Below are 57671 nucleotides of genomic sequence, written 5' to 3'. Positions count from 1 at the left end.
GATCTCGGACGGGCCGGCGATCATGTCGATACCGACCTGACCAAACACGTGGCGCTTGGCGGTGGCGACATAGATGTTGCCCGGCCCCACCACTTTGTCGACCTTCGGCACGCTTTCGGTGCCGTAGGCCAGCGCGGCGACAGCTTGTGCACCGCCAATGGTGAACACGCGGTCGACGCCGGAGATGCAGGCGGCGGCCAGCACCAGCTCATTGATCTCGCCACGCGGAGTCGGCACCACCATGACCACTTCGGTCACACCGGCAACCTTGGCCGGAATGGCGTTCATCAATACTGACGACGGGTACGACGCCTTGCCGCCCGGCACATACAGGCCGGCACGGTCCAGCGGCGTGACCTTCTGACCCAGCACCGTGCCGTCGGCCTCGGTGTAAGTCCAGGAGTCCTGTTTCTGCTTTTCGTGGTAGCTGCGCACCCGGGCCGCAGCTTTTTCCAGGGCTTCGCGCTGCGCTACCGTGATGCGCGTGAGCGCCAGTTCCAGGCGTTCGCGCGGCAGGATCAGGTCGGCCATTGACGCGACATCGAGCCCGTCGAATTGACGGGTGAATTCCACCAGCGCGGCATCGCCACGCTCGCGCACGGCCTTGATGATGTCCAGCACCCGCTGATTGACCGAGTCGTCAGACACACTTTCCCAGCTCAGCAGATGATCCAGATGATGTGCGAAATCCGGGTCAGCAGCGTTGAGTCGGCGAATTGCAGTCGGTGCGGTCATAGCGAGAGCCTCATAGGATTGGCAAAAACTCAGGCGCCCTAACTTAGCAGTCGTTTCCGCTTGGGCACCTGAGAATTCTGGCTATGAGGCGGATAGACGGGCGCGACTCAAGGTCGCGCAGGTGAATCAGCCGCGGTGTCGAGACTCCACTGCCTTGCGCAGGGTGTCGATCAACGCCTGAATACGGGCGTGTTGCATTTTCATCGAAGCTTTGTTGACGATCAGCCGGGAGCTGATGGCAGCAATGAAGTCCTGTGGCTCCAGACCGTTGGCCCGCAGCGTGTTACCCGTGTCGACCACGTCGATGATCTTGTCGGCCAGGCCGATCAGCGGCGCCAGTTCCATCGAACCGTAAAGCTTGATGATGTCGACCTGGCGGCCCTGTTCGGCGTAGTAACGCTTGGCAACGTTGACGAATTTAGTGGCGATACGCAGACGGCCCTTGGGCTCGACTGCGCCGACCTTGCCGGCCGTCATCAGTTTGCACTGGGCAATTTGCAGGTCCAGTGGCTCGTACAGGCCCTGGCCGCCGTATTCCATCAGCACGTCTTTACCGGCGACACCCAGGTCGGCGGCGCCATGCTCGACGTAGGTCGGCACATCGGTGGCACGCACGATCAGCAGGCGTACATCTTCCTGGGTCGTGGGGATGATCAGCTTGCGACTCTTGTCCGGATTCTCGGTCGGCACGATGCCTGCTTCAGCCAGAAGCGGCAAGGTGTCATCAAGGATGCGGCCCTTGGACAGTGCGATGGTCAACATGGGAAACGTCAGTCCTTATCAAGGTACTCATGCCCGGTCGCAAACGGCGCCGGACACACGTCGAGCCGGAATCCGGCTCGACTTCAACAATTCAACGGGCATGTCCTTATGCCCATGCAGCAGGAACTAGCCCGGTACGCGGCGGATCTTGGCGCCGAGCATCTGCAGTTTCTCTTCGATGCACTCATAACCACGGTCGATGTGGTAGATGCGATCGATCAGGGTGTCGCCTTCGGCGATCAGCGCCGAGATGACCAGGCTGGCCGAAGCACGCAGGTCGGTCGCCATGACTGGCGCGCCCTTGAGCTTTTCGGTGCCGGTCACGATGGCGGTGTTGCCTTCGACCTGGATCTTGGCGCCCATGCGGTGCAGTTCATAAACGTGCATGAAGCGGTTTTCGAAGATCGTCTCGATCACGGCGCCCGTGCCTTCGGCAATGGCGTTGAGGGAGATGAACTGCGCTTGCATGTCAGTCGGGAAAGCCGGATACGGTGCGGTGCGCACGTTGACGGCTTTCGGCCGCTTGCCGTGCATGTTCAGTTCGATCCAGTCTTCGCCGCAGGTGATTTCGGCGCCCGCTTCCCGGAGTTTTTCCAGAACGGCTTCGAGGATGGTCGGATCGGTGTCCTTGACCTTCACGCGACCGCCAGTCACCGCAGCGGCGACCAGATAGGTGCCGGTTTCGATACGGTCGGGCATCACTTTGTAAGTGGTGGTGTGCAGACGCTCGACGCCATCGATGGTGATGGTGTCGGTGCCAGCACCGGAAACCTTGGCGCCCATGGCGTTCAGGAAGTTCGCCAGGTCGACGACCTCAGGCTCGCGTGCGGCGTTGGCCAGTACACTGCGGCCCTTGGCCAGAGCGGCGGCCATCATGATGTTCTCGGTACCGGTCACACTGACGGTGTCGAAGAAGAAGTGCGCGCCACGCAGGCCGCCTTCCGGCGCCTTGGCCTTGATGTAGCCGCCTTCAACGTCGATGACCGCGCCCATGGCTTCGAGGCCACGGATGTGCAGGTCAACCGGACGCGAACCGATGGCGCAACCGCCAGGCAGTGCGACTTCGGCTTCACCGAAACGGGCAACCATCGGGCCCAGCACCAGGATCGACGCACGCATGGTTTTCACCAGTTCGTACGGAGCGATCAGGGTCTTGATGGTGCGCGGGTCGATTTCGACGGCCAGTTTCTCGTCGATGACAGGCTCGATGCCCATGCGACCGAACAGCTCGATCATGGTGGTGATGTCGTGCAGGTGCGGCAGGTTGGCCACAGTCACAGGGCCATCGCACAGCAGCGTCGCAGCCAGGATCGGCAGGGCAGAGTTCTTTGCCCCGGAGATGCGGATCTCGCCGTCAAGACGAGCTCCGCCAGTAATAATCAATTTATCCATAAGAATCTCGACGCCCTTGGGCTCAGGTGCGCTCGGCCCAGGCCGCGCTGCTGAAAAATTTCATAGTGACCGCGTGGATGCTGCCATCGGTGATCCACGGGTTCAAATGGGCATAGATCTGCTGCTGACGCTTGACCGGGCTCAATGCCGCCAGTTCATCGCTAATCACGTTCAGCTGGAAATTGCAGCCTTCGCCCTCAACTTCTACCTGAGTTCCTGGCAGCTTTCCTTCAAGGAAGCTCTTCACTTCGGTGGCCTGCATGCTCAACCTCAATCGGCGCCCTGTGCGCGCGGGTCGGACATCATACAAAAAAGCCCCGCGCCTGCGAACCCCGCGGAGCAGGACTCTGACGGGGGGCTACTTTATCGATGCGGGTTAGGGATGCGCCAACAGCTCGGTCAACTCACTGACCTGAGCAATTTCGCGCATGTCTTCGGGCATCCCGCGGATGCTCAGCGCCTTGCCGGCCGCCTGGGCATCTCGCATGAAGCACAGCAGCAAGGACAGGCCGACACTGCTGGACTTCTCCACCGCCGAACAATCGATCACCAGGGCCGCAGCCTTGCTGGACTTGATCAGCACCTGCCCCTGCTCGCGCAGGCCTGGGCCGGTGCGGTAATCCAGCACGCCACTGAGCAACAGTTCGCCGGTTTCGTTCATGCGAACGGCCGAATCACTCATTGGGCTGGCTTCTGGTCGGATTGTTCGGTAGCGGCCTTGGCTTTGGCAACTTCCCCTGCCCAATTGTCGATGGTCGCCTGCAGGTTGTTGCCATTGCGCGACATTGCATCGGCGAACTGATCGCGGAACAGCTTGCCGATGTTGATGCCGTTGATGATGACGTTGCGCAGCTTCCACTCGCCATTGATCTTCTCGAGTGTGTACTGCACTGGATAGATCGCGCCATTGCTGCCCTTGACCGTCATGCCGACGCTGGTGCGGTCGCCCGACTCATCCTTGGCGGGGTCAACGACGATGCCCTGGTTGTTGTACTCAAGCAACGCATTGCCATAGAACTGGAACAAACCTTTCTTGAAGTTTTCTTCAAAGGTCTTCATTTGCGCAGGGCTGGCTTTACGCGAGTACTTGACCGTCATGATGCTCTTGGAAATACCCTCGGCATCCACCACGGGGCCGACAATCGTGTTCAGCGCCGCATAAAAGTCATTCGGGTCCTTCTTGTATTTCTCTTTGTTGGCCGCCAGGTCGGCGAGCAACCGATTGGTGGTGTCCTGTACCAGATCGTGCGCGGAAGGCGCCGCCACGGCGTTAGCTACCAACGGCAAAGCCGCGAGCAATACCAACAGGCCACGTCGCAAGATTGAGATCATTTAACAGCTCCTCATTTGGCGTCTTTGCTAACGGTATTGAGCAGGAATTTACCGATCAGGTCTTCCAGCACCAGCGACGACTGGGTGTCGTGGATGGTTCCGCCATCCTTGAGCAAGGCTTCTTCCCCGCCCACGCTGATACCGATGTACTTCTCGCCCAACAGGCCAGCGGTCAGGATAGATGCAGTGGAGTCGGCGGGCAGGTTATCTACGCGTTTTTCCACCTGCATGGTCACCCGACCGGTGAAACTGTCGCGATCCAGATCGATTGCGGTGACCTTGCCGATGGTGACACCCGCCATGGTTACTTTGGCTCTGACCGTCAAACCGGCGATATTGTCAAAGTATGCATAAAGTTTATAGGTGTCGGTGCTCGGGCTCGGCGAGAGGCCACTGACCCGCAGCGCCAGCAGCAACAAAGCCAGGATGCCAGCCAGCAAGAAAAGGCCGACACCGATTTCCAGGGTGCGGTTTTGCATCAGAAATCTCCAAACATCAAAGCGGTCAGAATAAAGTCCAGGCCCAGTACTGCCAGGGAGGCATACACCACGGTCTTGGTAGTGGCACGACTGATCCCCTCGGAAGTGGGCTCGCAGTCATAGCCTTGGAATACGGCGATCCAGGTCACGACAAAGGCGAAGACGATGCTTTTGATGATGCCGTTGAGCACATCATCCGTGAACGTCACGCTGTTCTGCATGTTCGACCAGTAGGAACCTTCATAGACACCCAGCCAGTCGACCGCTACCCACGAACCGCCCCAGATGCCCACCACGCTGAAAATCATGGCCAGCACCGGCAGGGAAATGAAGCCGGCCCAGAGGCGCGGGGCAATAATGTACTTGAGCGGGTCGACCCCGATCATTTCCAGGCTGGACAGCTGTTCGGTGGACTTCATGTTGCCGATTTCCGCCGTCAGCGCCGAACCGGCACGCCCGGCAAACAGCAACGCAGTCACCACGGGGCCCAGTTCGCGCAGCAGCGTCAGCGCCACCATCTGCCCGACCGCCTGCTCCGAACCGTAGCTGGACAGAATGTTGAACCCTTGCAGCGCCAGTACCATGCCGATGAACACACCGGAGACCACGATGATCACCAGGGACATCACGCCCACCGAGTGCAGCTGCTTGACCAGCAAGCCAAATCCGCCGCCAATACCGCCACGCCCAAGAAGCGCGTGAAACAGAAATATCGCCGAACGTCCGAACACCGACAGCACATCGATGCCGGCCTGGCCGAACCGGCGCACTCGCTCTATAAGTGAAATCTTGCGCATCAACGCTTCCCCAGAAGATCTGCTCGGTAGTCCGTCGCTGGAAAGTGATAGGGGACCGGACCGTCCGGATCGCCTGTCATGAATTGACGGATACGCGGCTCGTCCGAGTTCATCAGCTCGTCAGGCGTGCCCTGCCCCAACACCTGCCCGTCGCCGACCACATAGATGTAATCGGCGATGCTCGCGGTTTCGGCCAGGTCGTGGGAGACCACGATGCTGGTGATGCCCAATGCATCGTTGAGCAAGCGGATCAGGCGCACCAGTACGCCCATGGCGATAGGGTCCTGGCCGACAAAGGGCTCGTCGTACATGAGAATTTGCGGATCAAGCGCAATCGCCCTCGCCAGCGCGACGCGGCGCTTCATGCCGCCGGACAGCTCATCGGGCATCAGGTCAAGGGCGCCGCGCAAACCCACGGCCTGCAATTTGAGCAGGACGATGTCGCGGATCATTTCTTCCGGCAGTTGGGTGTGAACACGCAGCGGAAAGGCGACGTTCTCGAAGACATCGAGGTCGGTAAAGAGTGCGCCGCTCTGAAACAGCACGCCCATGTGCTTGCGGGCGTCGAACAGATCGCTGCGCGACAGTTTTGGCAGGTTCTGACCGTTGACCCAGACTTCGCCATTGGTAGGCCGCAATTGTGCGCCCATCAACCGCAACAGCGTGGTCTTGCCACACCCGGAAGGCCCCATGATGCCGGTGACCTTGCCGCGGGGAATACGGATATCGACGTTATTGAAAATGCTGCGCGCACCGCGCTTGAAGGTCAGTCCCTTCAGCTCGACCGCGTAGGCGTTATCGGCACTCATCTAAACTCCTTGCGATGCAGCCTCTCACTCGGACGCCTGGCTGTCTGACAAAAGCACATCCGCCGAGCGGGCCGAACTGGCGGCGAACTATATCACTGCAATGGCCACGCGCCCAAGGCCAATGCCGAGCCATATTCAGCAACGAGACAGGCAAAAACGCTCATTTAGAGGGATTGAGCAGCATGGAATGACAATGCTCGACAAACATGCGTGAGGGTTTCGATCATAACCGCTATAATCGCCGCCTTTTCATCAGGCTATACGATTCAGACATGAGCCAATCCAGCGACCTGATTCAATCAGCACAACGCACCATCCGCCTCGAGGTAGAAGCCGTACAAAGCTTGCTGCCGCATATCGACGCAGATTTCGTACGCGCCTGCGAGATGATTCTGGCCAGCAAAGGCCGCGTAGTCGTGGTCGGCATGGGCAAGTCGGGGCATGTCGGCAACAAGATCGCCGCCACCCTGGCCAGCACCGGCACCACCGCATTTTTCGTGCACCCGGCCGAAGCCAGCCACGGCGACATGGGAATGATCACCCGCGACGACGTCATCCTGGCGCTGTCGAACTCCGGCTCGACCAATGAAATCGTCACCCTGCTGCCACTGATCAAGCGTCTGGGCATCCAGCTGATCAGCATGACCGGCAACCCGAACTCGCCGCTGGCCAAGGCCGCCGAGGTCAACCTGAACGTTCACGTCGAGCATGAAGCCTGCCCGCTGAACCTGGCCCCCACCTCCTCTACTACTGCGGCGCTGGTCATGGGCGACGCCCTGGCTGTCGCACTGCTGGAAGCGCGCGGCTTTACCGCTGAAGACTTCGCCTTCTCCCATCCCGGTGGAGCATTGGGCCGACGCCTGCTGCTGAAGGTGGAAAATGTCATGCACGCCGGGCAAGAGTTGCCACAGGTTCAGCGCGGCACCTTGCTCAAGGATGCGCTGATGGAAATGACCCGCAAGGGCCTTGGCATGACAGTCATCCTGGAGGCCGACGGCAAGCTGGCCGGGATCTTCACCGACGGCGACTTGCGCCGCACCCTGGACCGCAGCGTCGACATCCATAGCGCCACGATAGATCAGGTCATGACCGTGCACGGCAAGACCGCCCGCGCCGAGATGCTCGCCGCCGAGGCCCTGAAAATCATGGAAGATCATAAAATCAACGCATTGGTCGTGGTCGACAGCGAAGACCGCCCGGTCGGCGCCTTGAACATGCACGACTTGCTGCGTGCAGGAGTAATGTAATGAGCGCGGACCTGCTGCAACGCGGCCAACAGATCAAACTGGCAGTATTCGATGTCGATGGCGTCCTGACCGACGGGCGCCTGTACTTTCTCGAAGACGGCAGCGAATTCAAGACCTTCAATACCCTCGACGGCCAGGGCATCAAGATGCTGATGGCGGCCGGCGTCCAGACCGCGATCATCAGCGGCCGCAAAACCCCGGTGGTTGAACGACGGGCGAAAAACCTCGGCATCCCGCATCTGTACCAGGGGCGCGAAGACAAACTGGTGGTGCTCGACGAGCTTCTCGGCCAACTCAACCTAAGCTATGAGCAGGTCGCTTATCTAGGCGACGACTTGCCGGACCTGCCGGTGATTCGCCGCGTCGGCCTGGGCATGGCGGTGGCCAATGCCGCAAGCTTTGTGCGTGAACACGCTCACGGAGTAACCCAGGCCCGCGGTGGCGAGGGTGCCGCCCGCGAATTCTGCGAATTGATCCTGCGCGCCCAGGGCCGTCTCGATGCGGCCAACGCCGCGTACCTGTGAGCCAAACCATGCTGAACAAAAAAATTCGCAACATTCTGGTGTTCGGTTGCATTGCGGCGATTTTCGCCGCGGTCGGCTACTGGAACATCAGCCCGGAACGCTTCCTCGACAAGCCGATCGCGCATGTCGACGAAAGCGAAATCGATTATTACGCCACCAACGCCCACAGCGTGCAGTTCCTGCCCGATGGCAGGCTTCAATACGAAATGACTTCCGACAAGGTCGAGCACCTGAAAGCAAGCGAAGTCACGCTGCTGACCAACCCTGACCTGAACATGTTCCGCGGCACCGAGTTCCCGTGGCACGTCCAGAGCGAAAAGGGTGAGGTCAACCCGGACGGCACGCAGGTTGAATTGATCGATTCGGTACGCATCACGCGCTTTGATGAAAAAAACCGCAAAACCCTGATCACCACCACTCGAATGACGGTGTTCCCGCAGCAGCAATATGCGCAGACCGAGCAACCCGTTAGAATCGACGGCGCTGGCGGCGTATCGACCGGTACCGGAATGAAAGCGTATTTGAAAGAAAGCAGGATACACCTGCTTTCGAACGTAAGAGGACAGTATGAGGCTCGTTAAAACCCTCCCTATTTTGCTCAGTCTGGTCGCAGCACTGGGAAGCCTGAGCGCCTGGGCTCTGCCGAACGATCAAGAGCAGCCTATCCGCATTCAAGCCGATGACGCCCAACTGGACGACAAGAATGGCATTGCCACTTACAAAGGTGACGTGATCATTACCCAGGGCTCGATGAAAGTCACCGGCAACACCGTGACCATCACTCGCACGCCGACCGGCGATATCGATGTGGTGACCTCTGTGGGCAATCTCGCCTACTTCGAACAACTGCAAGCCCAGGGCGACACCAAGCCCGTCCAGGGCTGGGGAGTGACCATCCAGTACCACGCCGCGCAAAACCGCGTCGTACTGATCGATCGCGCCAAAGTCGTCGACAAGGACAACAACACCACCCAGGGCGAGAAAATCGTCTACGACACCGTCAAGAAGCTTGCGAGCGCTGGCCGTGCAACAGGCAACAAGGTCACCGAAGCGCGTCCGCGCATCGACATGGTGATCCAGCCGAAGAAGAAAACCGACGAGCAAAAGGCCCAGTAATGGCAACTCTGAAAGCTCAGCATCTGGCCAAGAGCTACAAGAGCCGCCAGGTCGTCCGTGATGTCAGCCTGTCCATCGACAGCGGTCAGATCGTTGGCCTGCTAGGCCCTAACGGCGCCGGCAAGACCACCTGCTTCTACATGATCGTGGGCCTGGTGCAGGCCGATCAGGGCCGCATACTGATCGACGACCTGGACGTCAGCCACCAGCCAATGCACGGCCGCGCCAAGGCCGGTATCGGCTATCTGCCGCAAGAAGCGTCGATCTTCCGCAAACTCTCGGTCGCCGACAACATCATGGCGATCCTCGAGACCCGCAAGGAACTCGACAAAGCCGGTCGCCGCAAGGAGCTGGAAAGCCTGCTGCAGGAATTCCACATCAGCCACATCCGCGACAACCTCGGCATGAGCCTGTCCGGTGGTGAACGCCGCCGCGTGGAAATCGCCCGGGCATTGGCCACCAACCCGAAATTCATCCTCCTCGACGAGCCCTTCGCCGGCGTGGACCCGATTTCGGTCGGCGACATCAAACAGATCATTCATCACCTCAAGGCCAAGGGCATTGGCGTGCTGATCACCGACCACAACGTCCGTGAAACCCTCGACATCTGTGAAACCGCCTACATCGTCAACGATGGCCAATTGATCGCCGAAGGCGACGCTGAAACCATCCTGGCCAACGATCTGGTCAAGGAAGTGTATTTGGGCCATGAGTTCCGCCTGTAAGCACCGAGGTGTCTGGCTAGTCGACCGAGCGCTTGTCTCGATAAAAAATCAACACTTTTTTATTGTTACAGCGCTCTAGGCAAACACTTCAGTTTCAGGCATATAATTTGCTTATGTTTGGCGCTCCGGCGCCCTGTAGTGGATGGCGCATGTGCGCCGGCGAATAAGGTGTTTAGCCCCTGCCATGAAACCATCGCTAGTCTTGAGAATGGGCCAGCAGCTGACGATGACACCGCAGCTGCAACAGGCCATCCGCCTGCTCCAATTGTCGACCCTGGACCTGCAACAGGAAATCCAGGAGGCCCTGGAGTCCAATCCGATGCTCGAACGCCAGGAAGAAGGCGACGACTTCGATAACAGCGACCCCTTGGCCGACAACGTCGAACAGAAACCCAACCCCGACATTCAGGAACCCTCCTACCAGGAAAGCGCACCGACGGTTGATAACCTCGAGGAAGGCGACTGGAACGAGCGTATCCCCAACGAACTACCCGTCGATACCGCCTGGGAAGACGTTTACCAGACCAGCGCCAGCAGTCTGCCGAGCAACGATGACGACGAGTGGGATTTCACCACCCGCACATCGGCCGGTGAAAGCCTGCAAAGCCATTTGCTGTGGCAATTGAACCTGGCGCCCATGTCCGACACCGATCGCCTGATCGCCGTGACCCTGATCGATTGCATCAACAATCAGGGCTACCTGGACGAGACGCTCGAGGAGATCCTCGAAGCCTTCGACCCGGAGCTGGACATCGAGCTGGACGAAATCGAAGCCGTCCTGCACCGTATCCAGCAATTCGAACCCGCCGGGATCGGCGCCCGCAACCTGGGCGAATGCCTGCTGCTGCAATTACGCCAGTTGCCAGCTAAAACTCCTTGGCTCGCCGAAGCAAAGCGCCTGGTCACCGACTACATCGACTTGCTCGGCAGCCGCGATTACAGCCAGCTGATGCGCCGCATGAAGCTCAAGGAAGATGAGCTGCGCCAGGTGATCGAACTGGTTCAGAGCCTCAATCCGCGCCCGGGCTCGCAAATCGAATCCACTGAAGCCGAATACGTGGTTCCCGACGTGATCGTGCGCAAGGACAACGAGCGCTGGCTGGTGGAACTCAACCAGGAATCGGTTCCGCGTCTTCGGGTCAACGCCCAGTACGCCGGCTTCGTGCGTCGCGCCGACACCAGCGCCGACAACACGTTCATGCGCAATCAGTTGCAGGAAGCCCGCTGGTTCATCAAGAGCCTGCAAAGCCGCAATGAAACCCTGATGAAAGTTGCCACCCAGATCGTCGAGCATCAGCGCGGCTTCCTGGAATACGGCGATGAAGCCATGAAACCGCTGGTCCTGCATGACATCGCCGAGGCGGTTGGCATGCACGAGTCGACAATTTCACGGGTGACCACACAGAAATTCATGCATACCCCTCGGGGCATATATGAACTGAAGTACTTTTTTTCCAGCCATGTCAGCACCTCCGAAGGCGGCGAATGCTCGTCCACGGCGATCCGCGCGATCATCAAAAAACTGGTTGCCGCGGAAAATCAGAAAAAGCCGTTGAGTGACAGCAAGATCGCTGGTTTACTGGAGGCACAAGGCATTCAGGTGGCTCGCCGCACCGTCGCCAAGTACCGCGAATCCCTGGGGATCGCGCCTTCGAGCGAACGCAAGCGGTTGATGTAGAGCCACGCCACAGCGTTCCAGTGGTAGATCATTTGATCTACCGCTTTATGCACTGGCAACGAAGGAGAAGCTGTATGCAAGTCAACATCAGTGGACACCAACTGGAAGTGACCGAACCTCTTCGCACCTACATCGGCGAAAAACTCGAACGGTTAGAGAGGCACTTCGACAAGATCACCAACGTACAGGTCACGATGACCGTCGAAAAGTTGAAGCAGAAAATCGAAGCCACGCTGCATATTCCCGGCAATGAAGTGGTCGCGAACGCGGAACATACCGATATGTACGCGGCGATCGACGCACTGACCGACAAGCTGGATAAACAACTCAAAAAGCATAAGGAAAAGACCCAGAGCCTCCTACAGGGCGCTACCGGTCGTTAACACCCCCAACCCATGATCCGACTTGAAAGCATCCTGACCCCCGGCCGTTCCCTTGTGAACGTGCCGGGCGGCAGTAAAAAGAAAGCCCTCGAACAAATTGCCAACCTGATCGCCCGGGAAGTGCCGGATCTGGAGATGCAAGATGTCTTCGAGGCGTTGATTGCCCGTGAAAAACTCGGCTCGACGGGTTTTGGTAACGGCATCGCCATTCCCCACTGTCGCCTGAAGGGCTGCTCTTCACCCATCAGTGCCCTGATGCACCTCGATGCCCCCATAGATTTCGACGCCATCGACGGCGCACCGGTTGACCTGTTGTTCGTTCTACTGGTCCCGCAAGCCGCTACCGATGCGCACCTGGAGCTTTTGCGCCAAATTGCCAGCATGCTCGACCGCAAGGAAGTGCGCGAAAAACTGCGCAGCGCCCCGAGCAATGAAGCCTTGTATCAGGTTGTCCTGGACGAGCAAAACGGTCAGTAACCATGCGCTTGATCATCGTCAGTGGCCGCTCCGGCTCAGGTAAAAGCACCGCCCTTGATGTACTCGAGGACAGTGGCTACTACTGCATCGACAACCTTCCCGCCGGGTTGCTGCCGGAACTCGCCGAACGCGCATTGATCCACACCGAACTGGCACAGCCGCTGGTGGCCGTGTCCATTGATGCACGCAACCTGCCAAGTCACTTGTCCCGATTCCCCGAATTGCTCGAAGAAGTCCGCAGCCGGCATATCCAGTGCGATGTTCTGTACCTGGATGCCGACGAAGAAACCTTGCTCAAGCGTTTTTCGGAAACCCGTCGTCGTCACCCGCTGAGCAGTGCCAATCGTTCGCTGGCTGAAGCGATCAACGATGAAACCAGCCTGCTCGGCCCCATAGCCGACCTTGCCGATCTCAAAGTAAACACCACCAACCTCAACCTGTATCAGCTACGGGATACGATCAAGCTGCGCCTGCTGAACCAGCCGGAACCCGGTACAGCGTTCCTGGTGGAGTCCTTTGGTTTCAAGCGTGGCATGCCCGTGGATGCCGACCTGGTATTCGACGTGCGCTGCCTGCCCAATCCCTACTGGAAACCCGAGCTTCGGGCGCAGTCCGGGCTTGATCAACCGGTTGCCGAGTACCTGGCAGCCCAGCCGGACGTGGAAGAGATGTTCCAGGACATCTCCACCTATCTGCTCAAATGGTTGCCCCGCTTTGCCGCCAGCAACCGCGCCTATGTCACCATTGCCATTGGCTGCACGGGCGGACATCACCGCTCCGTCTACCTGACCGAACGCTTGGGCAAGACGCTGCAACAATCCCTGAAGAACGTCCAGGTTCGCCACCGCGACCTCAGCTAAAGGATTCACACCGCGATGCCTGCTCAGGAAATCGAAATCATCAACAAGCTGGGCCTGCACGCCCGTGCTTCTGCAAAATTCGTCGGAGTCGCCGGTGAGTTCAAGGACTGCACGATCAGAGTCGGACGCACTCCGGAATCCACGGTCGACGGCAAAAGCATCATGGCAATGATGATGCTCGCGGCTGGCAAGGGCACCAAAATCTACATCAGCACCGAAGGCGAAGACGCGCAACGTGCACTGGATGCGTTGAAAGACTTGATCAACCGTTATTTCGACGAAGGCGAGTAAACGCCAATCCAGACCAAACCCGCTCAGTAGCCCAATAAAAAAGGCGCACCACCCAATCAGGTGGCGCGCCTTTTTTGTGACGAGCGGGTTTAGCTGCCCGCCACTGTCATTCGCTCGATCAGCACAGAACCCGTACGAATGTTGCTGCGCAGCTCCAGGTCGTTACCCACGGCAACGATCTGCTTGAACATGTCACGCATGTTGCCGGCAATGGTCACTTCCTGGACCGCGAACTGGATTTCACCGTTCTCGACCCAGTAACCGGCCGCGCCACGGGAGTAGTCGCCCGTGACCATGTTCAGGCCTTGCCCCATCAATTCGGTCACCAGCAGGCCACGCCCCATGCGACGCAGCAAGGCCGCCTGATCTTCATCACCATGGGTGACGAACAGGTTATGCACGCCTCCGGCATTCGCGGTGCTCGGCATGCCGAGCTTGCGACCGGAGTAAGTACCGAGGATGTAAGACACCAGCTCGCCCTTTTCAACGAACGGCTTCGCGTAAGTCGCCAGACCATCGCCATCGAAGGCCGCGCTGCCCAAGGCACGCATCAAGTGCGGACGCTCATCGATGGTCAGCCATTCAGGAAACAGCTTCTGACCCAGGGTGCCTTCAAGGAACGATGACTTGCGGTACAGGCTGCCGCCGGAAATCGCCGACAGGAAGCTACCGAACAAACCACCGGCCAACTCCGCGGAAAACAGCACCGGCACTTCGCAGGTTGGCACCGGACGCGCGCCGAGACGGCTTGCCGCCCGTTGTGCGGCACGCTGGCCAATGCTCACCGGATCAGCCAGCAAATTGCCCTGGCGGTTCACGTCATACCAATAATCGCGCTGCATCTGACCATCGGCCTCGGCGATCATCACGCAGCTCAGGCTGTGCCGGGTCGACGCATAACCGCCGATAAAACCGTGGCTGTTGCCATAGACACGGCAGCCTTGATGGGTGCTCAGCGTAGTGCCATCGGCATTCTTGATCCGGCTGTCGGCAGCAAATGCGGCCGCTTCACAGGCCAGCGCCTGCTCGATTGCCTGCTCCGGTGTGATATCCCATGGGTGGAACAGGTCGAAATCCTGAACGTCACGAGCCATCAGAGCGGCATCCGCCAGGCCCGACGCTTCGTCTTCCGAGGTGTGTTTGGCAATGGCCAAGGCGGCGGCCACGGTCTCACGAATCGCCTCCGGACCGCTGGCCGAGGTGCTGGCCGAACCCTTGCGCTGGCCAACGTACAAGGTGATACCGAAACCCTGGTCACGATTGAATTCGACGGTTTCGACTTCGCGCTGGCGCACCGTGGTCGACAGGCCCTGCTCCAGGGACACCGCCACTTCACAGGCACTGGCACCCTGGCGCCTGGCTTCAGCGATGATCTGCTCGACTTGTTCCTGCAGTGCCGGCAACGCTTGTGGGCCGACGCTTTCAACTGCACTCATGCTGTTCTCCACTCAAATTCTGCTTTCGGTATAGGTCATCGAGCGACCGGGCCGGACAAGCGGCCCCCGACTGGTTATCATGGCGGCGTTTCTTTGCGGACGGCCACCATGGTTGATTCTTACGACGACTCCCTCGATACGGGAGAAAAAAGCAAATCCCAGGTCAAACGCGAGCTGCATGCTCTGGTTGACCTTGGCGAACGCCTTACGACACTCAAGCCTGACTTGCTGGCAAAACTGCCCTTGACCGACGCTTTGCGCCGGGCCTTGGCCGATGCGCCCAAGCACACGGCGAACATCGCGCGTAAACGGCACCTCCAGTTCATCGGCAAACTGATGCGCGATCAGGACACTGACGCCATTCTGGTCTTGCTCGATCAACTCGATGCCTCCACTCGCCAATACAACGAACGCTTCCATAACCTGGAGCGCTGGCGTGATCGCCTGATCGCCGGCGACGATGCAGTCCTGGAAAAGTTCGTCATCGACTACCCGGAGGCTGATCGCCAGCAATTGCGCTCCCTGATCCGTCAGGCCCAGCACGAATTGGCGACCAACAAGCCACCGGCATCGAGCCGTAAAATCTTCAAGTACATCCGTGAGCTGGACGAGACTCAACGCGGTCTGCGCTGAGACTCTGATCGGGTGAGTCGCCTGGCGGCTCACCCGCAGCTCCACGCCTTACGCGCCCGTGCCACCCACGGTGATCGCATCAATTTTCAGCGTTGGCTGGCCGACACCCACCGGCACCGACTGCCCATCCTTGCCGCACGTCCCCACACCGCTGTCCAGCGACAGGTCGTTACCGACCATCGACACCTTGCTCATGGCTTCCGGCCCGTTGCCGATCAGGGTCGCGCCCTTGACCGGAGCGGTGATCTTGCCGTCCTCGATCAGATACGCCTCGCTGGTGGAGAACACGAACTTGCCGCTGGTGATGTCCACCTGGCCGCCGCCGAGGTTGGCGCAATAGATACCGCGCTTCACCGAGGCGATGATTTCGGCCGGATCGCTTTCACCGGCGAGCATGTAGGTGTTGGTCATGCGCGGCATTGGCAGGTGCGCGTAGGATTCGCGACGGCCGTTACCCGTACGGGCCACGCCCATCAGGCGCGCGTTGAGTTTGTCCTGCATGTAGCCTTTGAGTACGCCGTTTTCGATCAGCGTCGTGCACTCGGTCGGCGTACCTTCGTCGTCAACGCTCAAGGAGCCACGACGCCCCGCCAGGGTGCCGTCATCGACGATAGTGCAAAGCTTGGACGCAACCATCTCGCCCATGCGTCCGCTGTAGGCTGAACTGCCCTTGCGGTTGAAATCTCCCTCCAGACCGTGGCCGACCGCTTCGTGCAGCAACACACCCGACCAACCGGAGCCAAGCACCACCGGCAACGTACCGGCCGGCGCCGGAATGGCCTCCAGGTTGACCAGCGCCTGTCGCAGCGCTTCACGGGCATAGCCCATGGCGCGATCTTCGGCGAGGAAATAACGGTAATCGGTGCGACCGCCACCGCCATGCCCGCCGCGCTCACGACGGCCGTTCTGCTCGACGATCACGCTGACATTGAAACGCACCAGAGGTCGCACATCCGCCGCCAGCCCGCCGTCGGTGGAGGCCACCAGAATCCGTTCCCAGACACCCGCCATACTGACGGTGACTTGCTGGATGCGCGGATCAAGCGCGCGCGTCGCGGCATCGATGCGTTTGAGCAGATCGACTTTCTCGGCACGGGTCAGCACTTCCAGAGGATTGTCTGCCCCATATAACTGCGCGACATCCTGGGTGGTGAACGCCTGCACGGTGCCGTTTTGCCCGGCCCGAGAGATCGAGCGGGCGGCACGGGCCGCCGCGCCCAGGGCTTCCAGAGTGATGGCGTTGCTGTAGGCAAAACCGGTCTTTTCACCCGATTGCGCCCGCACGCCCACTCCCTGGTCAAGGTTGAAGCTGCCTTCCTTGACGATGCCGTCTTCCAGCGCCCAGGACTCGGAGATCTGCCCCTGGAAATACAGGTCGGCGGCATCGATTCCCGGGCCTGCCAGATCGCCGAGCACACCCTGCAGGCTCTCGATCGTTACGCCGCCAGGCGCCAGGAGGTGATCACTGACTGAGGACAACAACTCGCTCATATGCTTTATGCCTTAAATTCGTCGTTCTGATGCAGGCCGCTGGGCGCCCTGCGAGAAAAAGCGCCGGTGACTGGACACCGGCATCCGCGCCCGGATGGACGCCTGTTCGCTGCTGTCTATCTCGGCCAGCAGCACGGCCTCGCCTTGATCCTGTTGCGCCAGCACGCGCCCCCATGGGTCGATGATGGCGGCATGCCCCCAGGTTTCACGCGGCCCCGGATGCGTCCCACCCTGGGCGGCCGCGAGCACATAACACTGGGTTTCAATGGCCCGCGCGCGAATCAACACGTCCCAATGCGCCGCACCGGTCACGGCAGTAAAGGCCGATGGTGCGGTAATCAGCTCCGCGCCGACAGCACGCAATTCGCTGTACAACTCCGGGAATCGCAGGTCATAACAGACCGTCAGGCCGACTCGCCCCACCGGTGTGTCCGCGACCACGACACCACTGCCATAAGCATAGTCATCGGATTCGCGATAACGGCCGCGATTGTCTGCCACGTCAACGTCGAACAAATGCAGCTTGTCGTAACGCGCCACCGTCTCCCCCCGGTCATCGACCAGCAACGAGCAGGCGTGCACCTTGGCTGCCGGCTGGTCCACCGGCGGCAGCGGCAAGGTGCCGGCCACAATCCATAACTTGAGGTCGCGAGCGGTCTGTTTCAACCAGGGCAGGATCGGGCCTTCGCCCAGCGCCTCGGCGCGGCCGATGTCGGCAATGTCGCGCCGGCCCATGGCCGCGAAGTTTTCCGGCAGCACGGCAAGCGCCGCACCACCGGCTGCTGCCTGCTCGAGCAATCGACGGGCCTGGGCCAGGTTGGCCAGCACATCGCTCTGGCTGACCATTTGAATCACCGCTACAGACATGGCGCGCTCCTGAATGGATAGACGTCCATGCTACTCCATAGGCCTGGAGTGTGCGTTCTGAAAAAGAGCGTCAAAAAGGCTTGTCGTAGGTGATTTTCGGTTCTTTCCATGGCCCCTTGACGGTGTACTTCACACTGGCAAAACGGGCCACGCGGTCACCGATCAACTTGTCGATCAGGAACAGAGCACCGCCGACGGCAGGCGCGCCCACGATCAGGGCGGCAATTGGCAGGTTATTGGTCACCGGCAACGTCACCATCAGCTTGGCGTCGATCTGATCGCCCACCAGGTTCAGGGTGCCGTTGAGTTCAACATTACTCGACGGGCCGGTCATCTGGATGGGCTCACGGGTCACATAGACGCCATTGGTCGCCACCAGCAGCCCCTTGACCCGGTCATAGCTCAAGCCTTTGCCGAACAGGTCGGAGAAATCCAGGCGCAATCGCCGGCCGATGGAGTTGAAGTTGAGCAGGCCGAACACTCGCAACGCCTGTGCACCGCCTTCAACTTCAACAAACTGGCCCTCACTCATTGAGGCATCAAGGGTCCCGGAGAAACGCTTGCTGGCCAGCCAGGCCGGTGAACCGGGCCAACGGCCATCGACATCCATACGGAATTCCTGGCTGGTCACGCTCGGTGCGAAGCCCCATCCCTTGAGTACATCCGCCAGGTTCTTGCCACTGATCCGCCCCTTGTACCAGCTTGTGCTGGAGCCGGGCGCGCCTTCCCAGCCTCCGCTGCCTTGCAACAGGATGCCCTTGAGGCCCATATCCAGTGAGTTGAGGGCAATCCCCTTGGCCGTCGGACGAACCTTGAGTGACCAGGCGCCGACCAGATCATTGCCCTGGAACAGCTGATTGATGGTGATATCCAGCGCCGGGATCTTCGTCGGATCCACGGAGGCCAGCGGGTCCGGCGAGTTTTCGTCGGCAAGGACCTTCGGATCAGGTGCCGGCAAGCGCACATATTGCAGATTGATGACCATCGGCGCAGCTTTCGCATCAGGAATGCTGGCGGCGCCCTTGACCTGCTGGCTGTCGAGCTGCAAAGCCCAGGCAGCCGGTTTGCGCGTCAACTGCACCGATGCCTGATCCAGAGTGGTGCCCAGCGCGCTGAGCTTGCCAACCTTGAAATCCGCGCCGCTGAGCAACTGTTTGGCACTGCCGCCCGGATCTTGCCCAGCGTACTTGTTCGCCAGGTCCTGCCAGGGGCCGACATCCAGCTCCGATAGCACGCCGCGCACCCGCAGGCCTTTGGCAGCAGGCAACACGGCATTGCCATTACCCAGGAACAATTCACCGCGACCCTCGGCAAAATTTCCGGGAGGTGCGGCGAAGGTGAAGTTCGCCAATTCGCCGTAATTCACCCAATAGCGTCGCTCCGCTCCCTGCAACGTCATGCGGAATGTCGTATCGCGCCCGGTTTCGGCGGACATGCCGAAAGGGGCCGGCAAATCGATGGCGACACCTTTGAGACTGGAGCTGACCATCAACTGGCTATCGCCACCGTCGAGGGTCAGTTGCAATTGATACGGGATCACACCGCTCGCCGGCAGCGGCTGGGTGACGTTCAGCCAGTTCGCGAGTTTCTTGACTTCGACCTGCCCCGTGGCCGTGACACGGGTATTGAGCCTGCCTTCACGACCATCGGCGAATATCCGCGCACTCACCGGTTTGTCGAAGGCTCGTGCCGTGATGTTCTGGCCGCTCAAGCCTTTGCTGCTATCGAAACGAAAATCACCTTTGAGCTGAGTCAACTCAAGGGGGGGCTCGGGCAATTTCAGTCGAGCCTTTGCCGTTTTGAAGTCGACGAGGATCTTCGGCTGCTCGCCTTTGACCAACGGGATATCCAGCTTCAGTTTGCCTTGCAGATCCCCCTCGCCTTCCCAGCCGGCGAACGTCTCGGCAGTACCGATTGGCGCTTCCTTGAGAATTTTCAGGCCGTCACCCAAGCCGCCGGCAAACCCGCCGTCAAGGAACAGATGAGCGCTCTGTCCTGCCGGAGCGTGAGGAATGTTGACGTAAATATCGCTGACCTGGGTGTCGAGCAACTGCCCCTTGCTGGCCAGAATCCGCACGCCGCTGTCCTCGACGAACACGTCCCCCGTGACCTTGCTGACATGCGGCCAGCCCGGCTGAAACGCCAACTCGGCATCGTGCACTTTGAAAAACAGGCTGATGCTGCGGGCGGCATCTTCGGCGCCGTGGTTCAGCGAGCCCTGGTACTGGAAGAAACCTTGATCGACTGCCCCCTTGAGAATCGCGGTACGCAGCCATTCGTCGAGTGAAGGGCTCAGGACCGCCGGCAAATACTTGGCGGTATAGCGACCGTCCCCGTCGACCATGCCGACCCGCAGGTCCATGTAGTCTTCCTGGTTGTGGTCGAAATGCAGCCGGATCAGGAAGTCACCGGCAATCTTGCCTTCCTCGCCCAAGACCTTCAGGTACGGCGCGATCAGGGTGAAGCCTTCTTTGTCGAGTTTCCAGGTCAGCCGGGCATTGGCCTGGATGTATTGCCACGGCTTGGCGAAAATCGGGTCCAGGTGCAGCAGGAAATCCTTGCTGTCCATGCGCAGCTCGCCGTGCCCCAGGTCCCCGCTGATACTGCCGCTGACATTCCGTGCCGCCGGAGCGCCGTGGTAGGCGTCGAAGCCGACCCGATCAAGATTGGCGGCAAAGCTGAACTTGCTGTCGTCGGTGGCATTGGGCCGCACGTCGATCAGAACGTTGCGCAGGCCACCGATGACCTTGAGCCGCTCGACCGTCGTGGCGAAACCTTCAGGTAATGGCGCCAGGGCATTGAGCAGCGGTGTGAGCGGAGTGAGCTCGAGGCGGTCGGCTTGCAGGTGCCAAACCTCTTCTGCCTTGTCGGTGGCTGCCAGCTGCTTGAGCTGCAAGCGTGATTCCCAGCGAGTCTCGCCGAGGTTCATGGCCAGAGAGTCCAGGGTGACTAACATGCCGTCGGCGCTGCGCTGAAAATAGCCGTTGAGCGCCAGATTATTGATCTGGACCGGCTTGCGCTCGGCATAGGCACCTTTGATTTGAGGCGCGTTCAACCGGATGGCGGCACTTTGCAAGGCACCTTGGCCCCAGGCGGCCCACAACTCGCCACCGGCCTTGATCTGCGAGAAATTCCATTGCTGGGAAACGCTTTCGGGCAGCCATTTCGACCAGTCACTTTGCGGCAGGCTCAGGTAGACGTCCGCCCCACCCTCCTTCCATCGGCTGGCCTGAATGCGGGTACGCAGGCTCATCGCCATCGGCTGGCCATCAGGCAGGGTCAAGCGAACATCGAGCCGCTGGCGGTATACACCGGTTTTCAGATTCAGACCAACGTAAGTCAGGCTAAGGGGCGATTCCCCCCACGGCTGCAACGTGATTTGACTGTCGAGCACCGACAACTGCTGGACCATTTGCAGGCTATTGAGCAACTGCTCCGGGTCGAGGGGCTGATCGTTCCTGACCGGCAAACCTTCCAGCGCCCACTCCCCCTCATTGCCTTGCTTGAGGCTGATCTTCAGGCCATTGAGTTCCAGGTGGGCAATACGTATCTCGCGCGCCAGCAGACTGGCCCAGAGGTCCGGCACCGCCCGCACCTTTTCCAGGTGCAGGGCATTGGCACCCTCACCGACCGTCACATCGTGGGCCGAAAGAATAGGCGCGAAGCCGCTCCAACTGCCTTTCAGCTCGCCAATCTGCAGCGGCATGCCCAAGGCGGCGCTGGCCTTGCTCTCGACTTCACCACGATACTCGGCCACCAACGGCGTCAGCTCACGGCCAAGGCTGACGTACAATGCCATCAATACCAAAACCAACGCGCACAGGCCCAGACCCCAGCGGGTCAGTGCGGCCAATATGCGTGTCAGACGCTCCATGTCAGTTGGCTCCCATGGCAAATGTTTTGCAAAAAGCTGAGGCCAGCCGTTCAGGAAAAGTTAAAGCGTAGCGAATCAGAGCAACACCACGTCGTATTGTTCCTGGGAATACATGGTTTCCACCTGGAAACGAATCGTGCGGCCGATAAACCCTTCGAGCTCGGCGACATTGCCCGACTCCTCATCGAGCAGACGATCGACAACTTTCTGGTTCGCCAATACACGATAGCCTTCCGCCTGATAGGCGCGAGCTTCGCGGAGGATTTCGCGGAAGATTTCGTAGCAGACGGTTTCCGGGGTCTTCAATTTGCCGCGGCCCTGGCAACTGCTGCACGGCTCGCACAGAACCTGCTCGAGGCTTTCGCGGGTGCGTTTACGGGTCATCTGCACCAGGCCCAACTCGGTGATACCGATGATGTTGGTCTTGGCGTGGTCGCGCTCCAATTGCTTCTCGAGCGTGCGCAGCACTTGACGCTGGTGCTCTTCATCTTCCATGTCGATGAAGTCGATGATGATGATCCCGCCCAGATTACGCAGGCGCAGCTGTCGAGCAATCGCGGTCGCGGCTTCCAGGTTGGTCTTGAAGATGGTTTCTTCCAGGTTGCGATGACCGACGAACGCCCCGGTGTTGACGTCGATGGTGCTCATGGCTTCCGCCGGGTCGACCACCAGATAACCGCCAGACTTGAGCGGGACTTTGCGTTCCAGGGCTTTCTGGATTTCGTCTTCGACGCCGTACAGGTCGAAAATCGGCCGTTCGCCGGGGTAATGTTCCAGACGATCGGCGATCTCCGGCATCAGTTCGGCGACGAACTGCGTGGTTTTCTGGAAGGTTTCCCGGGAGTCGATGCGAATTTTTTCGATCTTCGGGCTCACCAGGTCACGCAAGGTACGCAGCGCCAAACCAAGGTCTTCGTAGATCACACTCGGTGCGCTGATGGTTTTGATCTGCGCATTGATCTGATCCCAGAGCCGGCGCAGGTAGCGGATGTCCATGAGGATTTCATCGGCACCCGCGCCTTCCGCCGCGGTACGCAGGATAAAACCGCCGGCCTCCTTGATGCCTTCTTTGGCGACGCAATCGGAGACCACCTGCTTGAGACGCTCACGCTCGGCTTCATCTTCGATTTTCAGCGAAATGCCGACATGAGCCGTACGCGGCATGTAGACCAGATAACGCGAAGGGATCGACAGCTGGGTGGTCAATCGGGCGCCTTTGGAGCCGATCGGGTCCTTGGTGACTTGCACCACCAGGCTCTGCCCTTCATGAACCAGGGCACTGATGCTCTCGACCGCCGGGCCTTCGCGCAGGGAAATTTCCGAAGCATGAATGAACGCGGCGCGATCCAGACCGATATCGACGAAAGCGGCCTGCATGCCAGGCAACACCCGTACGACCTTGCCTTTATAGATGTTGCCAACGATGCCGCGCTTTTGCGTACGTTCGACATGGACCTCTTGCAGGACACCGTTTTCAACCACCGCCACGCGCGATTCCATCGGCGTGATGTTGATCAGGATCTCTTCACTCATGGCAGGGTCTCGTTCAGGCATGTTCACGGTAATGGCCACATCTGGTCAGTACAACGCTTAACGCGCATTATGGTTTTGCCAACAGGGTATGCCGAAATGGCCGAGCAGTTCTGCGGTTTCGCACAGCGGCAAGCCAACCACCGCCGAGTAACTTCCATTGAGCCCGGCGACAAACACCGCACCCAGTCCTTGAATTCCATAGCCACCAGCCTTGTCCTTCGGCTCGCCGCTGGCCCAGTAGGCCGTTGCCTCATCGCTGCTTATCGGGCGAAAACGCACCACGCTACGCACCACCCGCGACTCGCAACGCTCACCTTCGAGTACAGCGATCGCCGTCAGGACTTCATGCTCACACCCGGACAACATCTTCAGCATGGCGCAAGCGTCAGCTTCATCAACCGGCTTGCCGAGAATTTTCCCGTCGAGCACCACGGCGGTATCGGCTCCCAGCACGCAAAACGGAGCGCCGGACTGCACGACATCGCGCCCGGCCGCAGCCTTGCCACGCGCCAGACGCTCGACATAGGCCGCCGGGGACTCCTGGGGTAATGGGGTTTCATCGATGTCCGCACTGATGGCGGAAAACGGAACGCCAATCTGCGTGAGCAGTTCACGCCGACGCGGCGAGCCAGAGGCGAGGTACAGCGGCTTCATCAAGACATCTCCCTTGTCATGGTGTGGGCAAATGCCTGACCGAATCAGTTGATTTTGTAACGTCGGCGCAATCCGCGCAAACCGAAGCTGATCCATGGCCAGAGCAAGGCACTGACCAGTGCCGGCAACACCAGTGCCAGCGTCGGCTGGCGATTGCCGGTCAGGGCGCTGAGCCACAACTGGACCAACTGCGCGAGGCCGAAGATCACCAGGATCACCAGGCTTTGTTGCCACATCGGGAACATCCGAAGACGTTGTTGCAACGCCAGCACCAGGTAGGTGATCAACGTCAGGATCAAGGCATTTTGCCCCAGCAACGTGCCATACAGCACATCCTCGGTCAGGCCCAGGCACCACGCGGTGACCATCCCGACCTTCTGCGGCAGGGTCAATGCCCAGAACGCCAGCAACAGGGCCAGCCATAGAGGACGAAGGATTTCCATGAACTGCGGCAGCGGCGAAACGCTGAGCAGCATGCCGATGGCGAAGGTCAGCCAGACGATCCAGCCGTTTCGGGAGGCTTTGACACCAGCCATTATTCTCGTCCCCCAGTGGTCGCCGGCGCGGAGACAGGCGGTTTGGCAGCAGGTTTGACTACGGCGGGTTGTGCCGCCGGCGGTTTGGCTGGCGCGGGTGCAGTCGTGGACGGCTTGGGATGTTTAACGCCTGGTTTGGCCGGCGTTGTAGCCGCCGGTACGGTAGCAGGCACTGCCGGGGCCACCGGGGCAGCCTGAGCGGGAGTCGGAACGATGGCCGGCTTGGGCACGGTCGCCGGAATGATCGGCCCGCCACCCTGCGCATCCAGGGATTCCTGCGCCTGGGCAGCGTCGTTGGCACGCTCTTCCGGGGTACGGGTATCGCTGAACACCAGCAGCAGGTATCGGCTGCGGTTCAGCGCAGCCGTCGGCACGGCGCGAACAATGGCGAATGGCTGACCGGAGTCGTGAATCACTTCCTTGACCGTCGCCACCGGGTAACCTGCCGGGAAGCGTTGGCCAAGGCCGGAGCTGACCAGCAGATCACCTTCCTTGATGTCAGCGGTATCGGCCACATGACGCAGTTCCAGGCGCTCCGGATTGCCAGTGCCGCTGGCGATCGCCCGCAGACCGTTGCGGTTTACCTGCACCGGAATGCTGTGGGTGGAATCGGTCAGCAACAGGACGCGGGAGGTGTACGGCATCAACTCGACCACTTGCCCCATCAGGCCGCGGGCATCGAGCACCGGCTGACCGAGGACCACGCCGTCGCGCTCACCTTTGTTGATGATGATGCGATGGGTAAAGGGATTGGGGTCCATGCCGATCAGCTCGGCCACTTCGACCTTCTCGTTCACCAGCGCCGAAGAGTTGAGCAACTCGCGCAGCCGAACGTTCTGCTCGGTCAGGGCGGCAAGCTTTTGCATGCGCCCCTGCAGCAGCAGGTTCTCGGTCTTGAGCTTTTCGTTTTCGGCGACGAGTTCGGTCCGGCTGCCGAACTGGCTGGCCACACCTTGCCATAGCCGCTGCGGCAGGTCGGTGATCCAGTAGGACTGCATCAGCACCAGCGACATCTGGCTACGCACTGGCTTGAGCAGTGTGAAGCGGGCATCGACCACCATCAGCGCGATCGAAAGCACGACCAGCACCAACACGCGCACGCCCAGTGAGGGACCTTTGGAGAAAAGCGGTTTAATAAGCCGCTCCTCCCAGGCAAATGTTCTCTTTACTCATACGGCATCAAACCGGCCTGGATGCAGACGACAGAAGATAAACGCGAACAGGCAGCACTGCAAAGTGCCGCCTGCGCGCTCAACAGCATAGAGGCAATCCGGCGACTTATTCGCTGGAGAGCAGGTCCATGGTGTGTTTATCCATCATTTCCAGGGCACGGCCACCGCCGCGAGCAACGCAGGTCAGCGGGTCTTCGGCAACGATCACCGGCAGACCGGTTTCCTGGGCCAGCAACTTGTCGAGGTCACGCAGCAAGGCGCCACCACCGGTCAGGACCAGGCCACGCTCGGCGATGTCGGAAGCCAGTTCCGGAGGCGATTGCTCCAGCGCGCTCTTCACGGCCTGAACGATGGTTGCCAGGGACTCTTGCAGAGCTTCCAGCACTTCATTGGAGTTCAGGGTGAATGCACGTGGAACGCCTTCAGCCAGGTTACGGCCACGTACGTCGACTTCACGCACTTCGCCGCCCGGGTAGGCCGTACCGATTTCCTGCTTGATGCGCTCGGCCGTCGACTCACCGATCAGGCTGCCGTAGTTGCGACGCACGTAAGTGATGATCGCTTCGTCGAAGCGGTCGCCGCCCACACGCACGGATTCGGCATACACCACACCGTTCAGGGAGATCAGGGCGATTTCAGTGGTACCACCACCGATATCCACGACCATCGAACCGCGAGCTTCTTCAACCGGCAGGCCGGCACCGATCGCAGCGGCCATTGGCTCTTCGATCAGGAATACTTCACGGGCACCGGCACCGAGGGCCGATTCACGGATGGCACGACGCTCAACCTGGGTGGATTTGCACGGAACGCAGATCAAAACACGAGGGCTGGGCTGCAGGAAGCTGTTTTCGTGAACCTTGTTGATGAAGTACTGCAGCATCTTTTCGCAGACGCTGAAGTCGGCGATCACGCCGTCTTTCATCGGACGAATGGCAGCAATGTTGCCCGGCGTACGGCCCAACATGCGCTTCGCTTCGGTGCCGACAGCAACGACACTTTTCTGGTTACCGTGTGTCCGAATAGCCACAACGGAGGGCTCATTCAGGACGATACCGCGCTCGCGCACGTAAATAAGGGTGTTGGCAGTGCCCAGGTCAATGGAAAGATCGCTGGAAAACATGCCACGCAGTTTCTTGAACATGGGAAAGGGACCCTAGGCAACGCGTGGGTAAAAAAGTGCGGCAAACTCTAACAACGACAGGGATTTTGGGCAAGGCGCCAATATGTTAAATTGGCCGCTTTTCTGTGCACCAAGCCCCACAATCGCGGCCTTATGACCGTAGAAGTGCGGTAGTGTTCCGACAATCTAACACACGGACGCCGTCCGTTCTGTTTTCCACTGGAGAATCCCAATGGCGCTTGAACGCTCCGACGTGGAAAAAATCGCTCATCTGGCCTGTCTGGGCCTCAATGAAGCCGATCTTCCACACATCACTTCAGCCCTCAACAGCATTCTCGGGCTGGTCGACGAAATGCAGGCGGTCAATACCGACGGTATCGAACCGCTCGCCCACCCACTGGAAGCCAGCCAGCGCCTGCGTGCAGACGTCGTGACCGAGACCAATCATCGCGAGGCTTACCAGTCCATCGCACCAGCGGTCGAAAACGGCCTGTACCTGGTTCCGAAAGTCATCGACTAAAGGGAAAGAGCCTGCAATGCATCAATTGACTCTGGCCGAGATCGCCCGCGGACTCGCCGATAAAAAGTTTTCTTCCGAAGAGCTGACCAAAGTCCTGCTGGCGCGTATCGCCCAGCTCGATCCACAGCTCAACAGTTTCATCAGCCTCACCGAGGACCTGGCGCTCACGCAGGCGAAAGCTGCGGACGCCCGCCGGGCCAACGGTGAGAGCGGCGCCCTGCTCGGCGCGCCGATCGCCCACAAAGACCTGTTCTGCACCCAGGGCATCCGCACCAGCTGCGGCTCGAAGATGCTCGACAACTTTAAAGCACCTTACGACGCCACCGTCGTCGCCAAGCTGGCCGCCGCCGGGGCCGTGACCCTGGGCAAGACCAACATGGACGAATTCGCCATGGGTTCGGCCAACGAGTCCAGCTACTACGGCGCCGTGAAAAACCCGTGGAACCTGGAATACGTGCCTGGCGGTTCGTCCGGCGGTTCGGCCGCGGCCGTTGCCGCTCGTCTGTTGCCGGCAGCCACTGGCACCGACACGGGCGGCTCCATTCGTCAGCCCGCCGCATTGACCAACCTCACCGGCCTGAAACCGACGTACGGTCGCGTTTCGCGCTGGGGCATGATCGCCTACGCCTCGAGCCTCGATCAGGGTGGCCCATTGGCCCGCACTGCCGAAGACTGCGCCATTTTGTTGCAGGGTATGGCCGGCTTCGATCCGAACGACTCCACCAGCATCGACGAGCCCGTGCCGGACTACAGCGCCAGCCTCAACGGCTCGCTGCAAGGCCTGCGCATTGGCGTGCCTAAAGAGTATTTCAGCGCCGGTCTCGACCCGCGCATCGCCGATCTGATCCACAACAGCGTCAAGGAGCTGGAAAAGCTCGGCGCCGTGATCAAGGAAATCAGCCTGCCGAACATGCAGCACGCGATCCCTGCGTACTACGTGATCGCTCCGGCGGAAGCCTCTTCCAACCTGTCGCGTTTCGACGGCGTGCGCTTCGGCTACCGCTGCGAAAACCCGGTCAACCTGATGGACCTGTACAAACGCTCCCGTGGCGAAGGCTTCGGTCCGGAAGTACAGCGCCGGATCATGGTCGGCGCCTACGCACTGTCGGCCGGCTACTACGACGCCTACTACCTGAAGGCGCAGAAGATCCGTCGCTTGATCAAGAACGACTTCATGGCGGCCTTCAACGAGGTCGACATCATCCTCGGCCCCACCACGCCGAACCCGGCCTGGAAGCTCGGCGCCAAGAACAGCGACCCGGTCGCTGCGTACCTGGAAGACGTCTACACCATCACCGCCAACCTCGCTGGCCTGCCGGGCTTGTCCATGCCTGCCGGTTTTGTCGATGGCCTGCCGGTCGGCGTGCAATTGCTCGCTCCGTACTTCCAGGAAGGTCGCCTGTTGAACGTTGCCCACCAGTATCAGCTACACACTGACTGGCACACCCGCACCCCGCAGGGGTTTTGAAACTGCTGCGCTCGGTAATGCTGCGTTGAAAACTGGCTCGTAATGCTCATTGACTAAAGTCAACTCCGCTTACTCGCCAGTTTTCGCCTTGCCTTATCTTCGCTCGCGACGTTTCAAAATCCCCTGCCTAGGCTTCTGAGGAGACACACATGCAATGGGAAGTCGTGATCGGGCTGGAGATTCATACCCAGCTCACCACCCGGTCGAAAATCTTTTCCGGTAGTTCCACCACGTTCGGCTCCGAGCCGAACACCCAGGCCAGCCTGATCGACCTGGGCATGCCCGGCGTACTGCCGGTGCTGAACCAGGAAGCGGTGCGCATGGCGGTGATGTTCGGTCTGGCGATTGACGCCGAGATCGGCCAGCACAACGTGTTCGCCCGCAAGAACTACTTCTACCCGGACCTGCCCAAGGGCTACCAGATCAGCCAGATGGAATTGCCGATCGTCGGCAAGGGCCACCTGGACATCGCCCTGGAAGACGGCACGGTCAAACGTGTCGGTATCACCCGCGCGCACCTGGAAGAAGACGCCGGCAAGAGCCTGCACGAAGAGTTCAACGGTGCCACCGGCATCGACCTGAACCGTGCCGGCACGCCGCTGCTGGAAATCGTTTCCGAGCCGGACATGCGCAGCGCCAAGGAAGCCGTGGCCTACGTCAAGGCGATCCACGCACTGGTGCGTTACCTGGGCATCTGCGACGGCAACATGGCCGAAGGCTCGCTGCGTTGCGACTGCAACGTGTCGATCCGCCCGAAAGGCCAGGCCGAGTTCGGCACCCGCTGCGAGATCAAGAACGTCAACTCGTTCCGCTTCATCGAGAAGGCGATCAACAGCGAAATCCAGCGTCAGATCGAATTGATCGAAGACGGCGGCAAGGTGATCCAGCAAACCCGCCTGTACGATCCGAACAAGGACGAAACCCGTCCGATGCGCAGCAAAGAGGAAGCCAACGACTACCGTTACTTCCCCGATCCGGACCTGCTGCCGGTCGTGATTGAAAACGCGTTCCTCGACGACGTGCGCGCCACCCTGCCGGAATTGCCACCACAGAAACGCGAGCGCTTCCAGGAGCAGTTCGGTCTGTCGGTGTATGACGCCAACGTGCTGGCCACCAGCCGTGAGCAGGCGGACTACTTCGAGCAAGTCGCGAGCATCAGCGGCGACGCCAAGCTGGCGGCCAACTGGGTGATGGTCGAGTTGGGCAGCCTGCTCAACAAACAAGGCCTGGACATCGAAGCGTCGCCGGTTTCCGCCGAGCAACTGGGCGGCATGCTGCTGCGGATTAAGGACAACACCATCTCGGGCAAGATCGCCAAGGTAGTGTTTGAAGCCATGGCCAACGGCGAAGGCAGCGCGGACGAGATCATCGACAAGCGCGGCCTGAAGCAAGTGACCGACACCGGTGCCATCTCGGCAGTGCTGGACGAAATGCTCGCGGCCAACGCCGAGCAGGTCGAGCAGTACCGTGCAGCAGACGAAGCCAAGCGCGGCAAGATGTTCGGTTTCTTCGTCGGCCAGGCCATGAAAGCCTCCAAAGGCAAGGCCAACCCGCAACAAGTGAACGAATTGCTGAAAAGCAAGCTCGAAGGCTGATAGAAATGGAGCCAGTTTTTAAACCTGGCTCAAAACCTTGTAGGAGCGAGCCTGCTCGCGATGGAATGTCAGTTGGCCCCGATGTAGCTGACCCTCCATCGCGAGCTGGCTCGCTCCTACAGTTGTTTCGGGAAGCCTTTGAAATGAAACGTCTGCTCGGCGCCTGCGCCCTCCTTTCCCTCCTCGCCGGCTGCGCGAGTAACGATACCGTCGACCCGCATGGCTACGACAAGACCGGCATGGCCTCGTACTACGGCGCCAAACACCAGGGTAAACGCACCGCCAGCGGCGAGCGTTTCGACCGGAATTCCCTGACCGCCGCCCATCGCCAGCTTCCCTTCGGCACACGGGTGAAGGTCACCAACCTGAACAACGACAAATCCTGCGTGGTCCGCATCAACGATCGTGGGCCGCATACCCGTGGGCGCCTGATCGACCTGTCCCACGAGGCCGCCGAACGCCTGGGCATGCTCAAGAGCGGCACCGCACGGGTTCGCGTGCAAGCCCTCGACGACTGACAAACGGAGCCCCGACCATCTTCGGACTAGCCGATTTACCCCTGATCAACGTGATCGAATTGCTCAGCGGCCTGGTGCTGCTGATTGCCGGCGCCGAACTGATGGTACGTGCCGCCGTGCGCCTGGCCGCGCGCCTGCATGTGCGACCACTGATCATCGGCCTGACCATCGTCGCCCTCGGCAGCAGCGCACCGCAGATGGCCATCAGCCTGCAAGCCACCCTGGCGCATAACGCCGACATCGCCGTCGGCAGCGTGATCGGCAGCAGCATTTTCAATATCCTCGTGACCCTCGGCCTGTCGGCGCTGATCATCCCCCTGCGGGTGTCACGGCAACTGGTGCGCCTGGATATTCCGCTGATGATCGGCGCCAGCCTGCTGGTGTTCGTGCTGGCCTGGAATGAAGAGCTGACCCGTGCCGATGGCGTCATTCTCCTGACTGCACTGCTGCTGTACCTGGGCCTGTTGCTGCGCCAGTCGAAGCACTCGGCGCGTCCGCAGTCGACTCATGAGCACCCGGTGCAAGCGCCATGGTTAAAAAGTCTGATGATGATCGTTGCCGGCCTGGCGATGCTGGTGTACGCCGGCCACTTACTGTTGGGCGCGGCGGTTGCGGTCGCCACTGATCTGGGACTGTCGGAACGGATCATCGGCCTGACCATCGTCGCCATCGGCACTTCCCTGCCAGAGCTCGCGACCTCGCTGATCGCCGCCTCCCGTGGCGAACGGGAGATCGCGGTGGGCAACGTCATTGGCAGCAACCTGTTCAACCTGTTGGGCGTTTTGGGCTTTACCGCACTGGTCGCGCCGACACCCCTGTCGGTATCGCCCAATGCCCTGGATTTCGACCTGCCAGTGATGCTCGGCGTCGCCGCGCTGTGCCTGCCGGTGTTCTATTCCGGCTACCGGGTAACCCGTGCCGAAGGCTTGCTGTTTCTGGGGTTGTACCTGGCTTACGGCCTGCACGTGGTGTCGTTCACCACCGGTATGCCATTGGCGGCCAAGCTTGAACACCTGATGCTGTTTTTCGTCCTGCCGGCGCTGGTGGCGTTTTTGCTGTTCACGTCGCTGCGCGCCTGGCATCGCCAACACCACAAGAGAGAATTGCCATGACCGAGAACAAGAAGACCGGCGTTGAAGTACGCCGCCAAGTGATGGGCGACGCCTTCGTCGACCGCGCGCTGGGCAACGCCACCGAGTTCACCCAGCCGCTACAGGATTTCGTCAACGAACACGCCTGGGGCAGCGTCTGGAGCCGCGAAGGCTTGCCGCTTAAAACCCGCAGCCTGATCACCCTCGCCGCCCTGACAGCGCTGAAGTGTCCGCAGGAATTGAAAGGTCACGTGCGCGGTGCGCTGAACAATGGCTGCACCGTGGAAGAAATTCGTGAAGCGCTGCTGCATTGCGCGGTGTATGCCGGCGTGCCGGCGGCGATCGACGCGTTCCGGGCGGCGCAGGAAGTGATTGATACCTACCAGAAGCCGGAGTGAAACCGCGAACAGGCTCGCTCCCACAGGGAATGCATTCCAAATGTGGGAGCGAGCCTGCTCGCGATGAGGCCCTAAAAAGCACCGACTCTTCAGCGACTAGATCCACCCACCCCACTGCAACAAAAAGATCCCGATGTTGGTGGTGACCGCCGCCATCAACGTGGTAATGACGATGATCGCCGCCGCCAGTTCATGATTGCCATTGGCTGCCCGGGCCATGACAAAACTGGCCGCCGCCGTCGGGCTGCCGAAGTACAGGAACAGAATCCCCAACTCCGCGCCACGAAAACCCCAGAGCCACGCGCCGAGCGTCGCCAGTATCGGCAAGCCGAGCATCTTCACCAGACTTGAACTCAGCGCCATCGGCCCGCTCTTGCGCATCGCCGCCAGCGACAGCGTGCCGCCAATGCAGATCAATGCCAACGGCAGGGTGGTCTGCGCCAGGTACTGGCCGGAAGTTTCCAGCCATCCCGGCAAACCGATCTTGAAGTAGGCAAACGGTGCCGCCGCGATCACGCTGATGATCAGCGGATTGCTGAACACGCTTTTGCAAATGCTCCACGGATCGGACTTGATTACCGGGCTGTACACCGCCAGCACGATGGTCGACAGCGTGTTGTAGAACAGGATCACCAGCGCCGCGAGAATCGCTCCCAGGGAAATCCCGTAATCGCCGTACATGCTCGCCGCCAGTGCCAGGCCGATGACCCCGTTGTTACCGCGAAATGCGCCCTGGGTGTAGATCCCGCGGTCTTCTCGCGGGCACTTGAAAATCGCCCAGCCCCAGGCGATGGCAAAGCACACCAGGGTGGCGAGGGAGAAATAGATCAGCAGCGCTGGCTGCAGCGCGGCGTGCAGGTCGGCATGCAGGATGCCGAGAAACAGCAACGCCGGCATGCTGACGTTGAACACCAGCGCCGACGCGGTGTGGATGAAGTTATCGTTGATCCAATCGATGCGCTTGAGCAGCACCCCCAGAAACAGCATGGCGAACACCGGGGCGGTGATGTTCAGGGTTTCGAGGAAAATGGCCAGCATGCCGGGGATAACCTTGGGTGAGCGTCGTTAGGGGGCTAATGATAAGCCAGCAAGTCCCTCGCCGTCTGGTAGAACGCTATCGCTGGCAAGCCAGCGATGCAGCCGACGCGGTCTTACGTGATTGGCGCCGGGTTGAACAAGGTGATGTCGTTATGCAGCTTGTGCTTTTCGGCCCACGTCTGCTTCTTGCCGCTGGCCACGTCCAGGTAGTAGTGGAACAACTCCCAGCCGAGGTCCTCGATGGAGGCGCGTCCGGTGGCGATTCGCCCCGCGTCGATGTCGATCAGGTCCGGCCAGCGCTGTGCCAGCTCAGTGCGGGTCGATACCTTCACCACGGGCGCCATCGCCAATCCATAAGGCGTGCCACGACCGGTGGTGAACACGTGCAGGTTCATCCCCGCCGCCAACTGCAACGTCCCGCAGACAAAGTCGCTGGCCGGCGTTGCGCAGAAGATCAGGCCTTTTTCCTTGAAGCGCTCGCCTGGGCCGAGCACGCCGGTAATGGCGCTGCTACCGGACTTGACGATCGACCCCAGGGATTTCTCGACAATGTTCGACAACCCGCCCTTCTTGTTGCCCGGCGTGGTGTTGGCACTGCGATCCGCCTCGCCCTTGGCCAGGTAACGGTCATACCAGTCCATTTCCCGCACCAGTTCCTGAGCGACTTCCCTGGTTTGCGCGCGCGAAGTCAGCAGGTAGATCGCGTCGCGCACTTCGGTCACTTCGGAGAACATCACCGTCGCACCCGCACGCAACAGCAAGTCCGAGGCGTAACCCAGGGCCGGGTTGGCGGTGATCCCGGAGAACGCATCGCTGCCACCGCATTGCATGCCCAGGATCAGCTCGGACGCCGGCACGGTTTCCCGACGGCGCTGATCGAGCTTCTTCAAACGGGTCTCGGCCAGCGCCATGATCTGCTCGATCATCTCGGTAAAACCGTGACTGGAGTCCTGCAGGCGATACAACCAGGGCTCGCTCAAATCCACCGAACTGTCGTTCTCGTGCATCACTTGCCCGGCCTGCAATTTCTCGCAGCCCAGGCTGATCACCAGGGCCTCGCCCCCCAGGTTCGGGTTGCGCGCCAGATTGCGCACGGTGCGAATCGGGATGTAGGCATCGGTGGCGGTGATCGCCACGCCACAGCCATAGCTGTGGGTCAGCGCCACCACGTCATCGACGTTCGGGTACTTGGGCAGCAGTTCGTCCTTGATGCGCTTGACCGCATGGTCCAGCACGCCGGAAACGCACTGCACCGTGGTCGTGATACCGAGAATGTTACGCGTGCCAACCGTGCCGTCGGCGTTGCGATAACCCTCGAAGGTATAGCCTTCCAGCGGCGCTTGCGCGGCCGGCACTTCGGTGGACAGCGGCAGGCTGTCCAGCGGTGGCGCGGTGGGCATGCGCAATTGGTCTTCCTTGACCCAGCTGCCGCGTGGAATCGGCTGCAAGGCATAGCCAATGGTCTGGCCGTAACGAATCACCTGTCCGCCCTCGGGGATGTCCTCCAGGGTGACCTTGTGACTTTGTGGCACGAAATCCACGGTGACCAGGCCATCGGCAAACGCGGTGCCGGCCGGTACCCCCTGATCGTTGACCACGATCACCACATTGTCCCGCTCGTGCAGGCGGATGTAGCGCGGCGAGTCGGAATGTTCAATCAACTGCATGACGCCGCTCCTCAGGAATGCGCTTGAGACAATTTGTTATTCATTTCAGGACCGCCCATCGGTGGTTCTTTAAGCACAACGCGTTTGATCGGACCGACGATGACCAGATAGCTGAACACCGCGACCAGTGCGTTGCAACCGACAAACACCAGCGCCCACTTGAACGATCCGGTGGAGCTGATGATGTAACCGATCACGATCGGGGTGGTGATCGAGGCGAGGTTGCCAAACATGTTGAACAGGCCACCGCTCAAACCGGCGATCTGTTTCGGCGAAGTATCGGAGACCACCGCCCAGCCCAGCGCGCCCACGCCCTTGCCGAAGAACGCCAGGGCCATGAAGCCCACGACCATCCATTCGATGTCGACGTAGTTACACGCCACGATGCTGCTGGAGACCAGCAGGCCGGCAATGATCGGCGCCTTGCGGGCGAACGTCAGGGAATGCCCCTTGCGCAGCAGGTAGTCGGAAATCACCCCGCCGAGCACACCGCCGATGAAGCCGCAGATCGCTGGCAACGAGGCAATGAAGCCGGCCTTGAGGATGGTCATGCCGCGCTCTTGCACCAGGTACACCGGGAACCAGGTCAGGAAGAAGTAAGTGATGCCGTTGATGCAGTATTGGCCGAGGTAGACGCCGAGCATCATGCGGTTGGTCAGCAACTGGCGAATGTAGTCCCACTTTGGGCCGTCGACCTTTTTGCCCTTGCCTTTGTCCTGGTCCATGTCGACCATGCCGCCGTTCTCGGCGATGTGTTTGAACTCGGCGTCATTGATCATCGGGTGCTGGCGCGGGCTGTGGATAACTTTCAGCCAGATCAGCGAGAACACGATGCCGATGCTGCCCATCACGACAAACACGTGCTGCCAGCCAAAGGTGTAGACGATCCAGCCCATGAGCGGCGCGAACAGCACTGTGGCGAAGTATTGCGCCGAGTTGAAGATCGCCGATGCCGTACCGCGTTCAGCGGTCGGGAACCAGGCCGCCACGATGCGAGCGTTGCCAGGGAAGGACGGCGCTTCGGCCAGGCCCACCAGGAAGCGCAGCATGAACAGCGCGACAATCGCCGTGGACATGCCGAACTCACCGACATAACCCTGCAGGACGGTGAACAGCGACCAGGTGAAGATGCTCAAGGCATAGATTTTTTTCGAGCCGAAACGGTCCAGCAGCCAGCCACCGGGAATTTGCCCGGCCACGTAGGCCCAACCGAATGCAGAGAAGATATAGCCGAGGGTGACCGCGTCGATGCCGAGGTCTTTTTGCAGGCTGGAGCCGGCAATGGCGATGGTAGCCCGGTCGGCGTAGTTGATCGTGGTCACCAGGAACAGCATGAGCAGGATCAAATAGCGGACGTGAGTCGGCTTGGTCGATTGCATGTAGATGTACTCCCACTGATTATTTTTATGCGCGGGTGAAACGGGTGCGGCCCCTGTAGGAGCGAGCCTGCTCGCGATGGTGGTCAACGATGACGCGGGGCATCAGGTTGACTGTGGCGACTTCAAGACCATCGCGAGCAGGGCTCGCTCCTACAGGGGTATTGCCTTACGAGCCGATGTAACTGGTCTTCACGACCGTGTAGAACTCTTGCGCATAGCGGCCTTGCTCGCGGGAGCCATAGGATGAACCTTTACGCCCGCCGAACGGAACGTGGTAATCCACACCAGCGGTCGGCAGGTTGACCATGACCATCCCGGCCTGGGAGTGGCGCTTGAAGTGGTTGGCGTACTTCAACGACGTCGTGGCGATGCCCGCCGACAGGCCGAACTCGGTGTCGTTGGCCATGGCCAATGCCGCTTCGTAATCCGCGACGCGAACCACGTTGGCCACCGGGCCGAAGATCTCTTCACGGCTGATGCGCATCGCCGCTTCGCTGTCGGCAAACAGCGTCGGAGCGAGGTAATAGCCCTCGGTATCGCAGGTCACCAAACCACCGCCGCTGACCAGACGCGCACCTTCGGACTGGCCGATGTCGATGTACTTCATGTCCTGTTCAAGCTGGGCTTGCGAAACCACCGGACCGATATCGGTGCCCGCTTTCAACGCGTGGCCGACCTTGATCGACTTCATGCGCTCGGCCATGGCATCGACGAACTTGTCGTGGATACCAGCAGTGACAATGAAGCGGCTCGATGCGGTGCAACGCTGGCCGGTGGAGTAGAACGCGCTCTGCACCGACAGCTCGACCGCTTGCTTGAGGTCAGCGTCGTCGAGAATGATCTGCGGGTTCTTGCCGCCCATTTCCAGCTGGACCTTGGCCTGGCGCGACACGCAGCTGACGGCGATCTGACGACCGACGCCCACGGAGCCGGTGAAGCTGATGCCATCGATTTTCGGGCTGTGGACCAGTGCATCACCCACCACGCGACCGCTGCCCATCACCAGGTTGAACACGCCAGCGGGGAAGCCTGCGCGGGAGATGATTTCCGCCAGGGCCCAGGCGCAACCTGGGACCAGGTCCGCCGGCTTGAGCACGACGCAATTGCCGTAGGCCAGGGCCGGGGCGATTTTCCATGATGGGATGGCAATCGGGAAGTTCCACGGGGTGATCAGACCGACCACGCCCAAGGCTTCGCGAGTGACTTCAACGTTGACGCCCGGACGCACCGACGGCAGGTAGTCGCCGGACAGGCGCAGGCATTCACCGGCGAAGAACTTGAAAATGTTGCCGGCGCGGGTCACTTCGCCAATGGCTTCGGGCAGGGTCTTGCCCTCTTCCCGAGCCAACAACGTGCCGAGCTCTTCGCGACGGGCGAGAATTTCAGTGCCGACTTTATCCAGGGAATCGTGACGCGCCTGAATGCCGGACGTGGACCACGCCGGAAACGCGGCACGGGCGGCATCGATGGCGGCGTGGACTTGGGCCAGGTCTGCCTTGGCGTAGTCGCCGATGGCATCGCTGAGCTCGGACGGGTTGATGTTGGTCGCGTAATCGCTGGCCGCGACCCATTCGCCGTTGATGTAGTTGTCGAAACGCTTTGCATGTGTCACGGGACTGCCCTCGAAACAAAAAGATCTCACGCAAAAGGCCGCTGAATACTCAGCGGCCCCGTTAAACCGGATGTGTTACTGCGCGCCCTGCTTGTCGATCAGCGCGGCGAGCATTTCATACTCTTCGCCCGTCAGATCGGTCAGCGGTGCACGCACGGGGCCAGCGTCGTGACCGACAATTTTTGCCCCGGCCTTGACGATGCTCACGGCGTAACCGGCTTTGCGGTTACGGATGTCCAGGTAGGGCAGGAAGAAGTCGTCGATGATCTTGCCAACGGTGGCGTGATCGTCACGAGCGATCGCGTGGTAGAAGTCCATCGCGGTTTTCGGGATGAAGTTGAACACTGCCGAGGAGTAGACCGGCACGCCCAGCGCCTTATAGGCAGCGGCGTAGACTTCAGCAGTCGGCAAGCCGCCCAGGTAGCTGAAGCGGTCACCGAGGCGGCGGCGGATCGACACCATCAACTCGATATCACCCAGGCCGTCCTTGTAGCCGATCAGGTTCGGGCAGCGCTCGGCCAAACGCTCCAGCAGCGGCGCATTCAGACGGCAAACGTTGCGGTTGTAGACCACGACACCGATGTTGACCGATTTGCACACGGCTTCAACGTGGGCGGCAACGCCGTCCTGGCTGGCTTCGGTCAGGTAATGCGGCAACAGCAACAGGCCCTTGGCGCCCAGACGTTCAGCTTCCTGCGCGTATTCGATGGCTTGACGGGTCGAGCCGCCAACACCAGCCAGAATCGGTACGCTGGTGGCGCAAGTGTCGACGGCCGTCTTGATGATTTCCGAATATTCGCTGGCCGCCAGAGAGAAGAACTCACCGGTGCCGCCTGCGGCGAACAGAGCCGAGGCGCCGTATGGGGCCAGCCATTCGAGACGCTTGATGTAGCCAGCGCGGTGGAAATCGCCCTGGGCATTGAAATCGGTGACCGGGAAAGACAACAGGCCGGAAGAAAGGATGGACTTCAGTTCTTGTGGATTCATTATTCGAACACCCTGGGTAGCGACGTTTGTGTGTGAGAAAACCGTTCAGCCTTCGCTGAAGTTGTAGGTCATCGTACAACTTAAAATATAACCGTCAACTGCATTTCATCGCCGTGGGTGAAAATTGTTCGACAAGCGTAATGCGAGACAGGGGTTTCAGCGGCTATTGGGGCAGGAAAAGCGGAGCACCCGCCGACTCAAAGAGATACGTTGTCAGAAGATTGGAGGACTGAGCAAACACGCTGGAGGATGTGGGAAATGGCTGATGGCCCTATCGCGAGCAGGCTCGCTCCCACACAGGGATTAGGGTGCGCACAAATAGTGTTCACCGCAGTTCAAATGTGGGAGCGAGCCTGCTCGCGAAAGCGGTCGATCAGGCAAACGATCAGGCGGAGTTGAAAACTACCCCCGCTGCGCCTCAGCCTCTTCATGGGCATGACGCAACCGCTCACGGCTGTTCGTCAGGTGCAAACGCATGGCCGCGCGGGCCGCATCGGAATCCTGGCGAGCAATCGCATCGTAGATTTCTTCGTGCTCGCGGCTCAGGCGATTCATGTAGTGCTGCTGATCATCGTGGGCCAGCCGCGCGGAATTGAGGCGGGTGCGCGGAATGATGCTGGTGCCCAGGTGGGTCATGATGTCGGTGAAGTAGCGGTTGCCGGTCGACAGGGCGATTTGCAGGTGGAACTGGAAGTCCGAGGCCACGGCATCGCCGGCGTGGGAAACGCTTTCATTCAAGGCATCCAGTGCCGCGCGCATCAACGCCAACTGCTCTGGGGTTCGGCGTTGCGCGGCCAGACCGGCGGACTCCACCTCCAGGCTGATGCGCAGCTCCAGGATGGCCAGCACATCACGCAAGGTCACCACTGTCGCCGGATCGATACGGAAACCGCTCGGGCTCGGGGTGTCGAGGACGAAGGTGCCGATACCGTGGCGGGTTTCCACCTGTCCCGCCGCCTGCAGACGGGAAATCGCCTCGCGCACCACCGTGCGACTGACGCCATGGGCATCCATGATCGCCGACTCGGTGGGCAACTTGTCACCACGCTTGAGGTGGCCGTCGCGGATCTGCTCGGACAGCACCGTCACCAGTTCCTGCGCGAGGCTGCGGCGCTTGCGAGGGAGGCGTGGTGTGTCGTTCAGGTTTTCCATGGTGAACATCTGTCTCGAAAAATTCGGTTGAAACCGCATCATATCTCAACACGGTTGTACGATCACCCATCACCCTGTGTGGGAGCGAGCCTGCTCGCGATGGACTGACGAGCGCCGCGTGCATCCAGGTAGCACGCGTTATCGTTAGCCAACATCGCGAGCAGGCTCGCTCCTACAGGGAATGCGGTGTTCAGGCGGTCACGGCCTGGTCCACCAGGCGGCCATTCTCGATACGAATGTGCCGCGGATGGAACCGCTTGAGACTGCTGCGATGGCCGACGCTGATGATGCTCAGTCCCGGCAACTCATCGATCAGCGCCTGATACAGCGAAGCCTCATCCTCTTCATCCATCGCCGAAGTCGCTTCGTCCATGTACAACCATTGCGGCGCATAAATCAGGGCACGGGCGAAGGCCAGGCGCTGCTGCTCACCTGGCGACAGCAGGCGCTGCCAGTGATTGGCTTCATCGAGGCGCGCCACCAGATGCGGCAGTCGGCAGGTTTCCAGTACGTGTACGTAGCGCTCGTTCGGGTAGGTATCGCCGGCCTGTGGATAACTCAACGCCTCCCGCAACGTACCAATCGGCAGATAGGGTTTCTGCGGCAGGAACAGGTAACGCGCCGCGGGCAGGCGGATACTGCCGTGGCCCGTTGGCCACAGATGCCCCATCGCCCGCAGCAAGGTCGACTTGCCGCTGCCGGAGCGACCGCTGAGCATCACGCGATCGCCCTCCTCCACGGTCATCTCGGCATTGGTCAGCAGATGGCGACCGTCAGCCAGATCGAGACCGAGGTTGTGCACCTGCAAAGCATCCCCTTGATTCTGCACGTCGATGGCCGGGACACGCTCTTCGTTATCGACCATGGCCTGACGGAAGCTCAGCAAACGATCACAGGTGGCGCGCCAGGAGGCGAGGTCCTGGTACGCACTGATAAACCAGCTGAAGCTCTCCTGGACGTTGCCGAAAGCCGAGCTGATTTGCATCAGTTCACCGAGTTCGATCTTGCCGGAGAAGTAACGCGGCGCCGCGACCATGAACGGAAAAATGATCGCAATCTGGCTGTAACCGGAAGTGAAGAACGTCAGACGCTTGGACACCTTCATGATGTCCCAGAAGTTATGCCAAACCATCCCGAAACGACTGCTCAGGCGGCGGTTTTCGTTGGGCTCGCCGTTGTACAACGCAATGCTTTCAGCATTTTCACGGACCCGGACCATGGAAAAACGCAGGTCGGCTTCGAAGCGTTGTTGTTGGTTGTTCAGGCCGATCAAACGACGACCGATCAAATGCGTCAGCCAACTGCCGACCGCGGCATACACCAGCACGCACCAGAACATGTAGCCGGGAATGGTGAAGCCGAGCACTTCAATACTGCCCGATACACCCCACAGGATGATCGAGAACGACACCAGGCTGACGATATTGCGAATCAGCCCAAGGCCCAGGCTCAGCGTGTTCAAGGTGAAGTTGTTGAGGTCTTCCGATATCCGCTGGTCCGGGTTATCGGTGTAACCGCCCTGCTCCAGCCGATAGTAATTTTTGTCGCTGAGCCAGCGGGCGAAATACTTTTCGGTGAGCCAGGCCCGCCACCGTATGGTCAGCATCTGGGTCAGGTAAAGGCGGTACACCGCACCGATAATCGCCACGGCGGCAATGGCGCAGAAATACAGGATCAACGTCCAGAACGACGCCTCATCCTTCTTCTGCAGAGCGTTATAGAAATCTTTGTACCAGGTGTTGAACCACACCGAGATCCCGACGCTGATCAACGAGAGGGCAATCACGGCGATCAGCAACGTCCAGGCCTTGCCCTTCTCTTCGCTACGCCAGTAAGGCGTGGTCATCGCCCACACTTTGCGGAAAAACTGCCCGTGCACCGCATCGTTGACCGCAGAATATTCAGCGTTCTGATTCATGGAAAAGGCTCGATATAGAAAAAAACACGCACGAACCGATCATAGATGATCGGTTCGGTTTGTCGCGAGGAGCTACCCGCATTCGTTCAGCACAGGTTCAGCGGCGAACGGGGCGCTTCTGCAGTTTGCGCTGCAGCGTGCGGCGATGCATGCCCAGGGCGCGGGCGGTGGCGGAAATGTTGCCTTCGTGCTCGGTCAGCACGCGCTGGATATGCTCCCACTGCAGACGGTCGACCGACATCGGGTTCTCCGGCACCAGGCTGTCGAGGTCGGCATGCTCGGAAAGCAGCGCGGCCAGCACGTCGTCGGCATCCGCCGGTTTGCACAGGTAGTTGCAGGCGCCGCGCTTGATCGCCTCGACGGCGGTGGCGATGCTCGAGTAACCGGTGAGGATCACCACGCGCATTTCCGGGTCCATTTCCAGCAACTTGGGCAACAACACCAGACCCGAGTCGCCGTCCATTTTCAGGTCCAGGGCGGCGTAGTCCGGCAGATCGGCCTGGGCCATCGCCAGGCCTTCTTCGGCGGAACCGGCGGTACTGACGCGAAAACCACGGCGAGCCATCGCACGGGCCATGACGCGGGTAAATGTTGCGTCGTCATCGACCAGCAGCAAATGCGGCAGTTCTTCGCCTTCGACTTGGATTTCGTCACTCATGTTGGTCTCCTCGGGCGACACGGGGCAGGCGCAGCTCGGTGAGCGTGCCGCCTTCCTCATGACTGTAGAGTTTCACTGAGCCGCCGGCGCGTGTCACGCTGGCCTTGCTCAAAAACAGGCCCAGGCCGAAACCTTTGCCCTTGGTGGTAAAAAATGGCTTGCCGATCTGCTCGGCGATGGCCAGCGGTACACCGGCACCGTGGTCGCGAATGCTGATCGTCAGGTTATCCGCATCCCAGTCCAGCGTCACTTGCAGGCCCTCGGGACAGGCGTCGGCGGCGTTGTTCAACAAATTCAACAAGGCCTGGGTCAGGTCCGGCGGTGGTGCCAAGCGCGGCACCTTGCCTTGACCCAGGCGCTGGAAGCGATAGCTGGCTTCCGGGCGCATCAGGTGCCAGCGGTTCAGTGCCTCATCGAGCCAGTCGGTGACGTCCTGCATCTCCACGGCCAGGCGGCGATTGGCTTCGGCGGCACGCACCAGTTGTTGCAAGGTCTCTTTGCACAGCTTGACCTGATCCTGCAGCACGCTCAGGTCGTCCTGCAGCATCGGGTCGTGGTGATCCTGGCGCATTTCCTTGAGCAACACGCTCATGGTCGCCAGTGGCGTACCCAGTTCATGGGCGGCGCCGGCCGCCTGGGTGGCCACGGCCAGCAATTGCTGGTCGCGCAGCCCTTCTTCGCGGCGAATGGCGCGCAGTTCTTCCTGACGGCGCAACTCTTCGGCCATGCGCGCGGCGAAGAAGGTGATGACCGCCGCGGCGAGGGCAAAACTCAGCCACATCCCGTAGACCTGCAGGTTTTCCCGAGCGATCGGGAAGGTCTGCAACGGATAAAAACGCGCCAGCAACAGGGTGTACATCGTCAACGCGATACCGGACAGGATCACCGAATAACGCCACGGCAATGTCACGGCCGCGATGGTCAGTGGCACCAGGTAATAAGACACGAACGGGTTGGTCGAGCCGCCCGAAAAGTACAGCAAGGCACTGTGGATAAACAGGTCGCAGGCCAGTTGCAAGGCGTATTCGAGCTCTGTCACCGGCCATGACGTACGCAGGCGAATCGCCGTGAACGCACACAACAGCATCGAGCAACCGAGGGTCGCCGCCAGCTGGAACCAGGGCAACGGCAGCAATTGAAACCAGTAGGCCAGGCCCACGGAACCGGCCTGGGCGGCCAACACCAAAGTGCGGATGAACGTCAGCCGCCAGAGATTCTGGCGAGTTGCAGAGGTAATTTGAACGGGGGCGAGCATGAGCTCTCCTGATGAGCGCTCCAGGCGGATCGCCGGGAGTATAACCAAGCGCGGGGGCTGACAGGAAAAAGTGCGGCAAACGGCCACATGCAGGAGCGAGCCTGCTCGCGATGGTCGTCAACGAGGACGCTGGGAACCTGGCACCCCTCGGTGCTCTCAGGTTCATCGCGAGCAGGCTCACTCCTACAGGGGGCATGTGTATCTGTATAGAAGTTGTAACTGTGCGAACCGGATCGTAGCGGCTAGAGTCTGATGGTTTCACGCAGGCCCGGAACAGACCCCTGCGCACCCTTCAAGGAGCTTTCATGCACACATTCCGCCGCAGCGCCGCCCTCCTCGCCCTGAGCATTGGCGCGATCGCCAGCCTCCCGGCCCAGGCTGCCGACGAGCTTCATTACAACCAGATTTCACTGCGCGCCGAAGTCAGTCAGGAAGTGGCTCGCGACCTGATGATCGTGACCCTCTACACCGAAGAACAAAACAGCGACCCGGCCAAACTCGCCGCTGACGTCAGCACCACCATGAACAAGGCGCTGGCCCAGGCCAAACAGGTCAAGGACATCACGTTGCGCCAGGGCAGCCGCAACAGCTACCCGATCTATGACACCAAGGGTCAAAAGATCACTGGCTGGCGTGAACGCGCCGAGCTGCGCCTGGAAAGCTCGGACTTCGCCGCACTGTCGAAACTCACCGGCGAACTGCTCACCGACCTGAAGATGGGCGGCATGGACTTCGCCATCGCCACGCCAACCCGCAAGGCCAGCGAAGACGCCCTGCTCAAGGACGCCGTGACCGCGTTCAAGGCCCGCGCCCAACTGGCCACTGATGCACTGGGGGGCAAGGGCTACAAGATCGTCAACCTGAACCTCAACAGCAACGGCTATCCACAACCGTACATGCGCGTACCGATGATGATGAAAGCTGCCAGCATGGACGCCGCTCCGGTCACGCCGGAAGTGGAAGCGGGCACCAGCCAGGTCAGCATGACAGCCGACGGCTCGATTGAAGTGCTGATGCCTTGATTCATAACCGGTAGGCAAAAAAGGCGATCACTCTAGTGATCGCCTTTTTTTTTGCAAACCGACGTCTATGCTGATTCTTGAAATAAACAGGAATACCCGGACAACAATCGCAGTTGCACTTCGTACAACTTGCCCACGAGCCTGGCAACGATAATGGCTCCCATTTACCCGCGCCCCCAATTGAGGGACAGGGGTATAAATAGGTAACACCTCGCCCCACCCACGGGCGCCCCCAAGGCCTTAACGCACCAAAAAGGGGCGCCAATTGCACGGTAAAAACACCGCGCAAACGGTCAAATGCGTCAAGTTTTATACATATGCGACATTAAGGTACGTTCGTGCCACTGTTTAAGGCTTGTAGTCACTCAGGATCTTGCATTGGGTATGGCCCCTGCATAAGTATCCGCAGGCACGACTCACGAGGTCGTCCTCAAAACCAAAAAATGACAACAAATCATGAGGCCACCATGCTTAAACACGCGGTCATTCCGTTTCTATTAGGTGCCGGCTTATTAGCGGCCGCGCCTTTCGCCCAAGCTGCGACTAACCTGGTGTTCTGCTCCGAAGGGAGCCCGGCCGGTTTCGATCCGGGTCAATACACCACCGGAACCGACTTCGACGCCTCAGCCGAGACCATGTTCAACCGTTTGACCCAGTTCGAGCGCGGCGGCACCGCCGTAGTTCCTGGGCTGGCGACCAAGTGGGACGTCTCCGATGACGGCCTGACCTACACCTTCCACTTGCGTGAAGGCGTCAAGTTCCACACCACCCCGTACTTCAAGCCAACTCGTGAGTTCAACGCCGACGACGTGCTGTTCACCTTTAATCGCATGATTAACAAGGATGACCCGTTCCGCAAAGCGTACCCGACCGAATTCCCGTACTTCACCGACATGGGGATGGACACCAACATCACCAAGATCGATAAAGTCGACGACCACACTGTCAAGTTCACCCTTAAAGACGTCGATGCCGCGTTCATCCAGAACATGGCCATGAGCTTCGCCTCGATCCAGTCCGCCGAGTACGCTGCCCAGCTGCTCAAGGAAGGCAAGGCCGCCGACATCAACCAGAAGCCGGTCGGCACTGGTCCGTTCGTGTTCAAGAGCTACCAGAAAGACTCCAACATCCGCTACACCGGGAACAAGGACTACTGGAAGCCTGAAGACGTCAAGATCGACAACCTGATCTTCGCCATCACCACCGACCCGTCGGTACGTATCCAGAAGCTGAAGAAGAACGAGTGCCAGGTCACTCTGTTCCCGCGTCCGGCCGACCTGAAGGCGCTGCGCGAAGACAAGACCCTGAAGCTGCCTGACCAGGCTGGTTTCAACCTGGGTTATATCGCCTACAACGTGATGCCCAAGGTCAAGGGTCAGACCGAGGCCAACCCGCTGGCCGACCTGAAGGTTCGCCAGGCGCTGGACATGGCCGTCAACAAGCAACAGATCATCGACTCCGTGTACCAGGGCGCCGGCCAATTGGCCGTCAACGCCATGCCGCCGACCCAGTGGTCCTACGACACCACCATCAAGGATGCGCCGTACAACCCCGAGAAAGCCAAAGAGCTGCTCAAGGAAGCGGGCGTCAAAGAGGGCACCGAAATCGTGCTCTGGGCGATGCCGGTACAGCGTCCATACAACCCGAACGCCAAGCTGATGGCAGAAATGCTGCAGTCCGACTGGTCCAAGATCGGCCTCAAGGTCAAGATCCAGAGCTACGAGTGGGGCGAGTACATCAAGCGCTCCAAAGGTGGCGAGAACCAGGCAATGCTGATTGGCTGGAGCGGTGACAATGGTGATCCGGACAACTGGCTGAACGTGCTGTTCGGTTGCGACTCGCTGGAAGGCAACAACTTCTCCAAGTGGTGCTACAAGCCGTTTGACGACATCGTCAAGCAAGCCAAGCGCACCTCGGATCAGGCCAAGCGCACCGAGCTGTACAAACAGGCTCAACACATTCTGAAAGACCAGACTCCAATGACACCTATCGCTCACTCGACGGTGTTCCAACCCATGCGCACCGAAGTGCAGGATTTCAAGATCAGCCCGTTTGGCTTGAACTCCTTCTACGGTGTCAGCGTCAGCAAATAAGGTCCGGCAATGGCGACGTTTTTGACGTCGCCATTGCCGTATTACCCGAGAAAGCAGGAATCCGCCTACATCCAAATCGTCTGCTGACTACAGCAGTCCGTTAGGACGCGTCGTCATTTCCTACGAGTCTTTCGGACTCTACGCATTTACTGCCGGACCCACGATTCATACCGTCGGGATCCGACCAGCTTATGCGTGGGTCATCGGTTTTCCTGATGCACGCAATGGCTTGAAACCAGTGAAGCCTCCACGTCCGCGGACGGGACGACGGCTCATAGTCAAAACACTGAACGAGAGGGAGCGTTATGCGCCATACCTTGGTTTTATCCGCACTGCTGGGCTCCGGCCTGTTGGCCGCCACTTCCATGAGCCAGGCAGCCAACAACAGCCTGGTGTTCTGCTCCGAAGGCAGTCCTGCTGGCTTCGACACCGCGCAGTACACGACCGCGACCGATAACGACGCCGCCGAGCCGCTGTACAACCGCCTGGCAGAGTTCGAAAAAGGCGCGACCAATGTCGTACCGGGCCTGGCCACACGTTGGGATATTTCCGAGGACGGCCTCAAGTACACCTTCCACCTTCGTCCCGGGGTGAAGTTTCACACGACCAAGTACTTCACACCGACTCGTGACTTCAACGCCGATGATGTGCTGTTCACATTCAACCGCATGCTCGATCCGCAACAACCTTTCCGTAAGGCTTACCCGACCGAATTTCCGTATTTCAACGGCATGAGCCTGAACAAGAACATCGCCAAGGTCGAAAAGACCGGGCCGCTGACCGTGGTCATGACGCTCAACAGCGTCGACGCCGCGTTCATTCAGAACATCGCCATGAGCTTCGCCGCCATCCTTTCCGCCGAATACGCCGACAAGCTGCTGGCCGAAGGCAAGCCGAGCGACATCAACCAGAAACCGATCGGCACCGGGCCGTTCGTGTTCAAGAGCTACCAGAAAGACTCGAACATCCGTTACACCGGCAACAAGCAGTACTGGGACCCGAGCCGGGTCAAGCTCGACAACCTGATCTTCGCCATCAACACCGATGCGTCGGTACGCGTGCAGAAACTCAAGGCCAATGAGTGCCAGATCACCCTGCACCCGCGCCCTGCCGATGTGACCGCACTGAAAAGCGACCCGAAGCTGCAGTTGATCGAGAAACCCGGCTTCAACCTCGGTTACATCGCCTACAACGTACGCCACAAGCCGTTCGACCAGCTTGAAGTGCGCCAGGCACTGGACATGGCGGTGAACAAGCAAGGCATTCTCAACGCCGTTTACCAGGGCGCAGGGCAACTGGCCGTCAACGCCATGCCACCGACCCAATGGTCCTACGACGACACTATCAAAGACGCCGCCTACAACCCGGAAAAAGCCAGGGAACTGCTCAAGGCTGCCGGCGTGAAAGAAGGCACCGAAATCACCCTCTGGGCCATGCCGGTCCAGCGACCGTACAACCCCAACGCCAAGTTGATGGCCGAAATGCTCCAGGCTGACTGGGCGAAGATCGGTCTCAAGGTCAAGATCGTCAGCTACGAGTGGGGCGAGTACATCAAGCGCACCAAGAATGGCGAGCACGACATCAGCCTGATCGGCTGGACCGGCGACAACGGTGACCCGGACAACTGGCTCGGCACGCTCTACAGCTGCGATGCCATTGGTGGCAACAACTACTCCATGTGGTGCGATCCGGCTTACGACAAGCTGATCAAGCAGGCCAAGGTCGTGACCGACCATGACCAGCGCACCGTGCTTTACAAACAGGCGCAGCAGTTGCTCAAGCAGCAAGTGCCGATCACGCCAGTCGCCCACTCGACGGTCAACCAACCGTTGAGCGCCAAAATCGAAGGGTTCAAGGTGAGCCCGTTCGGTCGCAACGTCTTCTCGGGTGTCAGCATCGAAAAGTAAAACCGTGTAGCTACATCGCCGGGGGCGCCTAGCGCCCTCACGCAAGCGTGTTGCCGTAATTCGCCCATAAGGCGTACAGCAAACGTTTGCGATGCGTGCATTGAGTTCCAAAGCAAATAGCCGGCTCATCAAAAAAGAACGGCATAAAAAAAGAAAGTAAGGAGCTTTACCCATGAAACTGAGCAGCACCGCGATACTGGCCTTGGCCATCAGCAGCGTAACCGCCACGGCTTACGCAGAAACCCAGAGCCAGGCGTACACCCCGGTTACTGTGAAAGAGAAAAGCGCTCAAAGCGAAGCCACTGGTTTTGTTGAAGGCCAGTCGATCACCGGTACCACACGTAACTGGTATGCCAACGAACAACTAAAACGCGGTGCCAAGTTTTCCTACAAAAAAAACGGCGCGCTGGCAGATACCGATCGTCGTATCAACTGGGTGCAGGGCACCATCGTCAAGTACAACTCGGGTTTCACCGAGGGGACCGTCGGTTTCAGCACAGAAGTGGCGGCTTACAACGCCATCGCGCTGGATCGTGATCGCAAAGATTTGGCATCCGGCAACGGCGGCGCACCAGGCGATCGCAAAAAAGCGGGCAACAACCGTACCCTGACCCGCGAAGGCGGCGATGCCCAAGGCCAGTGGAGCAAAATGGGCCTGGCCAACGTCAAGGCCCGTGTCTCCAACACCACCCTGACTGCCGGCCGCATGAACTTCAGCAGCCCGATGGTCGACGTGATCGGCAACCGTGCGCTGCCTTCGAGCTTCGAAGGTATTGCGCTCCACAGCGAAGAACTGGAAAACCTGTCCTTCGACCTGGCCACCTTCGACCGCAACTCACCGCGTACCGAAGAAAGCCAGCGTAAATTCCGCTCTGAATATGCTGACGAGATCATTGAAATCGATCACGTGAACACCGCTGGCATCACCTACCAGCCATTCGCGAGCCTGACCACCAGCCTGTGGGGCACCCAGGCCGAAGACATGTGGAACCAGTACTACTTCGGCGCCACCCACGTACTGGGTGACAGCTCGGTACTGAGCCTGACCACCGGCCTGAACTACTACAAAACCGTAGACGAAGGTAAAGCCAAGCTCGGACAGATCGACAACGACACCTACTCCCTGTCGTTCGGCCTGACCCACCAGGCCCACAGCCTGACCTTCTCGTATCAGGAAGTGAACGGTAACGAGTACTTCGACTACCTGCACGAAACCAATGGCATCTACCTGGCCAACTCCCTGCTGTCGGACTTCAACAGCCCGAACGAGAAATCCTTCCAGGTAGCCTACGGCCTGAACATGGCCGAATACGGCGTGCCAGGCCTGAAATTCAACATCTATCAGGCGCGTGGCTGGGGTATCGACGGTACTCACTACAAAGGCGGCGCGTACGACAGCGTGCTGACAATGGACGGCGAACACCACTACGAATACGGCATCGGTGCGTCCTACGCAGTACAGAGCGGTCCATTCAAGGCCACGAGTGTTCGCGCGACCTACACCGCACACCGCGCCAGCGAAAACCAGCTTGACGGCAGCATCAACGAGTTCCGTCTCGTGACCACGGTTCCGTTCAACATTCTGTAAACACGCCTGCCCGACGGCTGACTCCTGAGAAGTCAGCCGTCGGGTTTCCTGATCAACCGATTGCAGAGGGTTCTTGATGAAAATGCTTCCCCTACGTGCGGCCATCGCCGCCGCATTGCTGAGTGTCGCGGTTGGCGTGTCGGCCAAACCCCTGGTGGTCTGTACCGAAGCCAGCCCCGAAGGCTTCGACATGGTCCAGTACACAACTGCAGTCACCGCCGATGCAGTGGCCGAAACCATCTTCAACCGCCTGGCTGACTTCAAGCCCGGCACCACCGAAGTGATTCCGGCACTGGCGGAGTCCTGGGACATCAGCGATGACGGCCTGAGCTACACGTTCCACCTGCGCAAGGGCGTCAAGTTTCACACCACCGAATACTTCAAGCCGACCCGCGACATGAATGCCGACGACGTGGTCTGGAGCTTCCAGCGTCAACTGGACCCGAACCACCCATGGCACAAACTGTCGAGCGTAGGTTTCCCGTACTTTGAAAGCATGGGCTTCAAGGAACTGCTCAAAAGTGTCGAGAAAGTCGACGACAACACGGTCAAGTTCACCCTGACCCGCCGTGAAGCGCCGTTCCTGGCCGACATCGCCATGGCCTTCTCGTCAATCTACCCGGCCGAGTACGCCGACCAGTTGCTCAAGGCCAACAAGGCCGCCGACCTGAACAACAAGCCGGTCGGCACCGGTCCGTTCGTCTTCCAGCGCTACAACAAGGACGCCCAGGTTCGCTTCAAGGCCAACCCGGACTACTTCCGTGGCAAGCCGCCGGCCGAGGCATTGATCCTGGCCATCGCCACCGACAACAACGTGCGCCTGCAGAAGCTCAAGGCCAACGAGTGCCAGGTGGCGCTGTATCCGAAGCCGGATGACATCCCGAGCATCAAGAAAGACCCGAACCTGAAGGTCGACGAACTGAACGCCATGACCGTTTCGTACGTCGCCATGAACACCACGCACAAATACATGAGTGACGTGCGTGTGCGTAAAGCCATCGACATCGCCTTCGACAAGGAAGCCTATGTCAACGCCCTGTTTGGCAAAGGCAATGCGACAGCGGCGGTCAACCCGTACCCTGACACCCTGCTCGGTTACAACCACAGCCTGAAGAACCCGGCCCACGATCTGGACAAGGCTCGTGCCCTGCTCAAGGAAGCCGGCGTACCTGAAGGCACGACATTCACCCTGTTCACCCGCAACGGTGGCGGCCCGACCAACCCGAACCCGATGCTGGGCGCGCAGATGATGCAGGCTGACCTGGCCAAGGTCGGGATCAAGATCGACATCCGCGTGATGGAATGGGGCGAAATGCTCAAGCGCGCGAAAAACGGCGAGCACGATATGGTTTCCGCCGGATGGGCGGGCGATAACGGCGACCCGGATAACTTCCTGACGCCTATGCTCAGCTGCGAAGCTGCAAAGAACGGCGAAAACTACGCGCGCTGGTGCAATGACAAATTCCAGGCACTGATTGACCAGGCCCGCGAAAAAACCGACCCGGCCGAGCGTGCTGCCTTGTACGAACAGGCTCAGGTTATTTTTAATCAAGACCAGCCGTGGATCAGCATGGCGCACACTAGAATGTTTACAGCAATGCGCAACAACGTAGAGGGTTATCACATTAGCCCGCTCACCACGAATAACTTCGCCACCACCCAGGTGAAGTAGATAAGAAACTCCCGGCATTCCTGAACCCAGGCGTGCCGGGCACGCCTAACCGGCTGATGAGGTACACCACACGATGTTTAGTTTTATTGCCCGCCGACTGGGGTTATTGATCCCCACGTTCTTCGGCATCACCTTGCTGACTTTCGCGTTGATTCGCATGATCCCTGGCGACCCTGTGGAAGTCATGATGGGCGAACGCAGAGTCGACCCGGAAATGCACGCTCAGGCAATGGAACGCCTAGGTCTGAACAAACCCCTGTATGCCCAGTACCTGGATTACATCGGCAAACTGGCCCACGGCGATCTCGGGGAGTCCCTGCGTACCCGTGAGAGCGTCTGGACCGAGTTCACCTCTCTCTTCCCCGCGACCCTGGAGCTGTCCATGGCCGCCCTGTTGTTCGCCGGCATCCTGGGCCTGCTGGCCGGGGTGATCGCGGCACTCAAGCGAGGGTCCCTGTTCGATCATGGGGTCATGGGTATCTCCCTCGCGGGATACTCGATGCCGATCTTCTGGTGGGGCCTGATCCTGATCATGTTCTTCTCGGTATCCCTGGGCTGGACCCCGGTATCCGGGCGGATCGACCTGCTGTACGACATCGAGCCGCGCACCGGTTTCATGCTGATCGACACGCTGCTGGCCGATGACATGGGTGCGTTCCTCGACGCACTGCATCACTTGATCCTGCCGGCCATCGTGCTCGGCACGATCCCGCTGGCGGTGATCGCCCGGATGACCCGTTCGTCGATGCTGGAAGTGCTGCGTGAGGACTACATCCGCACCGCCCGCGCCAAAGGCCTGTCGCCATCGCGCGTGGTGTTCGTGCACGGCCTGCGTAACGCGCTGATTCCGGTGCTGACGGTGGTCGGCCTGCAAGTCGGCACCCTGTTGGCCGGTGCGGTCCTGACCGAAACCATCTTCTCCTGGCCGGGCATCGGTAAATGGCTGATCGAAGCCATCGGCGCCCGGGACTACCCGGTTGTGCAAAACGGCATCCTGTTAATCGCCTGCCTGGTGATTCTGGTCAACTTCGTAGTGGACATCCTCTACGGCTTTGCCAACCCACGCATCCGTCATCAGCGCTGAGGTCAATACCCATGAGCACTCCAACTTCCTCAGTAGCCGCCACCGCCTCCGCCGCGGATCAAAGCCTGCTGTATCCGTCGCCGTACAAAGAATTCTGGCAAGCGTTTTCCAAGAACAAAGGCGCCGTTGCCGGCCTGCTGTTCATGTTGCTGGTGATTTTCTGCGCCATCTTCGCCCCGTGGGTCGCGCCGCATAACCCGAGCGAGCAATACCGCGACTTCCTGCTGACCCCTCCGGCCTGGCTGGAAGGTGGGCAGATGCAGTTCCTGCTCGGTACCGATGAGCTGGGCCGTGACCTGCTGTCGCGCCTGATCCAGGGTTCGCGCCTGTCCTTGCTGATCGGCCTGTCGTCGGTTGTCATGTCGCTGATCCCGGGGATCCTGCTGGGTCTGTTCGCCGGGTTCTTCCCGCGCGTGGTCGGCCCGACCATCATGCGTCTGATGGACATCATGCTGGCCCTGCCCTCCCTGCTGCTGGCCGTGGCGATCGTCGCCATCCTCGGCCCAGGCCTGATCAACACCGTGATCGCCATCGCCGTGGTGTCCCTGCCGTCCTACGTTCGTCTGACCCGTGCTGCGGTGATGGGCGAACTGAACCGCGACTACGTGACCGCCGCGCGCCTGGCCGGTGCCGGCCTGCCACGCCTGATGTTCGTGACCGTGTTGCCCAACTGCATGGCACCACTGATCGTTCAGGCGACCCTGAGCTTCTCCTCGGCGATTCTCGATGCCGCCGCACTGGGCTTCCTCGGCCTTGGCGTACAACCGCCAACCCCTGAGTGGGGCACCATGCTGGCCTCGGCCCGCGACTACATCGAACGCGCCTGGTGGGTCGTCAGCCTGCCTGGCTTGACCATTTTGCTCAGCGTGCTGGCAATCAACTTGATGGGCGACGGCCTGCGCGATGCGCTGGACCCGAAACTCAAGAACGCCGCCTGAGGAGATTCCAATGTCCCTGTTAGAAATCAAGAATCTCAACGTTCGCTTCGGCGACAAGAACGCCGTTCCCGTGGTCGATGGCCTCGACCTGAAAGTGGACAAGGGCGAAGTCCTGGCCATCGTTGGCGAATCGGGTTCCGGCAAGTCCGTGACCATGATGGCGCTGATGGGCCTGATCGAGCATCCGGGGATCGTCACCGCCGACGCCCTGAATTTCGATGGCAAGAACATGCTCAAGCTCAGCAACCGTCAGCGTCGGCAAATCGTCGGCAAAGACCTGGCCATGGTCTTCCAGGACCCGATGACCGCGCTGAACCCGAGCTACACCGTCGGCTTCCAGATCGAAGAAGTGCTGCGCCTGCACCTGAAAATGTCCGGCAAGGCCGCGCGCAAGCGTGCCATCGAACTGCTGGAAAAAGTCGAAATCCCGGGTGCCGCCAGCCGTATGGACGCCTACCCGCATCAATTGTCCGGCGGTATGAGCCAGCGTGTTGCCATCGCCATGGCCATTGCCGGCGAACCGAAACTGCTGATTGCGGACGAACCGACCACTGCATTGGACGTGACGATTCAGGCGCAGATCATGGACCTGCTGCTGGCGTTGCAGAAAGAGCAGAACATGGGCCTGGTACTGATCACCCACGACCTCGCGGTCGTGGCCGAAACCGCCCAGCGCGTGTGCGTGATGTACGCCGGTCAAGCGGTCGAAGTCGGTCAGGTGCCTCAGTTGTTCGACATCCCGGCGCACCCGTACAGCGAAGCGCTGCTCAAGGCGATCCCGGAACACAGCCTGGGGGCCTCCCGCCTGTCGACCCTGCCAGGCATCGTGCCCGGTCGTTACGACCGTCCGCAGGGCTGCCTGCTGTCGCCGCGCTGCCCGTATGTGCAGGACAACTGCCGTGCGCAGCGTCCGACCCTTGACCCGAAAAGCAACAGCCTCGCCCGCTGCTTCTACCCGCTGAACCAGGAGGTGGCGTAATGGCCGTCGTTCTTACCGCCCGCGACCTGACCCGTCACTACGAAGTGTCCCGTGGCCTGTTCAAGGGTCACGCCACCGTTCGCGCCCTCAACGGTGTGTCGTTCGAGCTGGAAGCCGGCAAGACCCTCGCCGTCGTAGGTGAGTCCGGTTGCGGAAAATCCACCCTGGCCCGCGCCCTGACACTGATCGAAGAGCCGTCCTCGGGCTCCCTGAAAATCGCCGGTCAGGAAGTGGCCGGTGCCGACAAGGCCCAGCGCAAGCAACTGCGCAAAGACGTGCAGATGGTGTTCCAGAGCCCGTACGCCTCGCTGAACCCACGGCAGAAAATCGGTGATCAACTGGCCGAGCCACTGCTGATCAACACCAACCTGTCGGCCACCGAACGTCGCGAGAAAGTCCAGGCGATGATGAAGCAGGTGGGTTTGCGCCCCGAGCACTACCAGCGCTATCCGCACATGTTCTCCGGCGGCCAGCGCCAGCGGATCGCCCTCGCCCGCGCCATGATGCTGCAACCGAAAGTGCTGGTGGCGGACGAACCGACCTCGGCGCTGGACGTATCGATCCAGGCCCAGGTGCTGAACCTGTTCATGGACCTGCAGCAAGAGTTCAACACCGCCTATGTGTTCATCTCCCACAACCTGGCGGTGGTGCGGCACGTCGCTGATCACGTGATGGTGATGTACCTCGGTCGTCCCGTGGAAATGGGCCCGAAAGAGGACATCTACACCCGTCCTCTGCACCCCTACACCCAGGCGCTGTTGTCGGCGACGCCGACCATTCACCCGGATCCGGACAAGCCGAAGATCAAGATCGTCGGCGAGCTGCCCAACCCGCTGAACCCGCCGTCTGGCTGCGCGTTCCACAAGCGTTGCCCCTACGCCACCGATCGTTGCAAAACTGAAGAGCCGGCCCTGCGCCTGCTCGACAGCCGCCAAGTGGCTTGCCACTACGCCGAGCAGTTCGTGCACGGCGCGGCATAAAAATGTGGGAGCCAGCCTGCTGGCGATAGCGGTATACCGGTCAACATTTCTGTTTACCGGCACACCGCAATCGCTAGCAGGCTAGCTCCCACAGGGGTTGTGTTGATCGAACCCCTTCCACTTCAAGTGGAAGGGGTTTTATTTTGTCTGCGATTTAGGTCTGGCTATCGCCTTCTTCGTCGTCACTGGAATCCGGTTCGTCGGTGGTCGAGTCGTCACCGTTATCCGCGCCGCCCTGGCCCTGATCACCCGGTTCGGATTCGGACTTGGCGAGCATCAATCCACTGTCTCCGCCCTGCCCGCTCATCGCCTGGGTAGCGTGGTTCTCACACTCGGCCCAGACCGCCGCACTGCCGAGGGACAGCATCACGAAAACCTTCAACAGCAATACAACGCGTAGCAACCTGTTCATAGCCGATTCCATCCTTTCGCAGGTGAAACTCAAGTGCCTGGCTGGCGCTGAGTAAAATCTAGTTCCGATCAGCCGGGTTCTCCAGACAGGACGGTATCGACTCGGCGGAAATGCCATGGGCGTGGAGATTGGTTTGCGATAAGCGTTATGCCGAAAAGATAACGAGCTTGCTCGCGATGGAGGTTAACGATGATGCACACCTCCCGAATAAACGCGGCGCACCTGAAATCATCGCGAGCAGGCTCACTCCTACAGGTAATGCAACAGGCAACAAAAAACCCCGCAGCTTTCGCAACGGGGTTTCGGGTGTTTCAACTCAGCGCTTAGTGATGCTCGCGCGTCGCGCGGAATTTCACGTCCGGCCAGCGCTCTTCCATCAGTGCCAGGCTGACTCGAGTCGGCGCGAGGTAGGTCAGGTGACCACCACCGTCCAGTGCCAGGTTTTCCTCCGGCAACTTCTTGCTGCACTGTAAGCGCTCCATAAACCCCACATTCAAAGCCGTCACCTGATCCCCGATGCTGTGCTCCCGATTCCTTTACGGAGCCAGCACCTCATGATGCGTCCCGACGCAAAAGTCGAAAAAGTCTATCTCTATCCCAAGCCTGTCGACTTCCGAAAATCCATCGATGGCCTCGCCGCTCTGGTCGAACTGGACATCAAAGTCGCGGTGTTTGATCCGGTGCTTTTCGTCTTTCTCAACAAGCCTCGCAACCGAGTGAAGATTTTGTATTGGGAGCGCAACGGCTTTTGCCTTTGGCTAAAGCGCCTGGAATCCGAGCGCTTCAAAACATCGCCGGATTGTTCGGATGAAGC

General features: G+C 60.0%; 55 protein-coding genes and 1 pseudogene (1 of these 56 running past the window's edge). 27 read left to right on the top strand and 29 right to left on the bottom strand.

Annotation, left to right across the window (positions count from 1 at the left end; translation table 11 throughout):
- The 9 genes from hisD to JQF37_RS17285 all read right to left on the bottom strand — a co-directional run.
- Window positions 1–735 carry the 5' portion of a histidinol dehydrogenase gene (gene hisD, locus JQF37_RS17325; RefSeq protein WP_130203961.1) on the bottom strand. The gene continues 591 nt to the left of window position 1, outside the view, so 735 of the gene's 1326 nt are visible here — the first part of the coding sequence; it begins with the start codon at window positions 733–735; its stop codon lies off the left edge, out of view.
- A 126-nt stretch (window positions 736–861) separates the two neighbouring features.
- Window positions 862–1497: an ATP phosphoribosyltransferase gene (gene hisG / locus JQF37_RS17320; RefSeq protein ID WP_008018703.1), complete on the bottom strand. Its 636-nt coding sequence runs from the start codon at window positions 1495–1497 to the stop codon at window positions 862–864.
- Window positions 1498–1623: 126 nt separating this feature from the next.
- Window positions 1624–2889: a UDP-N-acetylglucosamine 1-carboxyvinyltransferase gene (gene murA / locus JQF37_RS17315; RefSeq protein WP_090467169.1), complete on the bottom strand. Its 1266-nt coding sequence runs from the start codon at window positions 2887–2889 to the stop codon at window positions 1624–1626.
- Between the two features lie 22 nt (window positions 2890–2911).
- Complete coding sequence (locus JQF37_RS17310) at window positions 2912–3151, bottom strand: BolA family protein (RefSeq protein WP_047537750.1); 240 nt, start codon at window positions 3149–3151, stop codon at window positions 2912–2914.
- Window positions 3152–3265: 114 nt separating this feature from the next.
- A complete protein-coding gene (locus tag JQF37_RS17305; protein WP_130203960.1) occupies window positions 3266–3571 on the bottom strand; it encodes an STAS domain-containing protein in 306 nt (101 codons plus the stop codon).
- Window positions 3568–4221, bottom strand: a complete 654-nt coding sequence (locus JQF37_RS17300) for an ABC transporter substrate-binding protein (RefSeq protein WP_130203959.1) — start codon at window positions 4219–4221, stop codon at window positions 3568–3570. Before JQF37_RS17300 ends, JQF37_RS17305 begins: the two co-directional genes overlap by 4 nt.
- A gap of 11 nt (window positions 4222–4232) precedes the next feature.
- The gene (gene mlaD, locus JQF37_RS17295) at window positions 4233–4700 is read right to left on the bottom strand and encodes an outer membrane lipid asymmetry maintenance protein MlaD (protein WP_047537743.1); all 468 of its coding nucleotides are present in this window, start codon (window positions 4698–4700) and stop codon (window positions 4233–4235) included.
- Window positions 4700–5497 (bottom strand): lipid asymmetry maintenance ABC transporter permease subunit MlaE, encoded by a 798-nt coding sequence (gene mlaE, locus JQF37_RS17290; protein ID WP_047537739.1) that lies wholly within the window; start codon window positions 5495–5497, stop codon window positions 4700–4702. Before mlaE ends, mlaD begins: the two co-directional genes overlap by 1 nt.
- Window positions 5497–6306, bottom strand: coding sequence for an ATP-binding cassette domain-containing protein (locus JQF37_RS17285; protein ID WP_090467168.1), 810 nt, complete (start codon window positions 6304–6306; stop codon window positions 5497–5499). The genes mlaE and JQF37_RS17285 overlap by 1 nt, the downstream gene beginning before the upstream one ends.
- 272 nt (window positions 6307–6578) lie before the next feature.
- Between JQF37_RS17285 and JQF37_RS17280 the strand changes: the two genes are divergently transcribed.
- The 10 genes from JQF37_RS17280 to JQF37_RS17235 all read left to right on the top strand — a co-directional run bounded on the left by JQF37_RS17280 (window position 6579) and on the right by JQF37_RS17235 (window position 13607).
- Complete coding sequence (locus tag JQF37_RS17280; protein WP_130203958.1) at window positions 6579–7553, top strand: KpsF/GutQ family sugar-phosphate isomerase; 975 nt, start codon at window positions 6579–6581, stop codon at window positions 7551–7553.
- A complete protein-coding gene (locus tag JQF37_RS17275) occupies window positions 7553–8077 on the top strand; it encodes an HAD family hydrolase (RefSeq protein WP_034147095.1) in 525 nt (174 codons plus the stop codon). Before JQF37_RS17280 ends, JQF37_RS17275 begins: the two co-directional genes overlap by 1 nt.
- Window positions 8078–8085: 8 nt before the next feature.
- Complete coding sequence (gene lptC, locus JQF37_RS17270; protein ID WP_130203957.1) at window positions 8086–8658, top strand: LPS export ABC transporter periplasmic protein LptC; 573 nt, start codon at window positions 8086–8088, stop codon at window positions 8656–8658.
- Window positions 8645–9193: a lipopolysaccharide transport periplasmic protein LptA gene (gene lptA, locus JQF37_RS17265; protein WP_130203956.1), complete on the top strand. Its 549-nt coding sequence runs from the start codon at window positions 8645–8647 to the stop codon at window positions 9191–9193. The genes lptC and lptA overlap by 14 nt, the downstream gene beginning before the upstream one ends.
- A complete protein-coding gene (gene lptB / locus JQF37_RS17260) occupies window positions 9193–9918 on the top strand; it encodes an LPS export ABC transporter ATP-binding protein (RefSeq protein WP_130203955.1) in 726 nt (241 codons plus the stop codon). The genes lptA and lptB overlap by 1 nt, the downstream gene beginning before the upstream one ends.
- A gap of 184 nt (window positions 9919–10102) precedes the next feature.
- Window positions 10103–11596, top strand: a complete 1494-nt coding sequence (locus JQF37_RS17255; protein ID WP_130203954.1) for an RNA polymerase factor sigma-54 — start codon at window positions 10103–10105, stop codon at window positions 11594–11596.
- Window positions 11597–11670: 74 nt separating this feature from the next.
- Window positions 11671–11979: a ribosome-associated translation inhibitor RaiA gene (gene raiA, locus JQF37_RS17250; RefSeq protein WP_007941242.1), complete on the top strand. Its 309-nt coding sequence runs from the start codon at window positions 11671–11673 to the stop codon at window positions 11977–11979.
- A 12-nt stretch (window positions 11980–11991) separates the two neighbouring features.
- Window positions 11992–12456, top strand: coding sequence for a PTS IIA-like nitrogen regulatory protein PtsN (gene ptsN / locus JQF37_RS17245; protein WP_047537713.1), 465 nt, complete (start codon window positions 11992–11994; stop codon window positions 12454–12456).
- A 2-nt stretch (window positions 12457–12458) separates the two neighbouring features.
- Window positions 12459–13316, top strand: a complete 858-nt coding sequence (gene rapZ, locus JQF37_RS17240) for an RNase adapter RapZ (protein ID WP_047537710.1) — start codon at window positions 12459–12461, stop codon at window positions 13314–13316.
- 15 nt (window positions 13317–13331) lie between these two features.
- Window positions 13332–13607, top strand: a complete 276-nt coding sequence (locus JQF37_RS17235) for an HPr family phosphocarrier protein (protein WP_130203953.1) — start codon at window positions 13332–13334, stop codon at window positions 13605–13607.
- Window positions 13608–13696: 89 nt separating this feature from the next.
- Here the strand turns inward: JQF37_RS17235 and pmbA are convergent, their stop codons facing one another.
- Entirely contained in the window at window positions 13697–15043 is a 1347-nt protein-coding gene (gene pmbA, locus JQF37_RS17230) for a metalloprotease PmbA (protein WP_130203952.1), read from the bottom strand.
- A 108-nt stretch (window positions 15044–15151) separates the two neighbouring features.
- Here pmbA and yjgA point away from each other — a divergent pair, with 108 nt between their 5' ends.
- A complete protein-coding gene (yjgA, locus tag JQF37_RS17225) occupies window positions 15152–15676 on the top strand; it encodes a ribosome biogenesis factor YjgA (RefSeq protein WP_047537701.1) in 525 nt (174 codons plus the stop codon).
- A gap of 48 nt (window positions 15677–15724) precedes the next feature.
- Here the strand turns inward: yjgA and tldD are convergent, their stop codons facing one another.
- The 8 genes from tldD to mreB form a co-directional block, all read right to left on the bottom strand.
- Window positions 15725–17167: a metalloprotease TldD gene (gene tldD, locus JQF37_RS17220; RefSeq protein WP_130203951.1), complete on the bottom strand. Its 1443-nt coding sequence runs from the start codon at window positions 17165–17167 to the stop codon at window positions 15725–15727.
- Window positions 17168–17179: 12 nt separating this feature from the next.
- Window positions 17180–18034 carry a carbon-nitrogen hydrolase family protein gene (locus JQF37_RS17215; RefSeq protein WP_130203950.1) on the bottom strand — a complete coding sequence of 285 codons (855 nt, stop codon included), beginning with the start codon at window positions 18032–18034 and terminating at the stop codon, window positions 17180–17182.
- A 70-nt stretch (window positions 18035–18104) separates the two neighbouring features.
- The gene (locus tag JQF37_RS17210; RefSeq protein ID WP_130203949.1) at window positions 18105–21908 is read right to left on the bottom strand and encodes a YhdP family protein; all 3804 of its coding nucleotides are present in this window, start codon (window positions 21906–21908) and stop codon (window positions 18105–18107) included.
- 75 nt (window positions 21909–21983) lie between these two features.
- Window positions 21984–23441, bottom strand: a complete 1458-nt coding sequence (gene rng / locus JQF37_RS17205; RefSeq protein WP_047537689.1) for a ribonuclease G — start codon at window positions 23439–23441, stop codon at window positions 21984–21986.
- A 57-nt stretch (window positions 23442–23498) separates the two neighbouring features.
- Window positions 23499–24095: a Maf family protein gene (locus tag JQF37_RS17200; RefSeq protein ID WP_130203948.1), complete on the bottom strand. Its 597-nt coding sequence runs from the start codon at window positions 24093–24095 to the stop codon at window positions 23499–23501.
- A 44-nt stretch (window positions 24096–24139) separates the two neighbouring features.
- Window positions 24140–24631 (bottom strand): rod shape-determining protein MreD, encoded by a 492-nt coding sequence (gene mreD / locus JQF37_RS17195; protein WP_047537684.1) that lies wholly within the window; start codon window positions 24629–24631, stop codon window positions 24140–24142.
- Window positions 24631–25767, bottom strand: a complete 1137-nt coding sequence (gene mreC / locus JQF37_RS17190) for a rod shape-determining protein MreC (protein WP_130203947.1) — start codon at window positions 25765–25767, stop codon at window positions 24631–24633. The genes mreD and mreC overlap by 1 nt, the downstream gene beginning before the upstream one ends.
- Before the next feature lie 142 nt (window positions 25768–25909).
- Entirely contained in the window at window positions 25910–26947 is a 1038-nt protein-coding gene (mreB, locus tag JQF37_RS17185) for a rod shape-determining protein MreB (RefSeq protein WP_002555108.1), read from the bottom strand.
- A gap of 211 nt (window positions 26948–27158) precedes the next feature.
- Here mreB and gatC point away from each other — a divergent pair, with 211 nt between their 5' ends.
- The 6 genes from gatC (at window position 27159) to JQF37_RS17155 (ending at window position 32516) form a co-directional block, all read left to right on the top strand.
- Window positions 27159–27446 (top strand): Asp-tRNA(Asn)/Glu-tRNA(Gln) amidotransferase subunit GatC, encoded by a 288-nt coding sequence (gatC, locus tag JQF37_RS17180; protein WP_047537661.1) that lies wholly within the window; start codon window positions 27159–27161, stop codon window positions 27444–27446.
- Window positions 27447–27462: 16 nt separating this feature from the next.
- Window positions 27463–28914: an Asp-tRNA(Asn)/Glu-tRNA(Gln) amidotransferase subunit GatA gene (gene gatA, locus JQF37_RS17175; protein WP_130203946.1), complete on the top strand. Its 1452-nt coding sequence runs from the start codon at window positions 27463–27465 to the stop codon at window positions 28912–28914.
- A 149-nt stretch (window positions 28915–29063) separates the two neighbouring features.
- Window positions 29064–30509 (top strand): Asp-tRNA(Asn)/Glu-tRNA(Gln) amidotransferase subunit GatB, encoded by a 1446-nt coding sequence (gene gatB / locus JQF37_RS17170; RefSeq protein WP_090467156.1) that lies wholly within the window; start codon window positions 29064–29066, stop codon window positions 30507–30509.
- 143 nt (window positions 30510–30652) lie between these two features.
- On the top strand, window positions 30653–31027 hold the full coding sequence (locus JQF37_RS17165) for a septal ring lytic transglycosylase RlpA family protein (RefSeq protein ID WP_130203945.1): 375 nt from the start codon (window positions 30653–30655) through the stop codon (window positions 31025–31027).
- A 50-nt stretch (window positions 31028–31077) separates the two neighbouring features.
- Entirely contained in the window at window positions 31078–32139 is a 1062-nt protein-coding gene (locus JQF37_RS17160; protein ID WP_130203944.1) for a calcium/sodium antiporter, read from the top strand.
- Window positions 32136–32516, top strand: a complete 381-nt coding sequence (locus JQF37_RS17155) for a carboxymuconolactone decarboxylase family protein (protein ID WP_047537646.1) — start codon at window positions 32136–32138, stop codon at window positions 32514–32516. Before JQF37_RS17160 ends, JQF37_RS17155 begins: the two co-directional genes overlap by 4 nt.
- A 96-nt stretch (window positions 32517–32612) precedes the next feature.
- On the opposite strand, the gene JQF37_RS17150 is transcribed toward JQF37_RS17155, so the two are convergent.
- The 9 genes from JQF37_RS17150 to JQF37_RS17110 all read right to left on the bottom strand — a co-directional run bounded on the left by JQF37_RS17150 (window position 32613) and on the right by JQF37_RS17110 (window position 44182).
- Window positions 32613–33554 carry an AEC family transporter gene (locus JQF37_RS17150; RefSeq protein WP_130203943.1) on the bottom strand — a complete coding sequence of 314 codons (942 nt, stop codon included), beginning with the start codon at window positions 33552–33554 and terminating at the stop codon, window positions 32613–32615.
- 113 nt (window positions 33555–33667) lie between these two features.
- Entirely contained in the window at window positions 33668–35221 is a 1554-nt protein-coding gene (gene garD, locus JQF37_RS17145; RefSeq protein WP_130203942.1) for a galactarate dehydratase, read from the bottom strand.
- Between the two features lie 11 nt (window positions 35222–35232).
- Entirely contained in the window at window positions 35233–36600 is a 1368-nt protein-coding gene (locus JQF37_RS17140; RefSeq protein ID WP_090467150.1) for an MFS transporter, read from the bottom strand.
- A gap of 166 nt (window positions 36601–36766) precedes the next feature.
- A complete protein-coding gene (locus JQF37_RS17135; protein ID WP_130203941.1) occupies window positions 36767–38212 on the bottom strand; it encodes an aldehyde dehydrogenase family protein in 1446 nt (481 codons plus the stop codon).
- 75 nt (window positions 38213–38287) lie between these two features.
- Window positions 38288–39199 (bottom strand): 5-dehydro-4-deoxyglucarate dehydratase, encoded by a 912-nt coding sequence (gene kdgD, locus JQF37_RS17130; protein ID WP_130203940.1) that lies wholly within the window; start codon window positions 39197–39199, stop codon window positions 38288–38290.
- Between the two features lie 402 nt (window positions 39200–39601).
- On the bottom strand, window positions 39602–40351 hold the full coding sequence (locus JQF37_RS17125) for a FadR/GntR family transcriptional regulator (RefSeq protein WP_177329342.1): 750 nt from the start codon (window positions 40349–40351) through the stop codon (window positions 39602–39604).
- Window positions 40352–40541: 190 nt separating this feature from the next.
- Window positions 40542–42269, bottom strand: a complete 1728-nt coding sequence (locus tag JQF37_RS17120) for an ABC transporter ATP-binding protein/permease (protein WP_204149725.1) — start codon at window positions 42267–42269, stop codon at window positions 40542–40544.
- Window positions 42270–42366: 97 nt separating this feature from the next.
- Window positions 42367–42927 carry a response regulator transcription factor gene (locus JQF37_RS17115; RefSeq protein ID WP_047537624.1) on the bottom strand — a complete coding sequence of 187 codons (561 nt, stop codon included), beginning with the start codon at window positions 42925–42927 and terminating at the stop codon, window positions 42367–42369.
- Window positions 42920–44182, bottom strand: a complete 1263-nt coding sequence (locus JQF37_RS17110; RefSeq protein WP_130203938.1) for an ATP-binding protein — start codon at window positions 44180–44182, stop codon at window positions 42920–42922. The genes JQF37_RS17115 and JQF37_RS17110 overlap by 8 nt, the downstream gene beginning before the upstream one ends.
- Window positions 44183–44487: 305 nt before the next feature.
- Here JQF37_RS17110 and JQF37_RS17105 point away from each other — a divergent pair, with 305 nt between their 5' ends.
- From JQF37_RS17105 to JQF37_RS17065, 9 genes are all read left to right on the top strand, one after another.
- Entirely contained in the window at window positions 44488–45204 is a 717-nt protein-coding gene (locus JQF37_RS17105) for an SIMPL domain-containing protein (RefSeq protein ID WP_130203937.1), read from the top strand.
- 467 nt (window positions 45205–45671) lie between these two features.
- Window positions 45672–47297 carry an ABC transporter substrate-binding protein gene (locus JQF37_RS17100; protein ID WP_196585108.1) on the top strand — a complete coding sequence of 542 codons (1626 nt, stop codon included), beginning with the start codon at window positions 45672–45674 and terminating at the stop codon, window positions 47295–47297.
- A gap of 305 nt (window positions 47298–47602) precedes the next feature.
- Window positions 47603–49204 (top strand): ABC transporter substrate-binding protein, encoded by a 1602-nt coding sequence (locus tag JQF37_RS17095; protein ID WP_196585107.1) that lies wholly within the window; start codon window positions 47603–47605, stop codon window positions 49202–49204.
- Window positions 49205–49376: 172 nt separating this feature from the next.
- Complete coding sequence (locus tag JQF37_RS17090; RefSeq protein WP_130203935.1) at window positions 49377–50792, top strand: OprD family porin; 1416 nt, start codon at window positions 49377–49379, stop codon at window positions 50790–50792.
- A 76-nt stretch (window positions 50793–50868) separates the two neighbouring features.
- Window positions 50869–52464: an ABC transporter substrate-binding protein gene (locus JQF37_RS17085; protein ID WP_130203934.1), complete on the top strand. Its 1596-nt coding sequence runs from the start codon at window positions 50869–50871 to the stop codon at window positions 52462–52464.
- A gap of 73 nt (window positions 52465–52537) precedes the next feature.
- Window positions 52538–53548, top strand: coding sequence for an ABC transporter permease subunit (locus JQF37_RS17080; protein WP_047597886.1), 1011 nt, complete (start codon window positions 52538–52540; stop codon window positions 53546–53548).
- Window positions 53549–53559: 11 nt separating this feature from the next.
- Window positions 53560–54486 (top strand): ABC transporter permease subunit, encoded by a 927-nt coding sequence (locus JQF37_RS17075; protein WP_090316022.1) that lies wholly within the window; start codon window positions 53560–53562, stop codon window positions 54484–54486.
- 10 nt (window positions 54487–54496) lie between these two features.
- Complete coding sequence (locus tag JQF37_RS17070) at window positions 54497–55465, top strand: oligopeptide/dipeptide ABC transporter ATP-binding protein (RefSeq protein ID WP_047537600.1); 969 nt, start codon at window positions 54497–54499, stop codon at window positions 55463–55465.
- Window positions 55465–56445 (top strand): peptide ABC transporter ATP-binding protein, encoded by a 981-nt coding sequence (locus JQF37_RS17065; protein ID WP_130203933.1) that lies wholly within the window; start codon window positions 55465–55467, stop codon window positions 56443–56445. The genes JQF37_RS17070 and JQF37_RS17065 overlap by 1 nt, the downstream gene beginning before the upstream one ends.
- 154 nt (window positions 56446–56599) lie before the next feature.
- On the opposite strand, the gene JQF37_RS17060 is transcribed toward JQF37_RS17065, so the two are convergent.
- Window positions 56600–56857 carry a hypothetical protein gene (locus JQF37_RS17060; protein WP_130203932.1) on the bottom strand — a complete coding sequence of 86 codons (258 nt, stop codon included), beginning with the start codon at window positions 56855–56857 and terminating at the stop codon, window positions 56600–56602.
- A 323-nt stretch (window positions 56858–57180) separates the two neighbouring features.
- Window positions 57181–57303 (bottom strand): annotated as a pseudogene (locus JQF37_RS17055) (hypothetical protein); the annotation flags it as partial.
- A gap of 108 nt (window positions 57304–57411) precedes the next feature.
- Here JQF37_RS17055 and tnpB point away from each other — a divergent pair.
- Window positions 57412–57671: IS66 family insertion sequence element accessory protein TnpB (tnpB, locus tag JQF37_RS17050; RefSeq protein WP_204149724.1), on the top strand; the 260-nt coding region annotated here is incomplete at its 3' end.

Source organism: Pseudomonas sp. MIL9, assembly GCF_016887925.1.
GTDB lineage: Bacteria > Pseudomonadota > Gammaproteobacteria > Pseudomonadales > Pseudomonadaceae > Aquipseudomonas > Aquipseudomonas mohnii.
Note: the sequence above shows the minus strand (reverse complement) of the source record. Positions and strands in the feature narration are given on the sequence as shown.

Bases quoted from the DNA above. Each gene is read 5' to 3' on its own strand.
- hisG (WP_008018703.1), bottom strand. From the start codon at position 1,497: ATGTTGACCATCGCACTGTCCAAGGGCCGCATCCTTGATGACACCTTG.
- murA (WP_090467169.1), bottom strand. From the start codon at position 2,889: ATGGATAAATTGATTATTACTGGCGGAGCTCGTCTTGACGGCGAGATC.
- JQF37_RS17310 (WP_047537750.1), bottom strand. From the start codon at position 3,151: ATGCAGGCCACCGAAGTGAAGAGCTTCCTTGAAGGAAAGCTGCCAGGA.
- JQF37_RS17305 (WP_130203960.1), bottom strand. From the start codon at position 3,571: ATGAGTGATTCGGCCGTTCGCATGAACGAAACCGGCGAACTGTTGCTC.
- JQF37_RS17300 (WP_130203959.1), bottom strand. From the start codon at position 4,221: ATGATCTCAATCTTGCGACGTGGCCTGTTGGTATTGCTCGCGGCTTTG.
- mlaD (WP_047537743.1), bottom strand. From the start codon at position 4,700: ATGCAAAACCGCACCCTGGAAATCGGTGTCGGCCTTTTCTTGCTGGCT.
- mlaE (WP_047537739.1), bottom strand. From the start codon at position 5,497: ATGCGCAAGATTTCACTTATAGAGCGAGTGCGCCGGTTCGGCCAGGCC.
- JQF37_RS17285 (WP_090467168.1), bottom strand. From the start codon at position 6,306: ATGAGTGCCGATAACGCCTACGCGGTCGAGCTGAAGGGACTGACCTTC.
- JQF37_RS17280 (WP_130203958.1), top strand. From the start codon at position 6,579: ATGAGCCAATCCAGCGACCTGATTCAATCAGCACAACGCACCATCCGC.
- JQF37_RS17275 (WP_034147095.1), top strand. From the start codon at position 7,553: ATGAGCGCGGACCTGCTGCAACGCGGCCAACAGATCAAACTGGCAGTA.
- lptC (WP_130203957.1), top strand. From the start codon at position 8,086: ATGCTGAACAAAAAAATTCGCAACATTCTGGTGTTCGGTTGCATTGCG.
- lptA (WP_130203956.1), top strand. From the start codon at position 8,645: ATGAGGCTCGTTAAAACCCTCCCTATTTTGCTCAGTCTGGTCGCAGCA.
- lptB (WP_130203955.1), top strand. From the start codon at position 9,193: ATGGCAACTCTGAAAGCTCAGCATCTGGCCAAGAGCTACAAGAGCCGC.
- JQF37_RS17255 (WP_130203954.1), top strand. From the start codon at position 10,103: ATGAAACCATCGCTAGTCTTGAGAATGGGCCAGCAGCTGACGATGACA.
- raiA (WP_007941242.1), top strand. From the start codon at position 11,671: ATGCAAGTCAACATCAGTGGACACCAACTGGAAGTGACCGAACCTCTT.
- ptsN (WP_047537713.1), top strand. From the start codon at position 11,992: ATGATCCGACTTGAAAGCATCCTGACCCCCGGCCGTTCCCTTGTGAAC.
- rapZ (WP_047537710.1), top strand. From the start codon at position 12,459: ATGCGCTTGATCATCGTCAGTGGCCGCTCCGGCTCAGGTAAAAGCACC.
- JQF37_RS17235 (WP_130203953.1), top strand. From the start codon at position 13,332: ATGCCTGCTCAGGAAATCGAAATCATCAACAAGCTGGGCCTGCACGCC.
- pmbA (WP_130203952.1), bottom strand. From the start codon at position 15,043: ATGAGTGCAGTTGAAAGCGTCGGCCCACAAGCGTTGCCGGCACTGCAG.
- yjgA (WP_047537701.1), top strand. From the start codon at position 15,152: ATGGTTGATTCTTACGACGACTCCCTCGATACGGGAGAAAAAAGCAAA.
- tldD (WP_130203951.1), bottom strand. From the start codon at position 17,167: ATGAGCGAGTTGTTGTCCTCAGTCAGTGATCACCTCCTGGCGCCTGGC.
- JQF37_RS17215 (WP_130203950.1), bottom strand. From the start codon at position 18,034: ATGTCTGTAGCGGTGATTCAAATGGTCAGCCAGAGCGATGTGCTGGCC.
- JQF37_RS17210 (WP_130203949.1), bottom strand. From the start codon at position 21,908: ATGGAGCGTCTGACACGCATATTGGCCGCACTGACCCGCTGGGGTCTG.
- rng (WP_047537689.1), bottom strand. From the start codon at position 23,441: ATGAGTGAAGAGATCCTGATCAACATCACGCCGATGGAATCGCGCGTG.
- JQF37_RS17200 (WP_130203948.1), bottom strand. From the start codon at position 24,095: ATGAAGCCGCTGTACCTCGCCTCTGGCTCGCCGCGTCGGCGTGAACTG.
- mreD (WP_047537684.1), bottom strand. From the start codon at position 24,631: ATGGCTGGTGTCAAAGCCTCCCGAAACGGCTGGATCGTCTGGCTGACC.
- mreB (WP_002555108.1), bottom strand. From the start codon at position 26,947: ATGTTCAAGAAACTGCGTGGCATGTTTTCCAGCGATCTTTCCATTGAC.
- gatC (WP_047537661.1), top strand. From the start codon at position 27,159: ATGGCGCTTGAACGCTCCGACGTGGAAAAAATCGCTCATCTGGCCTGT.
- gatA (WP_130203946.1), top strand. From the start codon at position 27,463: ATGCATCAATTGACTCTGGCCGAGATCGCCCGCGGACTCGCCGATAAA.
- gatB (WP_090467156.1), top strand. From the start codon at position 29,064: ATGCAATGGGAAGTCGTGATCGGGCTGGAGATTCATACCCAGCTCACC.
- JQF37_RS17165 (WP_130203945.1), top strand. From the start codon at position 30,653: ATGAAACGTCTGCTCGGCGCCTGCGCCCTCCTTTCCCTCCTCGCCGGC.
- JQF37_RS17155 (WP_047537646.1), top strand. From the start codon at position 32,136: ATGACCGAGAACAAGAAGACCGGCGTTGAAGTACGCCGCCAAGTGATG.
- JQF37_RS17150 (WP_130203943.1), bottom strand. From the start codon at position 33,554: ATGCTGGCCATTTTCCTCGAAACCCTGAACATCACCGCCCCGGTGTTC.
- garD (WP_130203942.1), bottom strand. From the start codon at position 35,221: ATGCAGTTGATTGAACATTCCGACTCGCCGCGCTACATCCGCCTGCAC.
- JQF37_RS17140 (WP_090467150.1), bottom strand. From the start codon at position 36,600: ATGCAATCGACCAAGCCGACTCACGTCCGCTATTTGATCCTGCTCATG.
- kdgD (WP_130203940.1), bottom strand. From the start codon at position 39,199: ATGAATCCACAAGAACTGAAGTCCATCCTTTCTTCCGGCCTGTTGTCT.
- JQF37_RS17125 (WP_177329342.1), bottom strand. From the start codon at position 40,351: ATGGAAAACCTGAACGACACACCACGCCTCCCTCGCAAGCGCCGCAGC.
- JQF37_RS17120 (WP_204149725.1), bottom strand. From the start codon at position 42,269: ATGAATCAGAACGCTGAATATTCTGCGGTCAACGATGCGGTGCACGGG.
- JQF37_RS17115 (WP_047537624.1), bottom strand. From the start codon at position 42,927: ATGAGTGACGAAATCCAAGTCGAAGGCGAAGAACTGCCGCATTTGCTG.
- JQF37_RS17110 (WP_130203938.1), bottom strand. From the start codon at position 44,182: ATGCTCGCCCCCGTTCAAATTACCTCTGCAACTCGCCAGAATCTCTGG.
- JQF37_RS17105 (WP_130203937.1), top strand. From the start codon at position 44,488: ATGCACACATTCCGCCGCAGCGCCGCCCTCCTCGCCCTGAGCATTGGC.
- JQF37_RS17100 (WP_196585108.1), top strand. From the start codon at position 45,672: ATGCTTAAACACGCGGTCATTCCGTTTCTATTAGGTGCCGGCTTATTA.
- JQF37_RS17095 (WP_196585107.1), top strand. From the start codon at position 47,603: ATGCGCCATACCTTGGTTTTATCCGCACTGCTGGGCTCCGGCCTGTTG.
- JQF37_RS17090 (WP_130203935.1), top strand. From the start codon at position 49,377: ATGAAACTGAGCAGCACCGCGATACTGGCCTTGGCCATCAGCAGCGTA.
- JQF37_RS17085 (WP_130203934.1), top strand. From the start codon at position 50,869: ATGAAAATGCTTCCCCTACGTGCGGCCATCGCCGCCGCATTGCTGAGT.
- JQF37_RS17080 (WP_047597886.1), top strand. From the start codon at position 52,538: ATGTTTAGTTTTATTGCCCGCCGACTGGGGTTATTGATCCCCACGTTC.
- JQF37_RS17075 (WP_090316022.1), top strand. From the start codon at position 53,560: ATGAGCACTCCAACTTCCTCAGTAGCCGCCACCGCCTCCGCCGCGGAT.
- JQF37_RS17070 (WP_047537600.1), top strand. From the start codon at position 54,497: ATGTCCCTGTTAGAAATCAAGAATCTCAACGTTCGCTTCGGCGACAAG.
- JQF37_RS17065 (WP_130203933.1), top strand. From the start codon at position 55,465: ATGGCCGTCGTTCTTACCGCCCGCGACCTGACCCGTCACTACGAAGTG.
- JQF37_RS17060 (WP_130203932.1), bottom strand. From the start codon at position 56,857: ATGAACAGGTTGCTACGCGTTGTATTGCTGTTGAAGGTTTTCGTGATG.